General features: G+C 47.4%; 48 protein-coding genes (2 of these 48 cut by a window edge). 23 read left to right on the forward strand and 25 right to left on the reverse strand.

The window, feature by feature from the left end; translation table 11 throughout:
* The 3 genes from EXU85_RS05570 to EXU85_RS05580 all read right to left on the reverse strand — a co-directional run.
* Positions 1 to 1,194, reverse strand: partial view of a TolC family protein gene (locus EXU85_RS05570; RefSeq protein WP_142771120.1) — the 5' portion only. The gene continues 141 nt to the left of window position 1, outside the view; only the first 1,194 of its 1,335 coding nucleotides appear in the window; it begins with the start codon at positions 1,192 to 1,194; the stop codon falls past the left edge of the window.
* 66 nt (positions 1,195 to 1,260) lie between these two features.
* On the reverse strand, positions 1,261 to 2,874 hold the full coding sequence (locus EXU85_RS05575; protein WP_142771121.1) for a DHA2 family efflux MFS transporter permease subunit: 1,614 nt from the start codon (positions 2,872 to 2,874) through the stop codon (positions 1,261 to 1,263).
* Between the two features lie 101 nt (positions 2,875 to 2,975).
* A complete protein-coding gene (locus tag EXU85_RS05580) occupies positions 2,976 to 4,094 on the reverse strand; it encodes an HlyD family secretion protein (protein WP_246859439.1) in 1,119 nt (372 codons plus the stop codon).
* Positions 4,095 to 4,264: 170 nt separating this feature from the next.
* On the opposite strand from EXU85_RS05580, the gene EXU85_RS05585 reads away from it, so the two are divergent.
* On the forward strand, positions 4,265 to 4,756 hold the full coding sequence (locus tag EXU85_RS05585; protein WP_142771122.1) for a MarR family winged helix-turn-helix transcriptional regulator: 492 nt from the start codon (positions 4,265 to 4,267) through the stop codon (positions 4,754 to 4,756).
* Between the two features lie 89 nt (positions 4,757 to 4,845).
* Here the strand turns inward: EXU85_RS05585 and EXU85_RS05590 are convergent, their stop codons facing one another.
* Together EXU85_RS05590 and EXU85_RS05595 are read right to left on the reverse strand one after the other, a co-directional pair.
* Entirely contained in the window at positions 4,846 to 5,481 is a 636-nt protein-coding gene (locus EXU85_RS05590) for a DedA family protein (protein WP_142771123.1), read from the reverse strand.
* 87 nt (positions 5,482 to 5,568) lie between these two features.
* Complete coding sequence (locus EXU85_RS05595; RefSeq protein WP_142771124.1) at positions 5,569 to 7,464, reverse strand: ABC-F family ATP-binding cassette domain-containing protein; 1,896 nt, start codon at positions 7,462 to 7,464, stop codon at positions 5,569 to 5,571.
* Between the two features lie 118 nt (positions 7,465 to 7,582).
* Between EXU85_RS05595 and EXU85_RS05600 the strand changes: the two genes are divergently transcribed.
* From EXU85_RS05600 to EXU85_RS05615, 4 genes are all read left to right on the forward strand, one after another.
* A complete protein-coding gene (locus EXU85_RS05600; RefSeq protein ID WP_142771125.1) occupies positions 7,583 to 8,584 on the forward strand; it encodes a formylglycine-generating enzyme family protein in 1,002 nt (333 codons plus the stop codon).
* A gap of 83 nt (positions 8,585 to 8,667) precedes the next feature.
* Positions 8,668 to 9,141, forward strand: a complete 474-nt coding sequence (gene folK, locus EXU85_RS05605) for a 2-amino-4-hydroxy-6-hydroxymethyldihydropteridine diphosphokinase (RefSeq protein ID WP_371731988.1) — start codon at positions 8,668 to 8,670, stop codon at positions 9,139 to 9,141.
* Between the two features lie 84 nt (positions 9,142 to 9,225).
* Positions 9,226 to 10,443 (forward strand): pyridoxal phosphate-dependent aminotransferase, encoded by a 1,218-nt coding sequence (locus tag EXU85_RS05610; protein ID WP_142771127.1) that lies wholly within the window; start codon positions 9,226 to 9,228, stop codon positions 10,441 to 10,443.
* A gap of 528 nt (positions 10,444 to 10,971) precedes the next feature.
* Positions 10,972 to 11,157, forward strand: coding sequence for a hypothetical protein (locus EXU85_RS05615; protein WP_142771128.1), 186 nt, complete (start codon positions 10,972 to 10,974; stop codon positions 11,155 to 11,157).
* Between the two features lie 127 nt (positions 11,158 to 11,284).
* On the opposite strand, the gene EXU85_RS05620 is transcribed toward EXU85_RS05615, so the two are convergent.
* The 5 genes from EXU85_RS05620 to EXU85_RS05640 all read right to left on the reverse strand — a co-directional run bounded on the left by EXU85_RS05620 (position 11,285) and on the right by EXU85_RS05640 (position 17,285).
* Positions 11,285 to 12,031 (reverse strand): RluA family pseudouridine synthase, encoded by a 747-nt coding sequence (locus EXU85_RS05620; protein WP_142771129.1) that lies wholly within the window; start codon positions 12,029 to 12,031, stop codon positions 11,285 to 11,287.
* Between the two features lie 88 nt (positions 12,032 to 12,119).
* Positions 12,120 to 12,938, reverse strand: coding sequence for a 3-methyl-2-oxobutanoate hydroxymethyltransferase (gene panB / locus EXU85_RS05625; protein WP_142771130.1), 819 nt, complete (start codon positions 12,936 to 12,938; stop codon positions 12,120 to 12,122).
* Positions 12,939 to 13,059: 121 nt separating this feature from the next.
* Positions 13,060 to 14,502, reverse strand: coding sequence for a murein hydrolase activator EnvC (locus EXU85_RS05630; RefSeq protein ID WP_142771131.1), 1,443 nt, complete (start codon positions 14,500 to 14,502; stop codon positions 13,060 to 13,062).
* Positions 14,503 to 14,526: 24 nt separating this feature from the next.
* Entirely contained in the window at positions 14,527 to 15,399 is an 873-nt protein-coding gene (locus tag EXU85_RS05635) for a DUF4292 domain-containing protein (protein ID WP_142771132.1), read from the reverse strand.
* Between the two features lie 104 nt (positions 15,400 to 15,503).
* Positions 15,504 to 17,285: a tetratricopeptide repeat protein gene (locus EXU85_RS05640; RefSeq protein WP_142771133.1), complete on the reverse strand. Its 1,782-nt coding sequence runs from the start codon at positions 17,283 to 17,285 to the stop codon at positions 15,504 to 15,506.
* A gap of 330 nt (positions 17,286 to 17,615) precedes the next feature.
* On the opposite strand from EXU85_RS05640, the gene EXU85_RS05645 reads away from it, so the two are divergent.
* Entirely contained in the window at positions 17,616 to 18,029 is a 414-nt protein-coding gene (locus EXU85_RS05645; RefSeq protein WP_142771134.1) for an Ohr family peroxiredoxin, read from the forward strand.
* 69 nt (positions 18,030 to 18,098) lie between these two features.
* On the opposite strand, the gene EXU85_RS05650 is transcribed toward EXU85_RS05645, so the two are convergent.
* Both EXU85_RS05650 and EXU85_RS05655 read right to left on the reverse strand, forming a co-directional pair.
* Complete coding sequence (locus EXU85_RS05650) at positions 18,099 to 18,398, reverse strand: Dabb family protein (RefSeq protein ID WP_142771135.1); 300 nt, start codon at positions 18,396 to 18,398, stop codon at positions 18,099 to 18,101.
* Positions 18,399 to 18,560: 162 nt separating this feature from the next.
* Positions 18,561 to 18,836, reverse strand: a complete 276-nt coding sequence (locus EXU85_RS05655) for a helix-turn-helix domain-containing protein (protein ID WP_142771136.1) — start codon at positions 18,834 to 18,836, stop codon at positions 18,561 to 18,563.
* A 348-nt stretch (positions 18,837 to 19,184) separates the two neighbouring features.
* On the opposite strand from EXU85_RS05655, the gene EXU85_RS05660 reads away from it, so the two are divergent.
* The 4 genes from EXU85_RS05660 (at position 19,185) to EXU85_RS05675 (ending at position 23,305) form a co-directional block, all read left to right on the forward strand.
* Positions 19,185 to 19,427, forward strand: a complete 243-nt coding sequence (locus tag EXU85_RS05660) for a hypothetical protein (protein WP_142771137.1) — start codon at positions 19,185 to 19,187, stop codon at positions 19,425 to 19,427.
* 77 nt (positions 19,428 to 19,504) lie between these two features.
* Positions 19,505 to 19,747: a hypothetical protein gene (locus tag EXU85_RS05665; RefSeq protein ID WP_142771138.1), complete on the forward strand. Its 243-nt coding sequence runs from the start codon at positions 19,505 to 19,507 to the stop codon at positions 19,745 to 19,747.
* 133 nt (positions 19,748 to 19,880) lie between these two features.
* Positions 19,881 to 21,068: an HlyD family secretion protein gene (locus tag EXU85_RS05670; protein WP_142771139.1), complete on the forward strand. Its 1,188-nt coding sequence runs from the start codon at positions 19,881 to 19,883 to the stop codon at positions 21,066 to 21,068.
* 41 nt (positions 21,069 to 21,109) lie between these two features.
* The gene (locus tag EXU85_RS05675) at positions 21,110 to 23,305 is read left to right on the forward strand and encodes a peptidase domain-containing ABC transporter (protein ID WP_371732039.1); all 2,196 of its coding nucleotides are present in this window, start codon (positions 21,110 to 21,112) and stop codon (positions 23,303 to 23,305) included.
* A 17-nt stretch (positions 23,306 to 23,322) separates the two neighbouring features.
* Here EXU85_RS05675 and EXU85_RS05680 read toward each other — a convergent pair whose 3' ends face one another.
* The gene (locus EXU85_RS05680; protein WP_142771141.1) at positions 23,323 to 24,078 is read right to left on the reverse strand and encodes a LytTR family DNA-binding domain-containing protein; all 756 of its coding nucleotides are present in this window, start codon (positions 24,076 to 24,078) and stop codon (positions 23,323 to 23,325) included.
* 21 nt (positions 24,079 to 24,099) lie between these two features.
* Positions 24,100 to 25,146 (reverse strand): sensor histidine kinase, encoded by a 1,047-nt coding sequence (locus EXU85_RS05685; protein ID WP_142771142.1) that lies wholly within the window; start codon positions 25,144 to 25,146, stop codon positions 24,100 to 24,102.
* 234 nt (positions 25,147 to 25,380) lie between these two features.
* Here EXU85_RS05685 and EXU85_RS05690 point away from each other — a divergent pair, with 234 nt between their 5' ends.
* Positions 25,381 to 26,460: a DUF5694 domain-containing protein gene (locus tag EXU85_RS05690; RefSeq protein WP_142771143.1), complete on the forward strand. Its 1,080-nt coding sequence runs from the start codon at positions 25,381 to 25,383 to the stop codon at positions 26,458 to 26,460.
* A gap of 169 nt (positions 26,461 to 26,629) precedes the next feature.
* The gene (locus EXU85_RS05695; RefSeq protein WP_142771144.1) at positions 26,630 to 28,357 is read left to right on the forward strand and encodes a S41 family peptidase; all 1,728 of its coding nucleotides are present in this window, start codon (positions 26,630 to 26,632) and stop codon (positions 28,355 to 28,357) included.
* Positions 28,358 to 28,450: 93 nt separating this feature from the next.
* Here EXU85_RS05695 and EXU85_RS05700 read toward each other — a convergent pair whose 3' ends face one another.
* A complete protein-coding gene (locus EXU85_RS05700) occupies positions 28,451 to 28,897 on the reverse strand; it encodes a hypothetical protein (protein ID WP_142771145.1) in 447 nt (148 codons plus the stop codon).
* A 270-nt stretch (positions 28,898 to 29,167) separates the two neighbouring features.
* Between EXU85_RS05700 and accD the strand changes: the two genes are divergently transcribed.
* Positions 29,168 to 30,010, forward strand: a complete 843-nt coding sequence (accD, locus tag EXU85_RS05705; RefSeq protein WP_142771146.1) for an acetyl-CoA carboxylase, carboxyltransferase subunit beta — start codon at positions 29,168 to 29,170, stop codon at positions 30,008 to 30,010.
* An 85-nt stretch (positions 30,011 to 30,095) separates the two neighbouring features.
* A complete protein-coding gene (locus EXU85_RS05710) occupies positions 30,096 to 31,073 on the forward strand; it encodes a radical SAM protein (protein WP_142771147.1) in 978 nt (325 codons plus the stop codon).
* A gap of 73 nt (positions 31,074 to 31,146) precedes the next feature.
* Here the strand turns inward: EXU85_RS05710 and EXU85_RS05715 are convergent, their stop codons facing one another.
* Complete coding sequence (locus tag EXU85_RS05715) at positions 31,147 to 32,277, reverse strand: T9SS type A sorting domain-containing protein (RefSeq protein WP_142771148.1); 1,131 nt, start codon at positions 32,275 to 32,277, stop codon at positions 31,147 to 31,149.
* A gap of 111 nt (positions 32,278 to 32,388) precedes the next feature.
* On the opposite strand from EXU85_RS05715, the gene EXU85_RS05720 reads away from it, so the two are divergent.
* Positions 32,389 to 33,207, forward strand: a complete 819-nt coding sequence (locus EXU85_RS05720; RefSeq protein WP_142771149.1) for an enoyl-CoA hydratase-related protein — start codon at positions 32,389 to 32,391, stop codon at positions 33,205 to 33,207.
* An 81-nt stretch (positions 33,208 to 33,288) separates the two neighbouring features.
* Here the strand turns inward: EXU85_RS05720 and EXU85_RS05725 are convergent, their stop codons facing one another.
* From EXU85_RS05725 to EXU85_RS05740, 4 genes are all read right to left on the reverse strand, one after another.
* Positions 33,289 to 33,750: a nuclear transport factor 2 family protein gene (locus EXU85_RS05725; RefSeq protein ID WP_142771150.1), complete on the reverse strand. Its 462-nt coding sequence runs from the start codon at positions 33,748 to 33,750 to the stop codon at positions 33,289 to 33,291.
* 95 nt (positions 33,751 to 33,845) lie between these two features.
* Positions 33,846 to 35,186, reverse strand: a complete 1,341-nt coding sequence (gene xylA / locus EXU85_RS05730; RefSeq protein ID WP_142771151.1) for a xylose isomerase — start codon at positions 35,184 to 35,186, stop codon at positions 33,846 to 33,848.
* A gap of 171 nt (positions 35,187 to 35,357) precedes the next feature.
* The gene (locus EXU85_RS05735) at positions 35,358 to 35,825 is read right to left on the reverse strand and encodes a hypothetical protein (RefSeq protein WP_142771152.1); all 468 of its coding nucleotides are present in this window, start codon (positions 35,823 to 35,825) and stop codon (positions 35,358 to 35,360) included.
* Between the two features lie 26 nt (positions 35,826 to 35,851).
* Positions 35,852 to 37,330: a xylulokinase gene (locus EXU85_RS05740; RefSeq protein WP_142771153.1), complete on the reverse strand. Its 1,479-nt coding sequence runs from the start codon at positions 37,328 to 37,330 to the stop codon at positions 35,852 to 35,854.
* A 103-nt stretch (positions 37,331 to 37,433) separates the two neighbouring features.
* Here EXU85_RS05740 and EXU85_RS05745 point away from each other — a divergent pair, with 103 nt between their 5' ends.
* Positions 37,434 to 39,830, forward strand: a complete 2,397-nt coding sequence (locus tag EXU85_RS05745; protein WP_142771154.1) for a family 78 glycoside hydrolase catalytic domain — start codon at positions 37,434 to 37,436, stop codon at positions 39,828 to 39,830.
* 3 nt (positions 39,831 to 39,833) lie between these two features.
* Here the strand turns inward: EXU85_RS05745 and EXU85_RS05750 are convergent, their stop codons facing one another.
* The 5 genes from EXU85_RS05750 to EXU85_RS05770 form a co-directional block, all read right to left on the reverse strand.
* Positions 39,834 to 40,238 (reverse strand): hypothetical protein, encoded by a 405-nt coding sequence (locus EXU85_RS05750; RefSeq protein ID WP_142771155.1) that lies wholly within the window; start codon positions 40,236 to 40,238, stop codon positions 39,834 to 39,836.
* 136 nt (positions 40,239 to 40,374) lie between these two features.
* Entirely contained in the window at positions 40,375 to 41,331 is a 957-nt protein-coding gene (locus EXU85_RS05755; protein WP_142771156.1) for an alpha/beta fold hydrolase, read from the reverse strand.
* Positions 41,332 to 41,376: 45 nt separating this feature from the next.
* The gene (locus EXU85_RS05760) at positions 41,377 to 42,114 is read right to left on the reverse strand and encodes a thioredoxin family protein (RefSeq protein WP_142771157.1); all 738 of its coding nucleotides are present in this window, start codon (positions 42,112 to 42,114) and stop codon (positions 41,377 to 41,379) included.
* 25 nt (positions 42,115 to 42,139) lie between these two features.
* A complete protein-coding gene (locus EXU85_RS05765) occupies positions 42,140 to 42,946 on the reverse strand; it encodes a molybdopterin-dependent oxidoreductase (protein WP_142771158.1) in 807 nt (268 codons plus the stop codon).
* Complete coding sequence (locus EXU85_RS05770) at positions 42,943 to 43,695, reverse strand: cytochrome b/b6 domain-containing protein (protein ID WP_142771159.1); 753 nt, start codon at positions 43,693 to 43,695, stop codon at positions 42,943 to 42,945. Before EXU85_RS05770 ends, EXU85_RS05765 begins: the two co-directional genes overlap by 4 nt.
* Before the next feature lie 253 nt (positions 43,696 to 43,948).
* On the opposite strand from EXU85_RS05770, the gene EXU85_RS05775 reads away from it, so the two are divergent.
* The 7 genes from EXU85_RS05775 to EXU85_RS05805 form a co-directional block, all read left to right on the forward strand.
* Positions 43,949 to 44,785, forward strand: a complete 837-nt coding sequence (locus tag EXU85_RS05775) for an MBL fold metallo-hydrolase (protein ID WP_142771160.1) — start codon at positions 43,949 to 43,951, stop codon at positions 44,783 to 44,785.
* A gap of 71 nt (positions 44,786 to 44,856) precedes the next feature.
* Complete coding sequence (locus tag EXU85_RS05780) at positions 44,857 to 45,636, forward strand: patatin-like phospholipase family protein (protein WP_142771161.1); 780 nt, start codon at positions 44,857 to 44,859, stop codon at positions 45,634 to 45,636.
* Between the two features lie 572 nt (positions 45,637 to 46,208).
* Entirely contained in the window at positions 46,209 to 49,466 is a 3,258-nt protein-coding gene (locus EXU85_RS05785; RefSeq protein WP_142771162.1) for a SusC/RagA family TonB-linked outer membrane protein, read from the forward strand.
* A gap of 93 nt (positions 49,467 to 49,559) precedes the next feature.
* The gene (locus tag EXU85_RS05790) at positions 49,560 to 51,245 is read left to right on the forward strand and encodes a RagB/SusD family nutrient uptake outer membrane protein (protein WP_142771163.1); all 1,686 of its coding nucleotides are present in this window, start codon (positions 49,560 to 49,562) and stop codon (positions 51,243 to 51,245) included.
* 911 nt (positions 51,246 to 52,156) lie between these two features.
* Positions 52,157 to 55,429: a SusC/RagA family TonB-linked outer membrane protein gene (locus EXU85_RS05795; protein ID WP_142771164.1), complete on the forward strand. Its 3,273-nt coding sequence runs from the start codon at positions 52,157 to 52,159 to the stop codon at positions 55,427 to 55,429.
* A gap of 31 nt (positions 55,430 to 55,460) precedes the next feature.
* Entirely contained in the window at positions 55,461 to 57,101 is a 1,641-nt protein-coding gene (locus EXU85_RS05800; protein ID WP_142771165.1) for a RagB/SusD family nutrient uptake outer membrane protein, read from the forward strand.
* Positions 57,102 to 57,560: 459 nt separating this feature from the next.
* Positions 57,561 to 57,671 carry the 5' portion of a TonB-dependent receptor gene (locus tag EXU85_RS05805; protein ID WP_142771166.1) on the forward strand. The gene runs 2,931 nt beyond the window's last position, so only the first 111 of its 3,042 coding nucleotides appear in the window; it begins with the start codon at positions 57,561 to 57,563; its stop codon lies beyond the right edge, outside the window.

Raw genomic sequence — 57,671 nt, forward strand, 5'->3', positions numbered from 1 at the left:
CCGCAGGCGGGCGTTGGCAATCTGAAGAGCTTTCTGAGACTGCTCTACCTGCGTTTCGAGGTTGGCCAGACGAGTCTGGTTGCTCCGAATATCGGCGTTGAGTTGGGCAATGCTTTGGCGAACCTGCGCATTGGCATTCTCAACTGCGTATTGACTCGCACTCAGGTTGAGCTGAGCAGCCTGATTCTGTAATTGATACCGCTTCCCGGAATAAATCGGCACCGTTAGTGATACGCCAGCGGCAATATTAAATTTCGGCGTGTTGATTTCGGGAAGATACCCATTTCGGAAACCGGCTGATCCCGAAAAGCTAAGGTTGGGTCGATTGCCCAAATTGTTCACCAATACATCCGTTTCGGCCTGCCGAACACGATCCTGAGCCAATTGTACATCTTTGTTACCTGCCAATGCCGACTGCGTATCGTTAGCCAGCGTAAAAGCCTGCGTAGGCGTACGGCCCGACATCGCTTCCAGCGTAAACTGTTCAACGGCACGGCTAATATCTGGGTTTGGGTTCCCCGTTAGGTAGGTCAGAACGGCCAGTTGTCGTTCCAGTTGGTTCTGAATCTCAATCTTACGATTCTGGGCTACTTTCACCCGAACCTGTTGCGTAAGCACGTCATATTGGAGCGCATCGCCGTTTTGGAGTCGTGTGGCTAGCAAGCGTACGTTGGCACCGGCCGTTCGGATAACAGAATCCTGTACCGTTAAACTCCGCTGTAAAAAACCAACGCCATAATAAGCTGCGGCCACCTGATAAGCCAGGGACTGCTGTGTGATTTCCAGACTTCGGCGCAATAGCTGAACGTTATCAGTAGCCTGTCGAACGGAAGCATTTGTTCGGCCCCAGTCATAAATCGTCTGACCAACAGCAACGTTAGCATTAACATTATGATTGGGCTGAAACTGAATAGTCCGATTGACCCCATCGACCGGAAGCGTGGCCTGCGCTACAGGAGTTACGTATTGATAGGATGCATTGCCAGAAACGTTTGGTTTCATGGCTGTACGCGCAATATCGACCCGCAGCTCATTGGCCTGAACCTGTTGTTGTTGCTGTTTCAACACCGGATAATTTGCGTTGGCCTGTTGAACCAGTGCCCTCAAATCGTCGGGAAGTTGCGCTGGCTGATTCTGAGCCTGAATGGCTCCCGCTATCAGCAGTGCAGTTATTGTTAGTAGTTTGGAAGTCATAGTTGAAGGAGTTGTCGGTATTCAGTTTATGGTCACTCACCGTAAGCCATAAACTGAACACGGCGATTAGTGTGCTGAATCGGCAATGGCTTTGGCCGTAGCTGCATCCATTTTCTTCTGCTTTAATAAGAATAGCAACGGGAACGAGACCACGAAAAACAAACCCGCCAATTTGAAGGTATCCAGATAGGAAAGCATTAGCGCCTGCCTTGAAATGATCAGATCTAGGTTTTTGTAGGCTCCTGTTGCCGCATCAAATGCGTTAACACCCTTGGCAATCAATGCCTGTGTCATGGCGGTTACGCGTTCCGTTGTCAATAGATCGCCAGGCTGTAGATTCGAAACAAGGTCGCCCCGGTGAACGGCCACACGTTGCGTTACATACGTATTGGTGATAGCAACTCCGAAGGCCCCACCAACCTGACGCATCATGTTTACGATAGCGATACCGGTTGGTAATTGGCGGGGCTCCAATGTTGAAACCGATTGGTTAATGAGCGGAACGTTCACAAATGCCAGACCAACCCCCCGAATTGTAAGCGCCATAATGAAGTTTCCATTGGAGGCATTCATATCATAGGTCGACATCAGGAAGCAAAAGGTGGCAAAGGCTACGTACCCCAGTGCCACGGCCAGCCTTGGCGATACGCCTTTGGCCAGTAATCGGCCAACCAGCGCAAACATGGGGAGCATGATTAAACCGCCAGGTACCAGAAGCTTACCCGTCTGGGTCGCGGTTAACCCCACAATACGCTGGGCAAAGAGTGGATACAACAAGACTGAAGTAAACAAGCCATAACCAATAACGACCATCAAAATTGATCCAACTGCCAGGTTCCGGTTTTTCATGGCCCGGAGATCTACTACGGGATCTTTGCTCCCCCTGAGTTCCCACCAGATGAAGAGTGGAATGGCAACGACAGCGGCCATTGTCAGCCACAGGATTACTTTACTATCGAACCAATCGTCAGCTTCGCCCCGCTCCAGTACATACTGCAAACTCCCGATGCCAACGGCCAGCAGCAGAATGCCAATCTGGTCAATCTGAATGCTTTTTCGGTCAATATTTTTTTCATCTTCCTTCTTGTCTATATAAGCCAGACTCAGGAAAACGGCTACAATACCAATTGGGACGTTGATGTAAAACATCCAGCTCCAATGGTAATTGTCGATAATAAAACCACCCAGTGTAGGACCAAGGGTAGGGCCGAGCACAATACCCATACCGAACAAGGCCGATGCCAAAGGCCGTTGTGAAGGCGGAAACGCATCGAACATCAATCCCTGTGAGGTCGACAGAAGTGCTCCACCGCCAATTCCCTGCAGGAATCGGAAGCCTACAAGTACCCACAAATTATCCGCGAAACCACAGCCGTAGGAAGCAATGGTGAATAAGATAATAGATCCGATATAATAGTTCTTGCGGCCAAAATACCGTTGTAAAAAGCCGGTCATCGGTATCACAATGACGTTGGCAATGGCGTAGGCCGTTACTACCCAGGCTACATCTTCGATCGTGACACCGAGGTTCCCGGCAATGTCGGTCAGGCCGACGTTCACGATAGACGTATCAATTAATTCAATAATGGCCGCCGAGATGGCTGTTACTACGATAATCCACCGTTTAAATCCGGTTGGATACGTCGCCTGCATCGGAGGAGCCAATGTTTGAGTTGCCATAATGTAAGGAGGAGAAGGGAGGAAGAGGAGGAGAGGAAAAAAGGATAAGAGCGTGATGCGCACTTTCGTCCTTTATTACCTCTCCTTCCTTTCCTCCTTTTTTAGTTTGCTACCCGAACTTCAGCGTCTACGCTGAGACCCGCCCGCAGTTGATTTTTGTATTTTTCCGGGTTCAGAATCTCGATCTTTACCGGAACCCGTTGCGTGATTTTTACAAAGTTACCCGACGCATTATCCGCAGGCAGTAAGGCGAAGCGGGCACCTGTAGCGTCGGAAAGAGAAGCTACGCGACCTTTGATATCGAGGTCAGGGTAGGCATCTAACTTAATGTCAACTTGTTGGCCGAGCTGCATTTTCTCCAGCTGGGTTTCCTTGAAATTGGCAACGACCCAGAATGTTGAATCCGCAACGATCGTGAACAGATTCTGTCCAGGCTGCACGTACTGACCAACCACTACGTTTTTACGACCAATTTTACCAGCAATCGGAGCGGCAAGCCGGGCATAACCCACTTTCAGCTTGGCGCTTTCGATAACCGCCTGTTTTACTTTCAATACCGCCTGAATTTTCTGGATGTTGGCCTGCGCTTTGGCAATACCAGCCTGTGCTACACCTTCCGACGTTTTGGCGAGATTAATTTGCTCCACATTCGCAGTATACTGTCCAGCCTGTACGTCTACATTATTCTGCGAATCCTCCAGTTGCTTTCTGGTCAGCGATTGTTCTTTATAAAGATTCTGGTCGCGCTGTAAATCCTGCTGAGCTTTGTTCCGTCGGATCGCCTGCACCTGTGCATTCGACTGAGCAACCCGGGCGTTCTGCGCTACATTGCGGGCAGTAGCCTGTGCGTTTTGCAGATCGGCACGGGCGTTTTCAAGATCGGCCAGCGATTGCTGATAGTCCGCTTCTGCCTGTGCCAGTGCTACATCGTATTCCTGCGGGTCAATCGTCACCAGGGGTTGACCTTGTTTTACATTCGCGTAATCATCCACATTAACGGATGTTACATAACCGGCTACACGAGCCAGTACCGGGGCCGAGTTGCCTTCAATCTGGGCATTATCGGTTGTTTCATATTGCTGGCTGTGGCGGAATGCCTGATAGCCAAAATAACCTCCTACAATAAGAACGAGGCCTATAATAATACGCGGCAAGTACGTACTTAATCCGCTTTTTTCTTCGGTAGTTGTTTCCATTCGGGTTGCCGTTGTTGTTGCCATGATCTTTGTTCCGCTAGCGGTTATTTATTCATCGTGAACAAATCATATAGTCAACTTGTTTGACTATTGATGTGCAAAAGTAAACCAGGTTGACTATAAAGTCAAGAAGGTTGACTATATTTGTACAAAATTTAGTGTGAAATTGTTTCATACTTTTTTAATTTGGATTCATGAACGTGGAAACAGATAAAAATTCCTTTGATTTTGACCAGTATCGGGCCATACGTGATCGATCAATCGGTCGTTTGTTCTGGCGTCTAAAACGATTTACCACTGTCTTTATTGAGCCGCGCCTACATGCGCTTGGCTATACTGATTTTAAAATGAGTTACCTCATGTTCCTATCGAATATAGAAGAAGGGGGAACAACAAATAATGAGTTAGCGAAGCGAGCCTGTGTAACCAAGCAGATGATGAGTAAGATCGTTGGTCTGCTTGAAGACCAAGGTTATATCTATACGAAGAAGAACCCGAACGACTCCCGTTCGAGTATCATTTTCCTGAATGATCGGGGAAAAGAATTATTCATGGCCCTGAAAGGCTGCATGCAGGAGGCTCGTAATAAATTTGATGATATTATTGGCCACGAGCGAATGGATCAGGTTATTGATACCATGGTGGAACTCGTCAATAAACTGGAAAACGAAGAGAAAGAAGTATGATATAGTAGGTATCAAATAGGATGTATTGCTTTCGCATGCGACCTGCTATATCATATACCCTACTGCATGGGCGGCCCCGATCATACATCTTATATCTCTTGATTTTCTTTACGGGCATTCAAATAGCCTTTGATAACCGTGAAGGTGGTAATGGCTAAGAAGAAAATGATAATGTACTGGACGTAGTCAACGATACCCGGGAATCGCTCACCGAAGTAGAATCCGCCCCCTACCAGCGTCAGTACCCAAATGGCTCCCCCAACAACATTGTAGAGCATGAAGAACTGGAAGGGCATGTGAATAAGTCCCGCCAATAAAGGAGCAAATGTGCGTACAACCGGCAGAAACCGCGAAATAATCAATGCCCCGTTGCCATAACGTACAAACGCAGCCCGTGTATTGTCGATGTATTTCTGCTTGAAAAATAGGGAATCAGGCCGATTTTTGATTTTCGCGCCGAAATAATACCCTGTCAGATAGCCCGTTAACGACCCTAGTACAGCCGCCCCAAAAATACACGCGAGTAAGAGCAGGAGGGGTACGTTCAGCAGTTTGGTTCCGGCAAACACGCCCGATAAAAACAGCAGATAATCGCCCGGTAGGAAGAAACCGAAAAATATACCGTTCTCCACATAAATGATGAGCGTAATTAATACAAGCCCCCCCGTTCGGATAACTTCTTCGGAGTTAAGAAGATACTGAAAAAAGTCGATTATCTGGTTCATAATTAATGAGTGAATGAGCGAATAAGTGAATGGGTGAATAGGGCATGTAGCAGCTATTCACTCATTTACTCATTCGCTCATTCACAATTATATAAATTCCGCCAGTTCAAGCCAGCGATCTGATTTTTCAGCAATACTATGCTCAATTTGCTCAATCTCACGCGACCAGGCTATCAATTGCTCATGAGGGCCACCTGCATTCAGCAGATCCACAACCTCTACTTTCCGTTGTTCCAGCGATTCGATTTCTTTTTCAAGTGTTTCGTATTCGCGGATCTCCTTGAACGATAGCTTTCTTTTTGTGCCGTTCACTGGGGTTGCTGCCGGAGGAACCGCCGGTACAGGCGTTTGGTTCTTGGCAACGGTTGGCGTGGCTTTGTCCGGTTGCGACACCGATTTTTTCGGCTGTGCATCTCGCCACTCCCGATAGTCGGTGTAGTTGCCCGGGTAATCACGAATTTTGCCTTCGCCTTCCATCACAAAAACGTGCTCCACCAGCCGATCCATAAAGTAACGGTCGTGGGTTACGATCAGCACACAACCCGAAAAATTAAGCAGAAAGTCCTCCAGAACGTTCAGCGTCGTTATATCCAGATCGTTTGTCGGTTCATCCAGAATTAGGAAGTTCGGATTTTGTACCAGGACTAATAAAAGCTGAAGCCGTCGTTTTTCTCCTCCGCTCAATTTCGCTACGAAATCATACTGTTTCGAGCGGTCAAATAAAAACCGACTGAGCAATTGCGTAGCCGTGATGGTATCGCCATTGGCTAATTTCATGACTTCGGCCACATCCTGCACGACGTCGATCACCCGCTGATTTTCGGGCAAATCCAGTTCCGTTTGCGTGTAATAGCCAAATTTTACGGTGCCGCCCGTACTGATCTTACCTGAATCAGGACGAAGTTTGCCCGTTAGCATGTTCATTAGCGTGGTTTTGCCCATGCCATTCTTGCCAATAAGCCCCACCCGGTCGGGCCGCTTAAAGGTGTAGTTGAAATGGTCAAGTAATACCTTGTCGCCAAAGCGTTTGCTCAGGTTTTCAACTTCCAGGATTTTGCTACCTAATCGAGCCATGCGTAGGTTCAGATCAAGTTCGCCATCTGAGCGTTTGCCGCTTGTTTTCTCTTTCAGATCTTCAAACGCATCAATTCGGTACTGGGCTTTTGTGCCCCGCGCTTTGGGTTGTCGACGCATCCACTCCAGTTCACGCCGGAATGTGTTGCGATCTTTGGATAACTCGGAGGCCGCAGCCATCTCACGCTCCTCTTTTTTCTCCAAAAAGTAGGCGTAATTGCCTTTGTAGGTGTACAACTGGCCATTGTCCATTTCGGCAATGTGATTGCAGACCCGATCCAGGAAATACCGATCGTGGGAGACCATCAGCAACGTACCGTTATTCGTATTGAGAAAGCTTTCGAGGTATTCGATGGCTTCGAGGTCGAGGTGGTTGGTTGGCTCATCCAGAATAAGCAGGTCTGGATTCTGGATCAGTACTCGTGCTAAAGCCACCCGTTTTCGCTGACCGCCCGAGAGGGATCCAACCATCTGCTCAACATCCTGAATCCCCAGTTCTCCCAGAATTTGCCGTATCTGGGCTTCATAATCCCAGGCTTCGAGCTTTTCCATATTGCTCATGGCCTGTTCGAGACCCGCGTGATCATCGTGGGCGAGAGCATGCTCATAGGCACGAACGGCATCGAGCTGGGCGCTTTCGCCCGCTAGTACGACATCCATAACCGTCAGGGCGTCGTTCAGATCGGGCTGTTGATCGAGGTAGCCGATGGTAATATTTTTTCTATGGCTGACAATACCCGAATCGGGCGGCATAGCACCGGCCAGAATGGATAATAAGGTGGTTTTTCCTGACCCATTGGCCCCAACAATAGCGACTTTATCGCCCCGATTCACACCAAATGTGAGGTTTTTAAACAGGGTGCGGTCGCCGTAGGACTTGGTTAAATTTTCGGCTGATAGATAGTTCATAAGTTCGGAAGACCTACATGATTTTGAAAACCGTATAGGTTTGAAGGCACAAAGGTACAACAAAGAAAATCGTTCGTACTTTTACCGCTCAATGCTGTTTTTATATTCATAACCAACAATGCGGCTGAACTATCTCCTATCAACTATAGTATTACTGGCTGGCGCCATCGGTAGCGCCAATTCCCAGACCTCAACCGACTTCAAATCCTATACCCAAACTGTTCCTGGTAGTAATCAGACCTATGCACTGGTGGCTATTCCGGGTGGAAGCTACATGATGGGTAGTCCTGCCGCTGAAAAAGGCCGCCAGTCCGACGAAGGACCACAGCATAAGGTGCAGATTGAGCCCTTTTATATGGGGAAATACGAAATAACCTGGGACCTTTACGATCTGTTTGCCTTTACAAATATGGAAAAGGAAATGGCCGCGAAGTACACTGAATCGGACGCTAATCTGGCTAAAACCGATGCGACTACGCGCCCTAGCCCTCCGTATGTAGATATGTCCTTTGGTATGGGACGGGCTGGTTATCCGGCCATTAACATGACCCAATATGCGGCCATTAAATTCTGCGCCTGGCTTTATGCGAAAACCGGCGTGTTTTATCGCCTGCCTACCGAGGCTGAATGGGAGTACGCTTGCCGGGCTAATACAACAACCCCATACTCATTTGGGGCAGATGTGAAGAAGCTGGGTGAATATGCCGTATTTACAGGAAATAGTGATGGTGGTTATAAGAAAGTGGGTACTAAAAAGCCCAACCCATTCGGGCTTTATGATATGCATGGTAATGTAATGGAATGGACAAAGGATCAGTACATTGAAGACTATTACAAGCAGGTAGCTAGTGGCAAAAAGGAGCCGTATGCACCAACCACTACCCTGTATCCGAACTCGGTACGGGGTGGATCATGGGACGACGCAGCCGAAGTGCTACGGTCGGCGGCACGCACACCTTCGGCACCCGCCTGGAAAGTCCTTGACCCGCAAAGCCCAAAGTCAGACTGGTGGCTAACCTCGGCCTCCTTCGTGGGCTTCCGGATTGTTCGGCCTGCCAAAACACCCAGCGAAGAGGACATTAAAGCCTATTACGGAATTAAGCCAATTAAAGATTATTGATCGATGAATGAGTGAATTAATGAATGAGCGAATAAAATCGGCTCGAAGCTATTCACTCATTCACTCATTCACTCATTCACTCATTGAAAATACTCCTCCTCGGCGCCAACCTCGGCGATCGCACGTTAACCTTAAGGCGGGCAATTGACCTGATTGCCGAACGCGTTGGACTCGTAGTCAACGCATCGGGTTTGTACGAAACGGCACCCTGGGGCGTAACCGATCAGCCGACTTATCTGAATCAGGTACTGGCTGTTGAAACGATGCTGGAACCCGAAGAGGTATTAACTCAGACACAGGCTATTGAGCAGGAGTTAGGGCGTATTCGGCTAGAAAAATGGGGCGCGCGAGTAATTGATATTGATATACTGTATTACGACCAGCTCATCTGGCAAACCGACACGCTGACGATTCCGCATCCTTATTTGCATCAGCGACGTTTTACGCTTGTACCTCTAGCTGAGATTGCTCCCGCGTTTGTGCATCCAGTTTTGAAGAAAACAACGGTTGAGTTGCTGGAAGAATGCGAAGATGAAAGTGAGGTGATTAATTTTTAATTCCCCAAAAACTTCGCCCCTCCACTGAAAACATAGTACCTTTGCGCTCAGTTTGTTATCATTTTCTCAAAAACATTACCGATTATGTCTGCCACGCTTGACACCGTGAGTTTGTTAGCCGACCGCATCAATGCGCTGGAGGAGTCGTCCACGCTGGCGATGACCAAAAAAGCCCGCGAATTGGCGGCACTGGGCCACAAAGTAATTAGCCTCAGTGTTGGAGAGCCGGATTTTAAAACGCCCCAACACATCTGCGAAGCCGCCAAGAAAGCCATCGACGATGGTTTCCACGGTTATTCGCCCGTTGCGGGCTACCCCGATCTTCGCAAGGCTATTGCCGATAAGTTCAAGCGCGACAATAATATTGACTGGAAACCCGAAAATATTGTCGTCTCGACTGGCGCCAAGCATTCACTTGCCAACGTCATTCAGGTATTGATTAATCCTGGCGATGAGGTCATTATCTTCTCGCCTTACTGGGTTAGTTATTCCGAAATGGTGAAATTGGCCGAAGGGAAAGCTGTAGTTATTGACGGTTCGTTCGACAACAACTTCAAAGTTACACCCGAGCAGTTTGAGGAAGCCATCACCGATCGGACCAAGATTGTGATGTACGCGTCGCCAAACAACCCAACCGGTTCTATTTACTCCGAAGCAGAACTGCGGGCTATTGCCGAGGTGGTGGCCCGTCACGAAAATGTGTACGTGCTGGCCGACGAAATTTACGAATACATCAACTTCACGCCGGAAGGTCACTTCAGCATGGGCTCAATACCTGAAGTAGCTGAACGAGTTATCACCGTGAATGGCGTGGCTAAAGGCTATGCTATGACGGGCTGGCGTATCGGCTACATTGGTGCAGCTAAATGGATTGCTGAGGGCGTAGAGAAATTGCAGGGCCAGGTTACGTCTGGCACAAACTCCATTGCCCAGAAAGCAACCGTTGCGGCTTTGAACGGTCCGATGGAGCCGTCCATGGAAATGGCTAAGGCATATCACCGTCGGCGTGATTTAGTCGTGAAACTGTTGAAAGAGGTACCGCATTTCCGGACAAACGTACCTGAGGGCGCTTTCTACGCTTTCCCGGATATCAGCTATTATTATGGAAAATCAGATGGCACAACTCGTATTGAAAACTCAGACGATTTTGCTGCCTGGTTGCTGAACACCGCTTATGTGGCTACTGTAGCCGGTTCGGGCTTTGGTGCGCCTAATTGCCTGCGTATTTCAACCGCGGCTTCCGACGAGTCGCTTGTGGAAGCTGTTCAGCGGATCAAAGACGCGGTGGCAACGTTAAAATAAGTTAGCCTAACCGGCCAACTAGCAAAAGTCGTCAGTAGTAGTATTGACGACTTTTTGCATTTATAAAGGATGGACATTCCTAGCCCGATCTGAAGATTATGGGGTTATTGATATAGAAGTAGCTCAGGCAGGACCCTATATATACGTGACAAATCCAATTCGTAGCATTTCAGGTTAATACATGTAGAATAGACTAAATCTGCTGATAGAGAGCTATTAATGTAACATTTACTGAAAATTTTAAATAGAATAGAAATCTTAATTATAGATTAATTAACTTAGGGGGACGTAACTTTTTTTGGCATTATAATTGATGATGTTAGAGCAGGTACGGCAAGTCACAATATATTTACCAGTAGGCGCGCACAACACTAGTCGTTAATTATAAACTTTTAGAGGGTCTCCTTGTTTTTGTACTAAGGCAAGGTTAACTTTGAATAAGAATAGAATGGTGTACTAAACACTGATTTGTAAGTTGTCTCTTTTGCCAAACCGTAACCTTAATCTTAAAATTACATCTTGAAGCCGATGAGAAATTTCCGCCTGTACATGATTTTTCAATGGGTTTTTTTCTTGCCCATTATTCTGCCTCTCTGCATCATCTTCGGAGCCTTGCGTGGGATTGTGCAGATGGTTGAGCGCGTTATGGAACAAATCATTTCGGATATAGCTCCTTCGGAACAAGCGTCGGCAACGACATTGACTGAACGCTAAGTAATCCTTATGGATACATATGTTTGGAGTCGACTTTACCGTAGCTCCAACTGTTTTAAGGGCCGCATTTCTGGGGATCAGAAAATGCGGCCCTTAACTTTTTGAACAAGCCCTGGATAAGCTGCTATTATTCAAAAATGAAATCCAGATTCTTATCCTTATAATCCTCGTCATCCAGGTCCAGGAACTCCTCCCAGAACGGATCGTTAGGTAAGCCTGCTTTGCAGATAATCGGGCGGTCTGGTGCTCCGGCTTGCTTAACCGGGTGAATGAAGTACAGGCGACGGGCGTGCAGATAGATTTTCTTATCGGCTACGGCACGGTCATATCCATACTTTACGTCGCCCCTGATCGGGCAGCCCATATGCGCCAGCTGAGCCCGAATCTGATGGGGGCGGCCCGTAACCGGATTAACCTCTAACAAATAGTGCTCATTAATTCGCCCTAACACCCGATACGATAATTCGGCCTTCTGCGAATTTGGGGCTTCATAGTCATAGACAGTTACCTGATTTTTCTGCTCATCCTTAACCAGCCAGTTTATCAGCTTATCGGCATCCTTAGGTGGTTTTTGTCGAACAACAGCCCAATAGGTTTTTTGCACCTGTCGTTTCCGAAAAATCTCGTTCATGCGCTCCAGGGCTTTCGAAGTGCGGGCAAACACAACCAGGCCACTTACAGGCCTGTCGAGCCGATGAACCAATCCCAGAAATACCTCGCCAGGCTTGTTGTATTTTTCCTTAACGTAGTCTTTCAGAACATCCAGTAAAGTAGTGTCGCCGGTGCGATCACCCTGCACCAAAATGCCTGGATCTTTATTGACAATTAACAGGTGGTTATCTTCGTAAACAACCTGATATGGTTTCTTCTTCATGATAAGTAATGGATAATGAATGATGTATAATGAAAAATGGAAATGCACTGTGCATTATTCATTGTACATTATTCATTTATCCTTTAACTCAATACGCTTCTTTCTCGTTCGGAAAGTCGTTGGCTTTTACATCATCCACATAATGAGCAATGGCCTCTGTCATAACCTTGTGTAGCTCAGCGTACCGACGCAGGAAGCGTGGCTTAAACTCATTGTTAATACCTAGCAGGTCGTGAAAAACCAGGATTTGACCATCGGCGTCGGGGCCCGCACCGATCCCAATGGTCGGAATAGTCAGGCTCTTGGACACTTTTTTGGTTAAGGATGCGGGAATTTTTTCAAGTACAACACCAAAGCAGCCAATGTCTTCGAGCATGTGGGCATCTTCCATCAACTTTTCGGCTTCGGCTTCTTCTTTAGCCCGCACGGCATAGGTGCCGAATTTATAGATAGACTGAGGTGTTAAACCCAGGTGGCCCATTACGGGAACCCCCGCACTCAAAATCCGGACGATGGATTCTTTGATTTCCAGACCCCCTTCCATCTTTACCGCATGCGCGCCCGACTCTTTCATGATTCGAATGGCCGATTGCAATGCTACCGATGAGTTACCCTGATAGGAGCCAAATGGTAAATCGACGAGAACCAACGCCCGCTTAACGCCCCTCACTACCGAGCTGGCATGGTAAATCATTTGATCGAGGGTAATGGGCAGCGTTGTTTCATGGCCCGCCATAACGTTCGAGGCTGAGTCGCCGACCAGAATCAATTCAACTCCGGCAGCATCAACGACCCGGGCCATCGAATAATCGTAGGCAGTTAGGGCAGAGATTTTTTCGCCTTTATTTTTTAACTCCTGGATGGTGTGCGTGGTAACGCGCTTGATGTCGGGGTTATGAACAGACATTGTGTCGGTTTTCTGTTTACGGATTTCGGTAAAAGTGCGTAAAAGTACAACCTTTTTACCTATGCACTCTTGTCGCAACTGGTGAGCTTAAACCGAAAACCTGAAACGAAAAACCGAAAATTCACCTGGGCGTAAGCCATGATTCGGGGTTGAGTTTGGTAAACTCCTTCCAGATTTGGAACTGGATTTCAGACACCCCATTTTTATCCGTTGCTACCGTTCCGATGGATTCGCGGGCTTTTACGCGCTGACCTGCCCGGACGGATACGCTTTTTAGCTTGGCATAAACGGTAAAGTAATCGCCATGCTGGATAGCCACCACGTTGTTCATGCCGGGCATACTCGTTACATCCTGCACAATGCCATCATACACGGATCGAACGCCTTCTCCGGCATTTGTCTGAATATCAACGCCTTGGTTTTCTACGAAAATGCCTTTTAGTACTGGGTGAGGCTTTCGGCCAAATCGATCCGAAATGAATCCTTTTGTAACAGGCCAGGGTAAATGCGCTCGTGAAGCTGTGAATGACGAAGCCAGGGCAGTTTCTTCATCATTGAGGTTATTGTTCCGTCGTTCGTCAGGTTTTTTGACGGTGGGCTCAGGTTCAGTAGGGCGCTCCACTTTGGCCACATCGGCCGGGGCTGGTTTTTCGCCCGCCTTTTCGGCGGCTGCTATGGCATCTTCAGCCCGTTTGCGTTCGGCTGCTTTTCGGGCGGCTTCCAGTCGGGCAAGGCGGTCACGTTCGGCACGCTCACGTGCTTCACGTTCAGCCCGTTCTTTGGCTTCCCGCGCAATGATGCGGGTAATCATAGATTCGAGCCGGTTGATGGCCCGTCGGCTTTCAGCCAGTTCTGCCTGGAGTTCAGCTTCTTTCTGGCTTAACTCTTTAACTACTACATTTTTCTCAACCTTCAGCGTTTCAAGCTTTTTAGTCTCATTTAATTTGGCACCAATCGTACTTTTCTGTTCCAGGCGTTTGTGTTGGGTAGCCTTTTGTTTTCCCTGTAGCATGACCTGTACGTTATTCATTTGCCGTACCTGACTCTGGCGGGCATCAGAATACTGACGTAGGTACCGGTACCGGGCAACGAGCTGGTTGAAGTTGTCGGATGCAAATAAAAAGCCCATTGGATTAACCTGCTGCCGTCGTTTATCGGCGGCATAAATCATAGAGCCGTATTCTGACTTAAGCTTGTTTAGGTCCTGGGTGAGGGTTGTGCTGGCCTGGCGAAGCTCCGCAATTTCAGCCTCAGTTAATCGAAGGTCTTTATTAAGTAGACCAATCTGTTTCGATTGTGTCTGAATTTGCTGATCAAGGGCCTTCAACTGACCCAAGCTGGCTTGCTTCTCCGTTGCAGTTTGTTTCAGAATCGTGCGTATCTGGTTCATTTTTTCCAGATTCTGCTTCTTTTCCTTCTCTAAAACCTGCCGATTGCGCTGCGTTTGATTCGGCGGCTGAACTTGTGCCTGAGCCGGTTCGGTAAACCACACAATACTGAGCACCATCAGATTGATAGCTGACCAGAAAACGATTCGAAAGGTAGACAAACGAGTGGGGTGCATGGGTTCTAAAACCAACGAAAATTCTTAAGGCCGACGCTGGTAATTGGATGGAATCGTGAATGGGAATCCCGGGTTTTTATCGACCAGTTCGACTTTGTTATGTTTGATACGAAGCAAGGTTTGGTAAAACTGCCCGTCGGTCTTCGATTGGTAATCGAGGGTAACGAGGCTGGTGTACGGAAACAGGAAATTATTGAGGGACGTAAAATCCTCATAATCCAGCCGCAACGTGTTTTTGGTTGGCTGTTCCGTCACCATTAGTTTTTTTAATTTTCGGTCCTGTTCGCCGATATAATTTTCAACCAGTACTTTTCCTTCGCTCTGCCGCAGCAATAAATAGTCGCGCTCATTTTTGATTTTTTGCGCCGGACGTTTTGGTAAAGGTAAGTTGCCAACGATCAGTGCCTGTAACAACTGGAAGTTCATTTGAAAGTTGAACTGCTTACTCAGCGTTGGGAAATCATAAACGGTATATTCCCGATGGATCTTGTCGATGATCGTGATAGAATCGTGGGTAATCAGTCCCCGAACAGCTTCGATCCCCAGTTTGGAGACCGACAACCAGATCAGGCTGTCTTTCCGAACCCGGATATTAACACTGGCATTATCAATGTCCTGCGATGGGCTTTTGAAGGAAATTTTTGATTTGGCTGCGAGGTAGCGAAAGTCTATTTCGGCAACATTGGCCCGGGCTTCTTCAATACCCGGACGGGCTGGACGAATAACAGTGACGGTATCGGTAGGTGCACTCGGTGCAGGGCGGGCAGCTAATGTGGAGTCAGGTATAGATGATGTAACAACAACCGGGTTGGTGGAGCGCGACATACGGTTACGTCGACAGCCTTCCGAACCCAGTACGGTAATCAACAGTACTGTAATGCACAGGTATTTATTCATTTGGAAGATTTTCGATTTTCAGTTTACGGTTTACGGTAGGCTGACGCAACAATGATGACGCGTCAGCCTACCGTAAGCCGTAAACTGAAAACCATAAACTATTTTTACAACTTTCCAGTAGCTATCTTTTTCTCTAGATCAGGGCTGGCATTGCCTTTCGTTTTTGCCTGTTTCCACTGCTCTATTGCTTTGTCTGGCTGACCAAGCTGGAAAAGAACATCACCGTAATGCTCAATAATGGTCCCACTTACATTAGCTGGGTCGGCCAGGGCTTTTTCCAGATATTGCTTTGCTTTGGTGTAGTCTTTCGACACGTACAACACCCAGGCATAGGTGTCCAGGTAAGTTGCATTGGTTGGGTTCCGTTCAACAAGTTTCTGCGCCAATTGGATAGCGCGGGGCAGATTCTCTTTACGTAAAGACAGAAAGTAACTGTAATTGTTCAGAACGTGGTCGTTGATAGGGTCTAGTTTAAGGACGGCTTCGTATGACTCATCTGATTTTGCGTGGTCCCCAATCCCATTATAAGCATCGCCTAATTGGGCATCAATCTGTTTTTTAAGGTCACTGTTCGATGTGGTAGCTAGCAACTTACGACTCTCTTCGAGTGCATCAACAGCTTGCTGGTATTTCCGTTTAAATAAATTGGCCGTTCCATTGGAGTACCAGAACAAGCCTTGTGTGGGGAACACCTCAAGGGCTTTTTCAGAATGGGCCAGTAAGCTATCCACCTGGTTCAGCTCACCATCTAATTGCAGCAAAGCGCCCCATACTTCATAAACAGACCCATCGAGCCGGGCTGCTTTTGCATAGGCATCACGGGCTTCTGTTTTTTTGCCTTGCTGCATGAGCAAATCAGCCAGCATGATCTGGGTTTTCGGATCATTCGGTGAGCTTTTGGCTAAGTTCTGCGCCATACCGAGGGCATCCTGACGAGCGGTTGTATTTTCGCCGGTCATTCCTACATAACTCGATAAAATACGCGCTTTCAAGCCTGCTTCCAGATTTGGATTAGCCAGGACCTGATTCAACTCTTTCGTCACGCGATCCATATCGCCTTTTTTGCGATAGATATCGGCCAGTAATACGTGGGCTTGGGGTAAATCAGAACTTAACTTGAGTGCCCGGTCAATCCAGTTAATGGCCTGATCTCCCCGATCGTTGGCAATGAGTAACTCGGCTCCTTCGAGAAGATAATCAGGATCAGAAGGCTCTGATGCCACTAGTTTTTCGGCTTCTTCAACCGCCTTGTCGATTTTATTCTGTTTCAAATAAATCCGCTGTTTCTGCCGGATAATTTCCTCATTCAACCCTAACTCGCGCTCTACTTTATTGTAGGCTTCGAGCGCTTTGTCTGGCTTTTCGTTGAACAGATAGATGGCTGCTAATTCGACTCCGTACTCAGCATTTTCGGGCCCTTTTTTAAGCAGTTTTTCGTAGAGTTCTTCCGCTTCGGCGTAGCGTTTTTGTTTGACGAACAGCTCAGCTAACAGAAGAGTATAGAACTTATTTTGATTATCTAACGAATAGGCTTTCGTGGCGTAAGGAATTGCTTCCGCAATTTTTCCGGTCTTTAGCAACGCATTGGCTGTAGAATACTGAGCGGCAGCGTTGTTCGGGTCTTTCTGAAGAACTTTTCCGAACTGGGCAATGGCCTTCGTGGGTTCGTCGGTCATCAGGTAACGGATACCCTCTGTAAACTGTGTTTCGGCTTCAATACGCGTAGTGGTGGTCGACGCAGACTTGGCCAGGGTGGTGTCAGAACCAGCTTTTTCGCGCCGACGTTGGGCAGAAGCGGGTACCACTGTGAACCAAATAACCAGTCCAAGACTGCCCATCCATCCAATCAGGAGCCGGTTAGAGAAAAATTTGTATAACGTTTTCATACTGGTCTGCGAATAGACGAACTTACTTACCAAAACGCGCTCTGCCTCGTTCTATTGCGGCTTTGATTTAAGTAAGTTCCTTAGACAAAGGTAGTTCAAAATGACGGAATGATTAGCAAGGGGCGTGGAGCAGGGAGCTCAGCATCCGAAAAGCCTTCTTTTACTCCGAGCTCACTGCTCTACGCTCCTTGTTTCCTGCAAATACGTTGCCCTGGTTGTACAAGACTTCCTAAATATAGTGGAAGAATGGATTCAGGGTTCTATAACTTTTCGACTGATCAGGGGTTTATCATCGGACAGCACACGGCTGAAAACTTTAAATCTGTATAAATGGAAACCTTGTATACTGCCACCGTCAGCAATGTCGGCGGGCGCGAAGGTGATGTAAAATCACTCGATGGTATTTTAGAAATGGATGTTAAACGGCCGGTTGAGATGCACGGCGAAGGAGGGAAACCGAATCCGGAGATGCTATTTGCTGCGGCCTACAGCTCATGCTACAATGGCGCCTTGATGGCGGTGGCGGAACGTCGGAAAGTTATCCTGCCTACACATGCCGTGGAGGTTAGTATTTCGCTTAATAAAGACGGAAACAATATGTTTCTGTCGGGGAAAATTACGGTGAAAGCCCCTGGAATGGACCATGATCAGCTACAACAGCTAGCCGAATCTGCCCATATCGTTTGCCCTTACTCAAAAGCGGTAAAGGGAAATATGGAGATGAAAATTGAGGTGTTGGTGTAAGATGTTCGTGAGGAGCAAGGGGCGCGGAGCAGGGAAGTATGAAGATACCCTGCTCCGCGCTCCTTGCTCTTACCCAACGGCGTCATAGATTTTCACCCGTTCCCAGAGGTGAGCGCATTTCTCTACAAATGCCAGATGAACAGGGTGGTCCTGATAAATATCGTGGGCAGCTTTGTCGGCAAACACCAGCGTTAACGCAAAGTCATACGTATGGTCAATTACCGGGCGACGCGTTTCGGCGGGAGTACCGATGTATACCGTTGAAATTTCGGATACAGCTTTTAAGGTTTCGAGACCAGCGCGAAGGGCATCATGGTCGGCTTGGCTTTCGGGATGATGGAGCCAGAAAAATACGGAGTGAACAAACATACTATCGGTTGACAGGGCTTTTAAGACTGAACCGTAAAAGTAATAGTAGGAGGCCTTTCGTCAATAACAGCACCCTGGTTATTTCGAGCTTATTCGAGAACCCATGTGTTGTTGTTGCCGAAAGGCCTCCTACTGTTTTCTAGTCAATATGAAAAACGAGTTTTAACTCACATCACCCCTCCCCAATAACTTCTCTGCAAAATGCTCATCGGCTAAAAGTTTCCGAATAATATCAAGATCACTTTCACTTAGTAAATCACCAATACTTATCTGATATAAGTTGGCCAGGCCTTCCAGCTTATTAATAGGGGGTTGAGTCTGACCGCTCTCCCATTTACAATACGCAGGTTGGGTCATGCCTATATTAAACGCGATGTATTCCTGCGAATAACCAAACAACTGGCGTAATCGACGAAGCTTTTCCGATAGTACTGGCATAGTTCACGAGTTTTATGAATCAACTTATAGGTACACTAAAAAGTAGATCGTCGCGCATAAGAAGCTATTCTATTGTTAATCGGTAGGTGAAATACGGATATATATAAGGGTTTGGATTTATTTAATAGTGCTCTTTCTTTAAATAATCCTGTATAATACTGGTTATGAGAGTATAACTGATAGCTATTTTTTTATAAAAACCAGTTATCAGAACGAGCCGCCCCATCCCCCAACTTTGTAACAAGCAAACGGCAACACAGTTTGATGGTTTCGAACAACGAACTGATTTGCCTTTGTGGAGCGGTTGCCGAAAAGCTTATAGAGTAGGCATTATTAATATATATCGTTATGAAAACGTTCGATTTTGCTAACCTCGGCGTAGAGGAGCTGACAAACCAGGAAATGATCAACAATCAGGGTGGGGGAGATAGCACCAGCTTATTAAACATTGGATCAATTGCCATTGGCGATCTGGTCGATCTGAGCGGCAATAGCCTGTTCAATGGCAACTATGCCTTGTTTAGTGGAAACAATACGGATGTAAGCCCAAGTACAGGCACAAGCATCAGCTTTAGTACAAGTCGGTCATAACCGGATAAATTGATTGACGTAAGCCGAAAGAGTTGTTTGTCGAGTAGGTAATTGTTCACTTAAATTTTAAAATCGTTATGAAAACGTTCGATTTTGCTAACCTCGGTGTCGAGGAGCTAACTAATCAGGAAATGATCAATAATCATGGTGGTGGCGATAGCACCAGCATAGGCAATATAGGTTCAATACTGGTGGCCGATCTGGTCGATGTGAGCGGCAATAGCCTCTTTAACGGAGATAGCGCCTTGTTCAGTGGTAATAGTACCAGCGTGAACCCGGTAACGAGCACACTTTTTAACTTCAGTTCGCTGAGCTCGTAGATGAATCGGTAAAAGTAAAGTACTCAATTACGAACAGGGAGTTAGTCCGTAGAAACAGAAAACGTCTGTCTCAGGGGCTAAATCCCTGTTTTTTTGTTATGCGTATATAGAACTCAATAGACTCAACGCAACTATGAACGAATCTGAATTCTCGTATGGCTTAGTCACCTACTTGCCCAGGGTTAGTGTGCGGAGCCAGATTATTTATACAACGGTCCTGGGCGTCGTACTGCTTACAATAGTGGCGCTGCCGTTCATTTATGTCGATGTATCGGTGCAGGCAAATGGCCTGGTCAGACCTGTCTCGGAACGAAGCGAAGTGAAGGCAACGGCCGGGGCCGTTGTCGAGAAAGTAATGGTGCGTGAATGGCAACCTGTTAAAAAAGGACAGCCTCTTTTTCAGCTTCGATCGGATGCGCTGGATACCCGGAAGCAACTAGTCGATAAGCAAATTGCTGAAAAAGTTGCTTTTGTGCGCGACCTGGATCAGCTTACTACAAAATCCTGGAAAGTAGTTAATGGCCTGGCTGCTCCGTTGTATCGACAGGAGTACAATCAGTTCAGAGCTATCGTCGAAGAAAGCTGGAATTTGCAGGAGAAACGGAAACGTGAACTTCAGACGGCGCAGTTACTCTATTCCCAAAAAGTAATTGCGCGACTCGAATACGAAGATGCTCTCTATGCCCACAAAGCCGCATTGGCGCGCTACAATACACTCGTTGAGCAACAACGCAGTGATTGGCAAACGGATCTGACTCAGAGTAGGCGCGATTTGGCCAACCTTGAATCCGACGCACAGCAACTTCGTGAAGAACAGGAACTATACATGTTAAAAGCGCCTGTTGGTGGTACGGCCAGCCAGTTAGCCGGGCGATATGCGGGTAGTTACGTGCAGCCGGGCGATGTACTGGCTGTTGTCTCTCCCGATTCTACACTGATTGCCGAAGCCTATGTTCCCTCTAAAGACATTGGTCTGTTAAGGCCGGGCCAGCCGGTTCGCCTACAGGTCGATGCATTCGACTACAACCAATGGGGGCTGCTTACGGGGCGTGTCATCGATATTGCGAACGATTTTACAACATCAAATGGGGAGCCCGTATTCAAAGTCCGATGCCAGTTGGATAAACCCTACCTGAGTTTACGGAACGGCTATAAGGGTCGCCTGAAGAAAGGAATGACTGTGCAAACCCGCTTTCAGGTGGCACGTCGTTCGTTGTTTCAACTACTCTATGATAAAGCCGATGACTGGTTAAATCCAGCCATTAGCAGTTCGAAAACTGCTACCACAAGCGCGCAGAAGGGGGGCGGTACTACCCTATGAATGCAATCAATGAAGGTAAAAATGGTAATCTATTTGGGCAAATGGAGCGAATTCGGGAGTGGATCGCGGCAAAGAGTATCAGCGCTCGTACGAAAATCAAACAACGGGATATTACCGACTGCGGAGCCGCTTGTCTGGCCTCAGTGGCGGCCTATTATCGACTTTTATTGCCCGTTGCCCGGATTCGGCAGTTAGCCGCCACCGATCAGAAAGGCACGACCGTACTGGGTATGGTTGAGGCTGCGCAGAAACTGGGCTTTCAGGCAAAAGGTGTCAAAGCACCGTTTGAGAGCCTGTCGAAAATTCCACAACCGACTATTGCCCACGTGAACATTCGCAATAGTCAGTTGCAACACTATGTGGTTATTTACCGCATCACTCCCCAACAGATTACGGTCATGGACCCTGCTGATGGGCAAATACACCAGCTCTCGCCCGAGGAGTTTAAAGCCGTCTGGACTGGATTGCTGGTCTTACTGGTGCCCGATGAGACGTTCAAGATTGGCGACCAGAAAGTGCCCGTATTGCAGCGGTTCTGGCAATTGCTGCAACCCCACCGATCGGTAATGATACAAGCCCTATTTGGTGCGCTGATCTACACAATTCTGGGTTTGTCTTCGGCCATTTATATTCAGAAAATCGTCGATAATGTGCTGGTCAACGGTAATCGGAATCTGCTGAATCTGCTTAGTGTGGTTATGATTGGGCTGCTGGTCCTGCAGATCTTTATCAATGCCAACAAGAGTTTCTTCAATTTGAAAACGGGTCAACGGATTGATGCTGCGCTGATTTTAGGCTATTACAAACATCTGATGACACTGCCGCAGTCGTTTTTTGATACCATGCGGGTAGGAGAAGTGATCTCACGGGTGAACGATGCTGTTAAAATTCGGTCGTTTGTCAATGATATTGCGCTTGGGTTGCTCGTTAACGTCCTGATCGTCATTTTCTCGTTCGCGCTGATGTTTACCTACTACTGGAAGCTCGCGCTGATTCTGGTGCTCATTGTACCCTTTTATGCGGGTATTTACTGGGCCATGAACCGATTCAACCAGCGATACCAGCGGAAATTGATGGAGAACTCGGCCGATCTTGAAGCACAATTAGTTGAGTCTCTGAATGCCATGCCGACCATTAAGCGATTCGGACTGGAGCAGTTTGCCAGCCAGAAAACAGAAACTCGTTTCGTTTCGCTATTACAAACGATTTTTCAGACGGGTAGTGCGGGTATTTATGCCGGTAATGCATCTGAATTTGTTACGCGGTTATTTACCATCATTTTGCTCTGGACCGGTGCTGGTTATGTACTACAGAATGACCTGACTCCCGGCGAACTCCTGTCTTTTTATGCGCTGATTGGCTATTTCACGGGCCCTGCCGCCGGTCTCATCGGATCAAATCGAAGCATCCAGGAAGCGCTGATTGCTGCCGACCGACTGTTTGAGATTATGGATCTGGAGCGTGAATCGACGGAAAACAAAGTAGAGCTACAGCCCACTATGGTGGGGGCAATTCGTTTTCAGAACGTAACCTTCCGGTACGGTACCCGTGCTACGGTTTTCGATGATCTGGTCCTGACAATGCCCAAAGGGAAAATTACGGCGGTTGTGGGCGAAAGTGGGTCGGGTAAATCCACGTTGATGTCGCTGGTACAGGGCCTTTATCCCTTGCAAAGTGGCAGCATCTTCATCGGTGATTACGATATCAAACATCTGCATCCCGACAGCCTGCGTCAGGTGGTTAGTGTAGTGCCTCAGAAGATCGACCTGTTTGCGGGCAATGTGATCGAAAATATTGCGATTGGGGATGAGCAACCCGACATGCAACGGCTACTTGCCATTTGTGATCAGTTAGGCATAACCGACTTCATTGAACGAATGTCGAATGGGTTTACCACGTACTTAGGTGAAAACGGAGCGACACTGTCGGGTGGACAGAAGCAACGGTTAGCCATTGCCCGAGCCCTTTATCGTCGGCCTGAGGTACTGATTTTAGATGAAGCTACATCGGCACTGGATTCAATATCGGAACAGTTTGTGCAACGTACGGTACAGCAGCTTCGGAAAGAGGGCAAAACCATTATCATAATTGCCCACCGACTCAGCACCGTTCGGAAGGCCGATAAGATTGTCGTACTGGAGCAAGGCCGGGTTATTGAGGAAGGCAAACATGTGGATTTGCTGAAAAACGGGAAGGCGTATTCGCAATTCTGGCAACAACAGACCGAGGTTGTTTAAGCAGTTAAGCCACCAGGCTACTCCTCAATAAGTCGATAGAAAGCATCCCGATAGGTTTCGCCAATGGGAATCACATCCTGCGCCCGACCGGGGTGATCAATGTAAATTCTGTTTTTCTCGATGGATTCGATACGATTGAGAGCAACAATGTAGGATTTGTGGACGCGTGCAAACTGATTCGCGGGGAGTTTTTCTTCCAGACTTTTCATGGTTTGAAGGACCAGAATACGTTCTGTCGGGGTATAAATAGATACGTAATCTTTTAAGCCTTCGCAGTAGAGAATGTCACTCAGGCCAACGCGCTGTAATCGATATTCGGTCTTAACAAAAATGAACTCTTTGGCTGGTGCTTCCGGCGGGTTATTCGTGTCATGATCCATAGCCGGATTAGGGGCAACTGCAACTGGCGAAATGAGAGGGAATAGCTTTTGCACGGCTTTGTAGAAGCGCTCGAAGGAAACCGGTTTGAGCAGGTAATCGACCACATTATGTTCGTAACCTTCCAGGGCGTACGTGGAGTAGGCAGTGGTAAGGATAACCCGGCATTTGTGGCTATTTACGACGTTCTCTACCAGTTTCAGAAACTGTATTCCTGTGAGTTCCGGCATTTGAATGTCCAGGAACACAAGGTCTACTTCTCCCCGTTGTACGCGGGTTAAGGCGTCAATAGGGCTGGTTGTTGCGCCAATCAGTTCCAGAAAAGGCACTTTTCGGATGTAGTCACTCAAAATGGCATGAGCAAGGGGTTCATCGTCAACAATCAGGCAGCGCATAATAAGGTCTTTAGGTAGAAATTACAACGTCAATTCCAGCGAACAGGCGTAAGTATCCGGATCATTGGTGATATGAAGCGTGTGCTGATTAGGATACAGCAACGATAGTCGGCGCTGTACATTTGCCAGGCCAATACCACCAGATGAATCTGTTTGGCGGTTTATTTTTTTGTTGAGTGTATCAAAGCGCAATCTACCGTTTCGTACACTCAAATCAAGAACTAAGGGCTGATTGGGATCGGTTAAGTCGCCGTGCTTGAATGCATTCTCAACGAACGATACCAGCAGCAGGGGCTCGATACGAAACAGATCGGTATTTCCATCTATGCTGAACAGGACATTGGCATTAGCTACCCGAAGTTTTTCAAGCTCAACGTAGTTTTGCAGATAAGCCACTTCTTTGGATAAAGAAACGCGCCCGGTTCCTCCACTTTGGCCATTGCTATCGTAGAGCATATACCGCATCAATTCCGACAGTTTAAGAATGGCACCCGGTGCCGCATCCGATTTGGTGTAGGCAAGTGAATAGATGTTGTTGAGCGTATTGAACAAGAAGTGCGGATTCACCTGCGATTTCAGGAAAGCCAGTTCAGCCGTATTTCGTTCGCTGACGAGAGCGGTTCGTTCCTGTTCATGGACGAACCAATCTTCAATAATTTTGAATGCCAGCCCTATGCCAATTGCCCAAAACGCATAATATCGATTATCCCAGGCATACGCGATTGTAGAAACGTTCGGATCATAATTGGTGAAGCCAAACAGGTGCCAGAAGAGGACTTGTTCCAGTAGATAGCGAATAATAACGAACCCTAAAATAGCCACTGCCGATCCCAGAACAGCCCATCCTATCTGCCTGCGACTGAGGTAACGGGTGAGTACAACAGCGTGTTCAAACCAGGCGGTGAACCAGAATGAGAAACTAAATGAAATTTCCAGCTCGTTAAAAACCAGTGAATCCGTTTGCGGTTCATAGGCATTCGTTAACATCATAATGGCCCAAAGTAACAAATAGAGCAGATTACGAACACGCGTACGGTTGTTAAGGAAGGCAGGTATACTCAGGATCATGGCAATAGCATATCGACGGGAGTACGAAATACAGTAGCTAAACCCGGACGAGCAAGTTCAATCGACCAACACCTGATTTTGACCGACCAACGCGTGTGTGATGTTAAATAAGCGTTGGTCGGTTCAGAAAACTGTTAGCCGATTTAACAGTGGTGTTGGTCGAATAGACTTGGTTAAGGCAGGAGGGAGGCTGCACTTTTGACCCATCAATTCACCAACATAGTTGTAACCACCATGAAATTGCTCCTCTCACTTTTGCTGACAACTGTCTCATTTCTGGCCACTGCCCAATCAGGTAAGACTAATCAACCCCTCGAAGTCCTGTTTATTGCCGCTGCTCACGATTATGGTGCTAAACCTACTGAAGACTTCTCGTACCCAATTAATAAAGCACTTGCGTTTAAACCGGATGCTGTATTTGGTGAAAACCTTTCGCCCGAGGATTACGATGCGCTGGATCGCCATTGGAACAAAGAAGCTATTGATAAACGACTGGCCTACCTCACCAAAGTAGGCTATCCTCTACCGAAACATCCGCAAGCATTCATTGCTCGTCAGTATAAGTTGCTTCAGAAGCATCCGTATTTTCATCAGGAGCGCATGAAGTTGGCGCATGCCTTATTTCTGACGCACGATTTTGGGAATGCTTCCTATCAGTTTTACCTGCTTGATAAAATGCGTTCCGCGTTCGGTGCCGAAGAAGTAGCTACGTTTACCCGCATACTCGGCCCCGTTGATTCCCTGAAAAACGCTGGTTTTCGGCGTACGAACGAATACTACAACATCTTCCATCCAATCGCTCAGTCGCTGAAGCTGGATAAAATCAGGGCGATGGACTGTCAGAAATATAACACGCCCTGGAGTGCTGCCTGGGGCAAAACAGACTCATTGTATAAGATTTTCGAGAAGGCAATTGAAGCCGATACAAACTCCACTGACTATCGGACCTATGAGAAGCTAGTGAATGAAAATAATTCACTACAGCGATTACTGAATAAAGCGAACCAAGCCGGTAAATCGACGGAATTTCTGAACACCGCTGACTGGGATAAGTACACCGATTTTGGTAATTTCTACGGGAATCGGTACCTGTTTGGGCTGAAAGGTTTTCCTGAAAACGGCGTGCGTGAAATGCTGACCTACTGGACCCTTCGTAACAAAGGCATGTGCCAGAATATCGTGAACCGCGCCCGACAGGCAGGCTTTCGGCGAGTTGTTGTTGGGGTGGGTGCTTCGCATCGGGAACTAATGGTGAGCCTGCTTAAAGCGATGCCTGGCGTAACGGTGTATACACTGAATGAGTATCAACCCTAACAATAGCTGATGCACGTATTTCGCTGGTTTAGGCTCCTGGCAAGGGCCGTAAACTAGAGGAATACGTGCTTTTATGTTTTTTTAAGTTTTAACCCTATTTCTGGCAAACATTTCGCTATCTTCAAAACGTTATGGAACTAGATTAAGACACCAGTTAAGGGACGAACGAATGGAGGAGAATACTAATACTGCGAATGAATCGTCGGATCGTGAGGCCAATATGCCTAAACGTGTCATTCAGAACGATAAAGCAACAGTTCGATTACCTATGATTCTGGGTATCACGCTGGCTGGAGGAATGCTTATTGGCGCTACTTTTTTTGGCGGCACTAAAAGCATGAATAGCATTGGACGAGGCTATGCCAAGTACCAGGAAATTTTGCGACTGATTGAAAATAACTACGTCGATACGGTTAATACGGACGATCTGGTCGATTATTCGATCACGAAAATGCTCGAAAAACTTGATCCACACACGGCCTACATGAACCCACAGGATGCTGTTGCGGCCCGGTCGCAGTTGGAAGGTGGTTTCGATGGCATTGGGGTAGAATTTAATATCTACAAAGACACTGTTTACGTGGTTACGCCCTTGGCCGGTGGCCCTTCTGAATCCGCCGGAATTTTGAGTGGCGATAAGATCATTAAGGTGGATGATAAACCGCTGGCAGGTACCAAAATTGAAAACAGCGCTGTTTTTAAAGCCTTGCGTGGTAAACGAGGTACCGATGTTAAACTAACTATTTTACGGAAGGGCGATAAACAACCAAAGGAGTTTACCGTAACCCGCGACCGGATTCCGACCTACTCGGTCGATGCGGCTTATATGATTGATGCCAAAACAGGCTATATCAAAATCAACCGCTTCTCCGAAACAACTTACGACGAGTTCAAAACCGCACTGTCTTCGCTTAAATCGCAGGGGATGACACAGTTGATGATGGACTTGCGGAACAATCCTGGTGGCTATATGGACCGGGCAACGAACATTGCCGATGAATTCATCTCAGGCAATAAACTTCTGGTGTATACCGATGGGAAAGACAATCGTTACGATCGGAAAACCTATGCACACATTGCCGGGCAGTTTGAAGAGGGCGCCCTGGTTGTACTGGTTGATGAGGGCAGCGCATCGGCTTCTGAAATTGTATCGGGTGCATTGCAGGACCATGATCGCGCGTTGATTGCCGGTCGGCGGTCGTTTGGGAAAGGGTTGGTGCAAATGCCCGTGACACTTTCCGATGGCTCCGAACTGCGGTTAACGATCTCGCGCTATTACACACCCAGCGGGCGGAGTATTCAAAAACCCTACGTACCCGGTCATGAAGGAGACTATGAAAAAGATCTCGAACAGCGCTCGAAACGGGGTGAATATTACATTGCCGATTCCATTAAAAATGACCCCAAACTGAAGTTCAAGACGGATGGCGGTCGGGTTGTGTATGGCGGGGGCGGTATTACACCTGACTATTTCATTCCACGTGATTCGACCTGGCAAACAGCCTATCTAGTACAACTGTACGGCAAGAGTATCATCCGTGAGTTTGCTATGGAATACGCAAATGACAATCGGAAAAAACTGGAAAAAATGCCTTTTGATGAGTTCAATCGCACCGTTACGATCAACGATGAGCAAATGGGCCGCCTGGTGAAAATCGCAACCAGTGAGGGGATCAAGTTTAACGAGAAGGAGTATAACCGCTCGAAAAACTACATCCGTAACCAGATAAAGGCATTGGTAGCGCGCTCTGTGTACCAGAAGAACAACAAAGCTGGACAGAATAACGAGTTCTTCCGGGTTATCGGCCAAACAGATGATACCTACCAAAAGGCTTTACAACTGTTCGACCGGGCCGATAAGCTCGAGCACGGTACGATGTCGTATAATAACAAATAGAGGAGGAAGGAGGAGAGGGACGAAAGGGACAAAGAGTAAATGCGAAAGCAACCCTTTTCCTCCCTCTCTTCCCTTTCCTCCTTCCTCCCTATTTTATTTCCCCTTTTTACTAAACTGATATACCAGCCCCAGGAACGACTGCAGATTCCCGGTCTTAAAATCTTTGCGTGAATAAGGCGCTATTTCAAAGGCCACACGCAGGTTAGGCATGAATGTGAGCGGTTTAATCCGAGCACCAACATGCAGAGAATACCCCTCCAGAATATCCCGGTCATCAATGCTGTTGAGCGCATTGAAGCGAACCCCCAGCCCTGTGTAAAAATTTACCTGACTTTTTCTGGACACATTCACCATGGGGCACAACGTGGTACTGAGCGATCCGAAAATAGTGTTGGTTTGCAGGCGACCGTCAAACCAGAAGGCTCGGTCGGCGTTGGAACTGACCGTAACAATGTTGTTGAAAGGGTAGTAGGCTACCGAAGCCTGACCAAAGGCGGATAACGTAACGCCCATCAGTAAAACCGTGAATGCATGTTTCATGGGGCAAATCAACAACTTTATCGGGCATAAAAAAATCAGATAAGCCGTAAAACGACTATCTGGTTTTGGGCAAAGACGGCTCGGCTCTTAATTTATTTTTTTGACAGGATTACAGGATTAACAGCATCATTCTTTTTCCTGCCATCCTCTTAATCCTGTAATCCTGTCAAAAACACGACTTGTCCTGGAGTGCCATCATACCAACTTTTACTGGTTGGTCTTGTTTTCTTTGTACCTTTACGACCCTTTCTTGCTAACTACTTACTGAAAATGTCCTGGTTCGTCCGAAAAGATAAAGGTATTCAGACCCCAACCGAAATGAAGCGGGAGGCTCCCGATGGGTTGTGGTATCAGTGTCCGAACTGTAAAAAAGCAATGCAGACGCGGGAGCATAAACTCAACGCGTATACCTGCGTACATTGCAATTATCATGAGAAAATTGGTTCCGAGGCCTATTTCTCCATCCTGTTCGATGAGAATGAATTTACCGAACTCGATGCAAACATGCAGTCGGCCGATCCACTGAATTTCGTTGACACCAAGCCCTACCCATCACGGGTGAAAGCCACCATTGAAAAAACAGGGTTGAAAGATGCCGTTCGCACAGCCTATGGGCCTATGAATGGGCTGACGGTAACCATGGCCGTAATGGATTTTAACTTCATTGGGGGGTCGATGGGATCGGTTGTCGGTGAAAAAATAGCCCGCGCAATTGATCACGCCATTAAAAATAAGACGCCTTTCCTGATGATTTCGCGATCGGGGGGAGCGCGTATGATGGAGGCTGGTTTTTCGCTGATGCAAATGGCCAAAACCTCTGCTAAACTCGCCCTGTTAGACAAGGCTAAATTGCCCTATGTTTCTCTGTTGACTGATCCAACAACGGGTGGAGTTACGGCTTCATACGCGATGCTGGGCGATTTTAACATTGCAGAACCTGAAGCCTTAATTGGTTTTGCCGGCCCTCGTGTTATCCGCGAAACTATTGGGAAAGACTTACCAAAAGGCTTTCAAAGCGCCGAGTTTGTACTGGATCACGGCTTCCTCGATTTCATTGTGGACCGGAAAGACCTGAAAGATAAGGTTGTGACGTTGTTTAAAATGTTAATTTAAAAGGAGTAAAGGGAGGAGGGGGAAGAATGGGTGGAAGGATTTTCCCTCTCCTCCTTTCTTCCCCTCCTCCCTTTACTCCTTCATTATGCGAATTGTCTCCCACCCGGTTCTGTGCAATTACTACCTGACGTATCGCTGCAATGCGAGCTGTAGTTTTTGCGACATCTGGGAGCGCCCTTCGCCTTATGTGACGCTTGAGAATGCCCGTCAGAATTTTCGGGATCTCAAAAAATTAGGGGTTCGCGTTATAGATTTCACCGGGGGCGAACCCTTGCTGCATCGCCAACTTCCCGAACTGCTACAGGAAGCCAAACAACTCGGCCTCATAACTACCGTTACAACCAACGCGCTGCTGTACCCCAAACAAGCCGAACGACTGCGGGGACTGATTGACATGCTCCACTTTTCGCTCGATTCGCCAATTGCTGACGAACACGACCGCTCACGGGGCGTAAAATGTTTTGATAAAGTGATGGAGTCGATTGGCATTGCCCGGCAGTTGGGGGAACGCCCGGATATTCTGTTTACGGTATTTGAACATAACGTGCATCAAATCAGGCAAATGCACGAAGAAGTTTGCCTGCCAAACGATCTGGTACTGATTCTGAACCCCGTATTCGAGTACAACACAGTCGAAACTGGTGATCGGCTTTCGGAGGATACGCTCCGTCAGCTATCATGGTGGGGAAAACAGAAAAACGTTTACCTCAACGAAGGATTTATTCAACTCCGGCGCGATGGCGGCAATCATATCGAAGAGCCGATTTGTCGGGCGGCCAGCACCACAATCGTAATCTCTCCCGAAAACAAACTTGTCCTGCCCTGCTACCATCTGGGCCTGAAAGACTTCGCTATTGATAATAATCTGTACAATCTCTATCAATCCAGTGAGGTACAGAAATTAGTAGCCCTGGAAGGTCGTTTGCCCGCTTGCGAGGGCTGTGCCATTAACTGTTATATGCAGCCTTCTTTTGCCGTTGAAGTGAACAAATACTTCTGGCGAGCCTTGCCCAGCACCCTCAAATATAACTGGGTAAAAGGCACTTGGAAGCAGCTTTTCTAGTTGCTTTGGTTGCTTTTCATATGCCATATCTTGAAGATATGGCATATGAAAAGCAACCAAAGCAACTAGAAAACTATCGCTTCACAATCTTCCGTAACAATGACCGTCCACCAACCATAGCCCGAACCAAATAGGTGCCTGGTGCCAAGCTAGTCATATTAATACTTTGCTCGTGCTCACGGGAAGCCCGATTGAAGGTCTGTTCGTGTACGTTTCGGCCGTTTATGTCTAGTAATTGTAGAGTAGCTGTGGTTGGATTGCTGGTTTGAATAACGACCTGCAAGCGGTCCTCTACGGGGCTGGGAAAGGCGGTGAGTACCATATCGGAGTCGATATAATTTGGTATCGCTGTGATGATACCATTTCCTTCAATAGCAGGTTCGTAAGCCGGAATGGTACTTGGCGTACCGGGTAGGTCGGCAACGATTACCATAATTTCCTGGGCTGTTTGACTGAGAAGAACACCATTACGATATTCACTTATTGAGATAACAATAGTGTAGTTGCCCAGTTTAGTGGGTGCATCCCATGTTAAATCTCCTGTGCGACTGTTGAGTTTATAGGTTCCCTGATGCGTCGCATCGTTCGGAAACTGGTAAGTAGACATTTGCCGATAATTACAAAAATCACTCATTGTGTTCGTCTGTGATTTAGCGAGCCCATAAACCAGGCTGTCGCCATCGACATCTATCGCGTGAAGTGGGAGTGTAATTTTCTGGTTTATAGGGATATATAGTCCTGTTGTCGGAATGGATAGAGATGGGGTTTGATTTGCCGCCGAAACGGTTGTAAACGTAGTTGTAAGCGCTAGCGGTTCCTGTTGCACTGTACTGTTCAGGACGTTGACGGCTGGTGTTCGGTTAGTTAGTGATGTCATTAGGGTATATACGCCCGGTCCGGCATACGTATGGTTGATCCGGTAGGTGTTAATGCCAATACCTGAACTGATATTGTTGCTACCAAGCGGAACATTTACCAAGCTTGCGCGAGTGACTGTAGCTGTATTACCATCGCCAAAGCAAACACTTATGGACGATGCCTCCGTTGTGGCAGGGCCTATATACGAGTAGAGGGTTACCGTAATCTCATACGTCAACGAGGAACCCGAAGCAGCTTTAGCCTGAATATAACCACCAATTAAATGAGTCGCCTGTGCTAGTTGAATGCCCAGGAATGTCAGAGATAGAACCAGGAACGTTCTCATGAATAGATAAGGGGAAAGGATAGCGCTTTTCCTAGCTAACTGCAAATGCACACATAACCATATACTTGTTTCTGAAGATTTCTTTAACGGTATTTATGTATCTTTCTGCCTATGCTGTACACTGCTGAACAAGTCACTCAGTTACCCTCCGAAGGCTTTCGATACCTCATGGTATCGCTGGATGATCACGTACTAACCATCACCCTGAATCGCCCTGAAAAGAAGAATGCGCTCAACCCGCCCATGTTGGCGGAACTGGCCTTCGCGCTGGCATACGCTCACTTTACAACCGATGTTTGGCTGGTGGTGCTGGCAGCTGCGGGCGATACATTTTGTGCCGGAATGGACCTGAAAAGCCTTTCATCGGGTGATCAGGAGGTAATGACCGTACCTGAACCATCAGGGCCAGTTCGGTTGGGAGAGTTGCTGGTGGAATTACACAAACCCTGCATTGCACGCGTGCAGGGACCAGTGTATGCCGGTGGATTTTTGTTAGTAGGAGGTAGCACCTACGTTGTAGCAGCTGAGTCGGCCACGTTTAGTTTGCCTGAAGTCAAGCGCGGATTGTTTCCGTTTCAAGTGCTGGCGCTATTACTTGATATTATGCCCGCCCGTACGGCACTTGATCTTTGTCTGCGTGCCCGAACACTCATGGCCACAGAAGCCTACTCAATTGGATTGGTAACGAGTGTTGTGCCCGCCAGTGAACTAGATGAAGCATTAGGGCGTCTGATCGACGAACTAAAGCAGTTTTCGCCAACAGCAATGCAGGCTGGATTAAGCGCTTACCAACAACTAAAGCGAGAAGCGTCCGAGGAACAGCAGGCGTTTCTGTATGACCAGTTTGTACAGCTTCAACAAACTCCCGATGCCAGGGAGGGGATGGCTGCTTTTCTGGAGAAGCGAAAACCGAAGTGGGGAGGGGAATAAATGGATAATGGATAATGGATAATGTTATTGGTTGATTAGTAGGGGAATGTCTAGTTCATTATTCATTATTCATTAACCTTGCTATTGCTTCGGTAAATCCGGGCAGTTTTCTTTCCGGCGTGTATCAATGATGTTTTGAATCTTCCAGTTACCATTCACTTTCACGAGGGTAAATGCATTGACGCCACAGTGACTTTTGGCTTCCTTCAGGTAAAAAACGTAGGGTGTCCAGGCAGTAGCCAGTTCGGCATCAATCTTTATTTCCATACCCGAGAGCCGCTCATCGAGTGTAAACGCGGGATATTTAGTGACAGAAGCGGCAAACTTACCCATGTCGTCTGTCCGTACCGAAACCGCTCCTTCCTTATTTTTTGCGATAGTTTGCAAGGTTGCACCGGGTAGAAAGGTGTTCTTGATCTGTGTTGAATCAGCTTTTCGCATACCATCGAACATCAGCTTTATGGTAGTGCGGACAGCCGCTTCGTCCTCGCTGGTTTGGGCGAAGGCAGGAAGGCAGGCGAGAATAAGGAGTATGGTTTTCATAGGAAGAACTGGAATGCTGCTGGTTATGATCAATATGATTTACGCTAACAATCAAAACTAATCATGCCGAGCATAACCAGCAGCGTTCCATCGCATTAAATATACTGATTGACAATCATTTCATATAATTCCTGCTTGCCACTGAGTTGTTTTGGCTCACCGTTTTGCATAGCGTACGCACGCAGATCTTCGAGCGTTAGCTCGCCTTTTTCAAAACGTGCCCCCTCACCCGAATCGTAGCTGGCGTAGCGGTCGGCGCGTAGTTTCTTGTATTGCGATTTATCCAGAATGGCTTCGGCGGCAATGGCTGCCCGGGCAAAGGTGTCCATACCACCGATATGCGCGATAAAAATGTCCTCCAGATCGGTAGAGTTTCGGCGCGTTTTGGCATCGAAATTAACTCCGCCCGATTTTAGTCCACCCGCTTCCAGAATTACCAGCATGGCTTCGGTTAATTCATACACATCTACCGGAAACTGGTCGGTATCCCAGCCATTTTGGTAATCACCCCGGTTGGCGTCGATGCTGCCGAGCATATTGTTGTCGGCGGCCACCTGTAACTCATGCGCGAAGGTATGATTGGCCAGTGTAGCGTGGTTGGTTTCGATGTTCAGTTCGAAATCATCCTGCAAGCCATAACGATTCAGGAAGCCAACAACCGTAGCCGCGTCGAAATCGTACTGGTGTTTGCTGGGTTCCATTGGCTTCGGCTCGATGTAGAATGACCCTTTGAAACCCTGCTTGCGCGCATAATCACGGCTGATTTGCAAGAACTTACCTAAATGTTCGGTTTCGCGTTTCATGTTGGTGTTCAACAGCGACATATAGCCTTCCCGACCTCCCCAGAATGTGTAGCCCGAACCGCCTAATTCGATGGTTGCGTCGATGGCGTTCTTCACCTGCCAGGCGCCGTGTGCCAGCACGTGAAAATCGGGGTTAGTACTCGCCCCATTCATGTAGCGTTCGTGCGAGAACAGGTTGGCCGTTCCCCATAGCAGTTTTACCCCGCTGGCTGCCTGTTTCTGTTTGGCGTAGTCGACAATGGCGCGGAAATTTTTCTCGAATTCGGCGTTTGAGTTACCTTCGGGTGCCACATCGACATCGTGAAAGCAGTAATACTCCATGCCTATTTTCGTGATGAACTCAAAAGCCGCATCCATTTTGTCGTGAGCCGCAGCCAGCCGATCGGCGTTGGCATCCCAGGGAAAATGTTTAACCCCCGGGCCAAAGGGATCGGCACCGGTTCCGCAGAAGGTATGCCAGTAAGCCGTTGCAAATCGAAATAGGTCTTTCATCGGTTTGCCCAGAATGAGCCGGTTGGCATCGTAGAACTTAAACGCCAGCGGGTTATCGGACTCGCGACCTTCGTATTGAACCGGCTTTTCCAGAAAAGGGAAATAGGTTTTTTCGCCAAGGGTTAACTGAATGTCAGACATGAGAACGTGGTTGAGTTGATACTTGGTTGAAAAGCGAGTTAACACTGGTTTTTCCTCATTGGATTTTCACAAAAGGGGTCAAGACCTCGTGCCACGGTTTAGATATTACTCTAAAGTAGCCGTGGCACGAGGTCTTGACCCTTTTACAAAACTTATGTAATCAATAATCTTTCAGACCCCTTTCTGCGTAGTTTTTGTTTTGCCTGCCTCTGTCAGGGCTCCGCTCTCCCGGCGGGTCATTTTTTTGACGTACTCAACCCGACGAAACCGAAGCGCGCTCCAGTCTTCGTCGATCGCCACCATCCGAACGGGCTCAAAGCCCAGTTGGCCCAAAAGTGTCCAGCCGGTATCCCGATTGAAATCGCATTTATGTTTCTTCGAACTGCCTTTAGGATACGTCATCCAGAGGATAGCATCACCGGTTAATTTATCTGCTAATACCGGGCTAAGTGTATCCACTTCCTGCTGTGTTTTTACGAAGGCAATGGCAAACTCACCTTTCTGAATTTGTTGGGGATCGGTTACAATGGTGGTTAGGGGACGCATCTCATCGACAACAGGCGAAAATTCAACGGGCAAGTTAATCACCGCGATTTCGGCTTGCGCTTTGTAATTGAGTTTGGCGAAGATGGGGTTCATAGGAATAATTAGTTTCCAGTAAACGCTTATAACTGTAAAACAGACAACCACCGCCCATAGGCATCCCGATAGGCTTCCTGCGCCCGCATATCGGGCTCGATGGTCTTGGTGACGTGTAATCCGGTAAACGCTTCCTGTGCGGTTTTGTAATGGCCAAGTCCCAGGCCAGCTCCTCGGGCAGCGCCCTGGGCACCATCCGTATTGTACAATTCAATAGTTGCTCCCGTCAGGTTAGCCATTGTGTCGCGGAAGAGGGGGCTGAGGAACATATTGGCTTCGCCCGCCCGGATGGTTTGCAAACCTACCCCCACGCTTTCCATAATCTGGATGCCGTAGTAAAGCGCAAATACAATGCCTTCCTGGGCGGCCCGGATCATGTGGGGCAACCCGTGGCGTGTCAACTGTAGCCCGTGAAACGACGCTCCTAAATCGGCGTTTTCGAGCATACGTTCGGCACCGTTACCGAAGGGTAGACAGACTAAACCATCGGCACCAATGGGCGATTCATGCGCCAGCTTATTCATCTCATCATAGCCAATTGATCGATTCAGCATCTGATTTCGAAGCCAGCTATTCAGAATGCCCGTGCCATTTACGCAAAGCAGCACCCCATAGCGTGGCGCTTCCATGGTGTTACTAACGTGTAGAAACGTATTGACCCGCGATTTTGGGTCGTATTTAGCCTGATCACTCACACCATACACCACGCCCGATGTGCCCGCCGTAGCGGCAATCTGACCTGGTTCCAGTACGTTCAGTGAGAAGGCATTATTCGGTTGATCGCCAGCGCGATAGGTGACGGGGGTTCCGGCTGCAAGGCCCAACTCAGCAGCTGCCGAAGCCGTTATCTCGCCCTGTGGAGCAAAGGTTGGCTTGATGGTTGGGATCAAGGATGAGTCGAAACCGAAATAATCGAGTAGGAACTGGGCAGGTTGGTTGGCCTGGAAATCCCAGAATGCCCCTTCCGAAAGCCCCGACGCCGTTGTGACAATATCGCCGGTCATGCGGGCGGCCAGATAATCGCCGGGGAGCATGAACTTGTCCACCTGGGCGTATACGTCTGGCTCATTGGCTTTCACCCAGGCGAGTTTGGCTGCGGTGAAATTGCCCGGCGAGTTCAGCAGGTGGTGTAATGTTCGATCATGGCCCAGCGCGTCGAACGCCTGATTTCCATACGGAACAGCTCGGCTATCGCACCAGATAATGGAGGGTCGCAGTACATTGAACTCCTTATCAACCACCACCAGACCATGCATCTGATACGAAATGCCAATGGCTTTTACATCAGCGGGTTGGATATTAGCCTGTTGCATAACCGCCTTACTGGCTAAACAAGCGTTTTGCCACCAGATCTCAGGCTGTTGTTCAGCGAACCCCACTTGCGGAGATTCGATAACCATTTCAGGCTGAGGGAAAAAGGCCGAGGCTACAACTTTGCCGCTTTCGGCATCTACTAAACAAGCTTTGACAGACGAACTGCCGAGGTCGAATCCAAGGAAATACATGCGGGTACCAGAGTTAGGGAATCTGTTGCGAAAGTACAACGAGAAGCGGATAATCAGTAAGTCCAGTAAAAATGTCTCTTATCTTGCGAATTATTTGGCTTTTATGAAACGATTTATACTTTTTGTCGCCCTCTTCTTACTCATAAAATCGGCTGGTTTTGCCCAAACCGTTACGCCCGATTGGACGAATCAATACTGGCCTTCCCGCTGGATCGTGCACCCCACAGCGCCAACCCGGCAATATGGTATTTATCATTTTCGGAAAGCCATTGATTTAGCGCAGAAGCCAGCTCGGTTTGTCGTTCATGTGTCGGCCGATAACCGGTACCGATTGTTTGTCAATGGCAAGTCGGTAGCGCTGGGGCCTGCTCGTAGTGATACCCAAAACTGGAACTACGAAACACTCGACATTGCGCCTTTTCTGCAAGCGGGTCGTAATGTATTGGCCGCGCAGGTGTGGTACATGGGCGAGAGCGCACCGTTTGCCCAAATGAGCTACCAGCTTGGCTTTTTGTTGCAGGGAGATGGCGAAACCGAAAAAGTGGTTAATACCGATGCCAGTTGGAAGGTTTACCAGAATCTGGCGTATTCGCCCATTAAAAACGACATTCCTAAGCTGAGAACCTACATTGTTATGGGCGATGGCGATCATGTCGATGCATCAAAATACCCCTGGGGCTGGGAGCAGCCTGCGTTTGACGATAAAGCCTGGGTAGCTGCCAAGCCGTTTGGCTTCCCGACTAAACCGCGTGGTCTGGGTACCGATGGAAACTGGGCCCTTGTGCCTCGTACCATCCCGATGATGGAGGAAAACGTTGTCCGTCTGGCAGCTGTCCGGCGGAGTGAGAATGGCAAAATGGATGGGGCTTTTTTGCAAGGCAAATCACCCGTGACGGTTCCGGCTAATACGAAAGCCACGTTTATGCTCGACCAGAGCTACCTCACAAATGCCTATCCTGAACTGACGGTAAGCAAAGGGAAGGGAGCCGTTGTGACGTTATCCTATGCCGAAGCCTTGGTTGATGCGCAGGGTAAAAAGGGAAACCGGAATGAGGTGGAAGGCCGGACACTGCGAGGTTTCGACGATCAGTTTGTGGCCGACGGCTCCGAGAAGCGCACCTTCCGACCACTCTGGTTTCGCACGTATCGCTACTTGCAGCTGACGGTTGAAACGAAAGAGGAGCCATTGATTTTAGACGACCTTATTGGAAAATTTACCGCTTATCCGTTCGAGGAGAAAGCGAAGTTCACGGCCAGCACCTCCATGCCGGGCGATACCACACTGAAAGCACTCTGGAATGTTGGCTGGCGAACGGCCCGGCTTTGTGCGGGCGAAACCTATTATGATTGCCCGTATTATGAGCAATTGCAATACACAGGCGATACCCGGATTCAATCCATGATTTCGCTCTACGTAACGGGCGATGATCGGTTGATGCGGAAAGCCATCACTGATTATGAGCACAGCCGATTCAACGATGGCCTGACGCAAAGTCGGTACCCATCAGCTGATTTTCAGGTTATTCCGACTTTTTCATTGTTCTGGGTGTGTATGGTTCATGACTACTGGATGCATCGGGAGGATGATGCATTTGTGAAGTCGATGCTGCCCGGTATTTTGGGTGTATTGAACTGGCATGAGCAGCGTATGGCCAAAACAGGGCTCAATGGACCGCTGGAATGGTGGAACTTTGTGGACTGGTCGGCCTGGAAAAATGCGAAAGATGAAATTTCGGGCGGTGTTCCAAACGGTGCCCGTAAAGGTGGGTCTAGTATTCTATCCCTGCAACAGGCCTATACCTATACTCGGGCCGCCGATTTGCTGGCTCATTATGGAAAGAACGAACTAGCCGAGCATTACCGCGAACTCGCCCGACGCCTGAACAAAGCGGTATACGAACAGTGTTGGGATGCCAGTCGTAATTTATTTGCCGACACGCCCGATAAGAATTCCTTTAGTCAACACGCCAATATCCTGGCCGTGCTGACGAATGCTGTTCCAGTTGCGCAACAGGCAGCTCTGTTGCAGAAAACCATAGCGGATACATCACTAACGCAAGCGACGTTTTACTTTAAATTCTACCTGTTTGAAGCCTTGAAAAAAACGGGCCTTGGTGATCAGTTCATCGTCCAGCTAAAACCCTGGCGCGACATGCTGGCAATGGGGTTAACCACCTTCGCCGAAAACCCCGAACCAACCCGTTCCGATTGCCACGCCTGGAGCGCGTCTCCTTTATACGAATTTCTTTCCACAACCTGCGGGATTCGAACTGCCGAGCCAGGTTTTAAGTCAGTTCGTATCGAGCCTTTTCTGGGAGACTTAACTAGTGTAGAAGGGAAAATGCCGCATCCCGCGGGTGAGATCGCCGTGCAGTTTCAGAAAACGCCTGCTGGCGGTTTAACGGGCACCGTTTCCCTTCCCACTAACGTAGCGGGTACGTTGCGCTGGAAAGGGAAAACAATGCCGTTAAAGTCTGGAAGCCAAACGATTAGTTTGTAGTCATCATTTTAGCTTTTCCTCTGCCTTGGGTTTGAGTGTGCCGCGTGCAATAGGCTCCGGCTTTGATTTAGGATTGACGAAGCGTAACAACGTGGCTGTTGGAAACACATCTTTGGGTAGCTTGGTGATAACCAGCTGATAAGAGCGGGTGCCAATGACCAGATTTGAATAGGTCATGGCCGGCCCCGATTCCTGTAGCAAACCCCAGTTGGCAATGGGTTCCTTCGCCAGTAAGGTAGCATCCTCCTCTGATAAAGCGGCAAAGGCTGTATCGGGCTGGAAGTGTTTTCCACTCACATCCTCAATGACCGAGATGACGGCTGGTGGCGTAGGCGATGCTGGCTTAGTCTGGGCTGCTGCTAACGCTCCCATTAACAGCAGGGATAAACTAGTGAGTATGTTTTTCATGATCTGTTGAGTATAATTGTTTAATCTACAGTCCTATTCTAAAAACTGAGATTTTACAGGAAGTCCAGGAAGGTTTCCTGTACCTTATTGTATATAAACTCAGATTTTGCCAGTCCGTTTAAAATTCAGCGGACCATTACTTCAAAAATTCCAGAACAGCCTTTTTGTAGGCTTCCAGTGTTTGTATATGTGGAATATGACCCACACCCGGAAGCTCAACTAACTGACTACCTGGAATCTGCTGTTGCGTATGCTTACCCAGGATCGGGTATTGGCCATATTGGTTGACTATAGTTTTCGGGACGCGGGCTTTGCCAACAATGGTTCGGTCGGCCTGACCAATGATGAGTAGGGTAGGTACCTTAATATTTTTGAATTCGTAGCAGACGGGCTGCTCGTAAATCATCTGGTAGGTGAGCGCATTGGCCCAGGCAATGCGCTTGAATCGTGGATCGGTCAGAGCGGCTGCCTGCGCTCGAACCCACTCTTCATATTCAGGCTTCCATTGTGGATAATAACTCTGCTGATAGTTCTTGTAGGACTCGTAAGTAGCTGCTACTTCCGTTTTGTACAGGCTATCGAGGGGAGAATAGGGTACAAACGAACGATAATCTTCCAGGCCAATGGGGTTCTCCAGAATAAGCTGGCTGACTAAAGTTGGGTAGAGTAAGGTAAATCGCGTAGCCAACATGCCACCCATCGAATGGGCAATAACGATTACCTTGTTGATTTTCAGGGAATCAAGTAATCGTTTGTTATTAGTTGCCAGGGCATGAAAGCTATAGTGTAAATCTGGATAATCAGATTTGCCCCAGCCAACCTGATCGGGCACAATAACCCGGTAACCAGCCTTGCTTAGAAAAGCAATCACATCCCGCCAGTAGATGCCATTAAAGTTTTTGCCGTGAAACAGAATAACACTTTTGCCATTTGCTGTACTGACGGGAGCTACATCCATATACGCCATTCGCATCGTTTTTTGCTCTTGATGCAACGTGATGTATCGTACCGGATAGGGGTACGGAATGGTCTGCGCGAAGGCCGAAAAAGCTGTTAGCCAACTAAGTAGGAGAAACGAAAAATAAAGTTTCATGACGTGAGAATGAAGCGGTTTGCCAAGTAGTAAACCGCTTCATTCTCACAACTGTTTTGCACCAACAATCTGCCCGTTATCGGTTCGTTGCACGTACACAAGAACGGCTGTTTGATCGGTAGTCAGATCTGTAGGTAAGGGCAGAACCAGTTTTCCCGATGTCCCTGATTCGTCGACGGTTTTGAATTGCCGAACTACGTTTGTGTTCACGAGGGTGCGACCTCCATTCTCGCCGTTCTTCACTGCCGTATGGGCTTCTTTCTGGACCAAAGCTATATTTACGCGATAAGGGCCAGCGGCAGATAGCTCGTACGAAACGGTTGCCTGTTTTCCATCACGGGTAACTGTGCCATCGACGCCTATAAAAGCCGATGCCGGTTGTTTCTGAATGGTTTGAATAGTCTGCTCAATACGTCCGCGTTGGCCGCCAACGATATCCTGCTTCCCGTTAATGACCAGTTGTGGTGTGTAGGTCTGGGTTTTCAGGGTACGGTCGTATTGGCGTTGCCGGTCGGTATATTGTTTGGCACTGAATGGGTCCTGCCAGCCCAGCCGGTTCCAGTAATCGACGTGGAATGACAGCCCATAAACGGCCTGACCTGATCGGATGGCTTGCTGAGTAATTTCCTGCAAGGCCTTGTCGGCGGCCGGGCAGCTAGAACATCCCTGCGACGTGAATAACTCCAGTACAATAACAGGCTGGGCCGCTGGTTTTGCCGGTTTGTCGAAAGGAGATGATGCAGCTAACCCTAAAGCGGTCAGGAGAGTGAGGATGTAATTCATGGCGTAGTTGTTGGATCTATTGATTTTATAAGCCTACATAATAATCATACCCTCGTTCAGCCCAGAAATCGCGCGGACGCTCGTCGGAGAAGAAAATTCGACCGATTCGTTTCAGGTTTTTTACGCCGTATTTCACGGGAATAATTAACCGAAGCGGTGCACCGTGGGGCGCTGTAATGGGTTCCCCGTTTAGTTCGTAGGCCAGTAATGTTTGCGGATGTAAGGCACTTTCCATGTCGATGCCTACGTAATAGCCTTCGTCAGGTGTTTCCATGCCAACATACTTGTATAGGTCGTCCGTGTTATCTGGATTAGGCCCGTTGCCACTTCGGGTACCCAGCTTATGTTTCGCCAAAAAGTCTGACAGTCGCGCACCACCCCAGTGCTGCACCTGACTCCAGCCCTCAATGCACTTGAATTCATACACGATTTCGTGTTTGGGCAGGGCTTTAATGTCATCAATGGTTAGCATGAGTGGTTGGTCTGTTTCCGAAGGCTGATCAATCTGTAGCTTCCAGTCTTCCGGAATGGGGGTTTTAATACCATCATAGCCATTGACCCGTGCTTTCTTTGCTGCATCGGCTATAGAGAATGTGGGTACTAAGTGCGTATTGCTGAAGTACGTTCGGGCTACCTGTTCATTGGCATTTAATATGTTACGAAAAGGTCGTTTAATTCCCTGAGCGCCGGGACTCTTCGTGATCCACTGATATACACCAACTGGTACGGCGCTGGCCACTGCAAACCAGCCAAACGATTTAAGCATCCGCCGACGAACAGCCGACTCAGGAATATCACTTTCAGGGAGTTTCGGTTCTGTTGACTGGCTCATGATAGGGCAGGAGTTGGGGTAGGTGAAGGTTCGACAGGTTGCGGTTCAATTGGTTGATCAATGACGGGTTCGTTCGTAACCGGGTGTTCTGGATTATGCGGCTTTATCACTTCAAAACCCGTTACCATCGACTGGAAGTTTTGCCAGCCCGCCCGAATCACCTGCCAAATGTGGATCGCAAAAAACAGGACGTAGCCAACCGTTAGTATGAAATGCTCCAGTCGGGCGGCTTTGTAGCCTCCCAGTACACTCGTCAGCCACGAAAATTGGGTGGGTTTATAAATGGCGAAACCCGTTAGAACCGAGCCAATGCCCATTAGCATGATGGAAAAATAGGCGATCTTCTGGGCACCGTTGTATTTGATAAAGGGCGGTTGAGTTTTACGAAGACCAAAATCGTAGAGGGTTACCTGAATGGCCTCCAGAAACGAGTTTCGATTCGGGACCAGATGCCGCCATTCGCCCGAAATGAATGTGTAGCCCACATAGAGCAGACCGTTTAGCATAAACAGCCACATAAATACCCAGTGCCAAGCCATTCCTTCGGCTAATCGGCGAGGTACATGCAGGAACGTATAGAAACCATCGGGAAAGAATGACAGCAGGGTATAATCGCCGATCTGGATTTTATAGGGATCGTACGCCCAGTAAATCAGGAGACCACTCCAGATCATAACGAACAGAACTGGAAAGTTAATCCAGTGAAACCACCGAATAGCCAGTGGGTGTTTATGGACAATGCGTTTCATGGCGTATGCGAGGGTATAGTATAAACTATACGACCAATATCGAGGAAAAGTTTGAACGTGATAAATTTGTTATAATTTCACAATCAGGCAATTGGGTGCTCCGCAGAAAGATACTGTTTATATTGAGGAACTGTTTTTGTTGATTGTTCACGGTACCTGGCTTTTTGTTCGTCATTTATACGCAAATGAACTTCTGGTTAATACAGTTTTTCGGCAATAGGTATAAAATCCTAACTTGCTAAAAAACACGTTTATGTCTCTCCAAACCCTCGATACTGGTCTTTTTAAACTCGATGGCGGGGCCATGTTTGGCGTTGTCCCCAAGCCGCTCTGGAATAAACTCAACCCCGCCGATGAACTAAATCGGTGTACCTGGGCCATGCGTTGTTTAGTATACGAACAGGGTAACCGACTCTTACTGGTCGATACGGGCATTGGTACCAAACAGGATGCCAAGTTTTTCGGTCATTATGACCTACATGGCGATGCTAATTTGCTGAATTCTATTCATAAGGCAGGGTATTCAGAAACCGATGTGACGGATGTGTTGCTTACGCACCTGCACTTTGATCATGTAGGGGGAGCTGTTCAGCGCGATGGTGACCGGTTAACTCCCGTTTTTCAGAACGCTACCCATTGGGTGCACCCAGACCACTGGAATTGGGCCACACACCCAAACCCACGCGAAAAAGCGTCGTTCCTGCATGAAAACATTATACCGTTGCAGGAACATGGTCAGTTGACCTTCCTGATGGAACACCCGTTTCCCTTTGCTGATATTGATTTACGCTATGTGGATGGTCATACCGAAAAAATGGCTTTGCCGTTGTTTCGTGTGAACGATCGGACGGTAGCGTATATGGCTGATTTGATTCCATCTTCGGCGCATATTCCGCTACCTTATGTGATGAGTTATGATGTACGACCATTGCTAACGATGGACGAGAAGACGCAACTCCTACAACAGGCCGCTCAGGAAAACTGGATTCTGGTTTTTGAACATGATCCCGTTACTGAAGCCGCCACGGTTGAGCTCACCGATAAAGGCGTTCGTCTTAAGGAGAAAGGGAAACTGGCGGAATTTGTGTAGTGCGGTTTCCTCCCGCACTACACAAACCAAAAAACGGTACACACCGTTATCAAATCAAAGAGCTGAAACGTATGAAAATTGGTTTGGCATTATCGGGGGGCGGGGCGCGTGGTATTGCTCACCTGGGCGTTATTAAAGCGTTGCAGGAAATGGGGATCGGGTTTGACCAGATTGCCGGAACCAGCGCCGGAGCCATTGTTGGCGCGTTGATTGCCCACGGATTTACACCCGACGAAGGCCTGAAAATAATTGAGTCGTCGTCATTTATGCGGCATTTGCGTCCTGCCTGGAATCGCATGGGTTTATTGCGAATCGACACCGCAACCGAACTGTATAAAAAATATATTCCACACGATTCGTTTGAGGGGTTACAAATTCCATTACATGTGGTTGCCGTTGACCTCAACGCTGGTGAGCAGGTCATCTTCGAGAAAGGGGAACTGATTCGCCCGGTGCTGGCGTCCTGTTGCCTGCCGGGTATTTTTGAGCCCTTACTCATTAATAAACGTCAGTTTGTTGACGGAGGGGTTCTGAATAATTTACCCGTTGATGTGATCGAAGATAAAGTAGATTTTGTGATTGGGGCGCATTGCAACCCATTTGGCATGACCAAGCCGATTCGTTCGATGCGAGGGGTTATTGAGCGTAGTATCATTTTGGCGGTTCAAAGTAAAACGAAGGCAAAGTTTTCCCACTGCGATGTACTACTGGAGCCTGCTGATTTAGCAGGCTATAGTCCGGCCGACGTTGGTAAAGCGCGGGAGTTATTTCGGATTGGCTATCAGTATACCCGCTCGATGGCACCTGATATTGAACAGGCACTCAATCGGGCAACTGCCGTACAATACTAATACCAATAACCTCATAGGTTATAGTACCAGGACGCCGGACTTTAAAGTCCGGCGTTTCGAGTTTATAGGGGAGGGGTACTTCCTAATAGGGCAGAGGCATCGGGAGCTTTTGAGCCAGTTGAAAGGTAGTTGGTTAAACTTCAAGTATAACTTTTAATTGTTTTTTAATACTCAGCCCTAAGGGTAGCTATCAATAGGTGATCAAAGGTAATTTATCGGGGTCAGCTAAGGCTTGATTAGGCCCTAGCTGACCCATTTACTAGCTAAAAAACCATTACTTACTTTTTGGTAAACGATGAATTTGCCCTCAAAATGAGCATTATGCAAAAAATAGTCGCTGTTTACTAAGCCAGCATCTACGTAAAGTTATATTTTTAATGTCTGTAGGTACGTATATATAGTATTTATAACTAAGTAATGAAAAAATTGTATTCGGAATAATATTTTGTATGTGTAGTCAAATTCAGATTTATGTTGGCTGTTTCATTTGATTAGGGAAAATTTGTATTGCTTCATTTTGCTATTACATTTGTTGTAGTTGCATTTTTTTCTTGACCTAACTAGAAACGTAGATGAGTAGAATTCTATTAATGAGCTTCCTTCTGGTAAGCTCTGTCTGGTCCACCGCGTGGGCACAGGAACGGAGGGTGATTGGTAAAGTAACGTCCGCAGAAGATGGATCTCCTTTGCCAGGTGTTTCAGTTGTAGTGAAAGGTAGCTCAAAGGGTACATCAACAGATGGAGCGGGTATTTATGACATCTCAGTACCCGCAAAAGGCACCACGTTAGTATTCAGTTTCGTAGGCGTTACCACTCAGGAGATCAAACTCGGCAATGAGTCGGAAGTAAACGTAAGCCTGGTATCCGATTCCCGTTTGCTTACAGAGGTTGTTGTAACGGGTAGTGGGGTTGCCACCAGCAAAGCGAAGCTGGGTATTGCAGTAGAGAGCGTTTCGGCTAAAGATCTTCCTCAAACGCCGACGGCTTCGATTGACCAGGCCTTGGTCGGTAAAATTCCCGGCGCCCAGATTTCGTCCGTTAGTGGGAATCCCGGTGATCCGGTTAACATTCTGCTTCGCGGTATTAACAGCGTACAGGGTGGAACCAAGCCACTGATCATGGTAGACGGTGTGCAGGTAGCCGCAACCGACATTAACTCACTCGATCTTAGCAACGTAGAGCGGATAGAGGTTGCACAGGGTGCCGCTTCAGCCTCGATTTACGGTGCGCAGGGTGCCAATGGTGTTATTCAGGTATTTACCAAAAAAGGGAAAAAAGGCCGGACTTCCGTTAATGTATCAACCAGCTACTCCGCCAATGAGTTTCTGAACACAGGGAACGTTCATAAAGCGGAACTGCACCCTTACCTGACCGACGCGAGTGGTAATATAGTAGATGCCAGCGGGAAAGCACTGGACTATACGCAGTACGGTGCAATCACTGGTATTTCGTATAAGTATGGTGGCGCAACGCGTTACGCCATTCAGGATATCCGTAATGACGCCAATACGCCTTATAGTGGAAATCTGAAATACTACGATCACTTTAAGCAGGTATTTCAAACTGGTAGCACATTCAACAATAATATCAGCATTTCGGGTGCTTCAGAAAAAAGCGACTTCAATATAGCTGCGTCTAATAACCACACAACTTCGCCTATTTTAACGAACCAGAACGGTTATGTCGATCGTAGTAACTTGTCGGCCAACGTAGGTACGGAAATCTTCAAGGGATTTACGCTTCGATCCTCTACCCAGTTGGTATATACAAAAAATACGCTGAAGCCGGGACTAGGTTCTACGTTTGGAACCCTGAATGCCAATGGGGGTAATGTGGGACAGGTATATGGGTTCTTGAACACTTCTCCTTTTATGGACCTGACCCGGAAATTGGCTGATGGAACATATCCGGTTTATCCAACGGCTGACTTTTTGAGCGTAAATGCTGGTAACCCCTACTATCAGGCTGAGTATACCGATGCTGTTGATAACAAGATAGATATCGTCCAGAATTTCCAGGCCGATTACAAGATCAACAAATTTGTGGAACTGGATGCTAAATATGGTATCAACTATCGGAATGAAACTGCCCGGCAAACCTACTTCAATCAGTCTCAGAATATAAGTTCTGAGTACTATGGTTCTTATGCCAGCAATAACGCGCCAGATAACAAAGGGGAAATAGATAACTATCAGTATAATAGTACATTCCAGAACTTCCTGGGTACGGCTTATATCCGGACTGATTTTGAGAATGATTTTCATATTAAACTGCCTATTCAGACCAGTACCCAAATCTCGTTTGATTATCGGAAGAATAAGGCTACCCAATATGATACCTATGGTGTAGGATTGAGTACAGCCCCACCGTTCAACGTTGCGGCCACTTCATCGCAGGCAGTTGCTACGGATATTGTAACGCCCTTTATAACATACGGTTACCTAGTCAATCAGAAGGTTGATTTCGGTGATTATGGTGGTATTACGGCTGGTTTCCGGACTGACTGGTCATCTGCCTTCGGTGCAGGGTCTACCCCGTTTACCTTCCCGCACTTTGATGGTCATATTTCTCCACTGACGTTCTTTAAGAATAGCAGCCTTGCCAACGCCTTGCCTTATTTCAAGTTACGGGCGGCCTATGGCGAAGCGGGTATCCAGCCGGGTGCATTTGATCGCTACCCAGTATTGAGCCAGCGGAACCTGGGTTCAGGCTTAGTCTACACGATTCCAACAACTACCCAAAATCCAAATCTACAGGTAGAGGTATCTAAAGAATTGGAAATCGGGACAGACTTCACCATCGGAGGAAATTCGAACCGCACTTGGTTTAGTTCGCTTTCGGGCTCGTTTACGTACTGGAAACGCTCGAGTGAAAACGTAATTTATACGGTGAGCGTACCACCGTCGCTGGGTTCTACAGGTCAGTTGACCAACGCGATTAACATGTCGTCGAATGGGGTTCAATTCTCGTTAAGCCTACCTGTTTTTCGTTCAAAAGACATACGCTGGGACTTTACAACGAATTTTGGCCATCAAATTTCCAAAATTGATGCCATCTCGGGTGGTGCCGACATTATCTTAACCTCAAATGCAGGTAGTACCGCTCTGGTTTTAACACCCGGTCAGCCTATTGGTCAGGTGTATGGCTACAAGGCATTAACGAGTCTGGATTTTACCCGTCAGGATGGCAAAACGAAGTATATTCAGGAAGCTGATCGGGCCAATTACACCATTGTTGATGGCCGCGTCGTAAAAAAATCTGATTACCAGATTCAGTTTACGGATGAAACGTACCCGCTGATGAATCCGAACCCGAAATTTAACGCGTCGTTCATCAATGGTGTCAGTTTCAAAAACTTCCTGACGTTAAACTTCCAGTTCGACTGGGTGTATGGCAGTCACCTGTATAACCAGACAAAAGAATGGATGTACCGGGATGGTATCAGCGGTGACTTTAGCAAGCAGGTAACCATCGATGGCAAAACCGGTGCCTTCCCCGCTTACTGGTCCAGTGCTTATTACAATCTGTGGGGTAGCACACGAGGAGCTGGTAACAACGCCACCAAAGACTTCTTTGTAGAAGATGCTTCGTTCGTACGCTTACGGAACATTTCGCTGGCCTTTGATCTGGCTAAAGTTGTCAAATTACCTTACCTCAATAAAGCACAGATCGTCTTTACGGGCCGGAATCTCGTGACCTTCACGAAGTATACGGGTTATGATCCTGAAATTAGCTCGGGTTCCTCGAACTCATCGTTCGACAGAGGGGTGGATCACAGTACGCTGCCGAACATCAAGTCGTACCAGGTTGGTCTGAACATCGGATTCTAATCACTTAAGTTATAAGGAGTCGTAAGCGATTTTACTTACCTATAGTCGCTTACGACTTGGATACTTAGTACTTACAACTTAATTTCTTCCAAGATGAAACTCATTAATAAAAATAGATTTTTCTCCACGGTTTGTTTTACGGCCCTTATGCTCGCTGGGGTATCCTGTAAAGAACAACTCGACGTAGGTAATCCAAATGCACCGACTACCGCAGCCAACGTAAATACCGAGACCGGTCTTATTGCGTTTGCACAAGGTGGTGTATACGTCAACGGTTTCTTAAACGGCGACGGCTGGCTAGGAAATAGTTATTTTTCATTGCCCTGGGGCTATAGTGAACTGATGGCGGATAATGTTGGGGCCGATGCATCGAACAACCAGGTTACAACCATTGGTGTACCTGACTATATTATTTTGGATGATGGCACTAAAGTGACCAATCCGGCACCACAAGTGGGCATTATTCGGTCTTATAATAGTCGTGCAGCAACCGGGGCGGGTAACAATGCTATTTACTACCAGTGGCTGAATATGTATGCGCTGAATAACGTTTGCAATCAGATATTGGATCTCGTAGGTACTATTCCTTTCACTGGTGATAAGGCTAGTAAAGCCAATACAATCAAAGCCTGGGCCTATTGGTGGAAGGGGTACGCGTATGCTTCTATCGGGTCGATGTATTATGCGGGTCTGATTGATGATAAGTCAGGAGTAACGGATGGCAACTATGTGTTGCATGACGCGATCATTGCTAAGTCGAATGAGTATTTTAACCTGACGGCTACTACGTTAGGGGCCATTACCAGCACGGCTGATTATCAGACGGTTTTAGGTCAGTTGATTCCTTCATTCACACAGGTAGGCAATGGGGGTGTTCTTACCATTGATATGTGGAAACGGAACATCAATACCATGCTGGCCCGTAATATCCTGGTGAATAAACTGGCTCCTTTTGTAAAAGGGAATCCGGCTGCCACGATCTCCAAGTCATCGACATCGGCAATGACAGCTGCTGACTGGAATAGTGTATTAACATTGGCTACGAATGGGATTAAGAAAGACGATAAGGTTTTCACCGAACGTAGCACAGCGTCGAACTCTCCATTCTCTCCTACGGGTGGTACGGTTGCTGCGTTAACGTCAAACGTGAATACCAGCTCGACCTTTAAAATCAGTGAGCGATTCATGCAGTCTTTTAATGCGGGCGATAAGCGGGTTGCAAACAATTTCAATACCGCTACTACCTACAAAAACAACTATACGTTTACAACGCGGTATAGTATGGTGCCAAACGGTACTGGATTAGCTGGTGTATATGTTTACGGATCGAAGGATGTAGGTGCACACGAAGTGTTTATGGCAGGTAGCTATGAGGAGAATACTCTCATGCTGGCTGAGGCCAATATGCGTCTGGGCAATATAGAAACAGGTTTAGGCTTTCTGGATGCGGTACGGGCCTATCAGGGAGCCGGTGTAGCTGCTACAGCAGGTACTGGACTTACGCTGGCTGGCGCACTAACGGAGCTGACGAAAGAAAGAAGAGTAGCTCTATTTAACCGCGGCTTAGCGTTCTATGATAACAGACGTTGGGGATGGACCTACGATATCTCAGTTGGTGGTGGAAGCTATGGTAACACCGTTATCACATCTGCTGGCGCTGTCATCAATAAAAACGTGACGATCAACTATAACTTCATGGATTATTGGGATGTTCCAGCCGATGAATCGGTATTGAATCCTACAGCTAATAGTGTTGTCACAAAAAATCCTAACTATTAGTAGACGAATCAGTTACGTCTAGTTGAAGCGGCTTGCCTTACTAAGGTAAGCCGCTTTTTTTATTCTTTAGTCAATAGGTAGGCAAGAGACCCGTTTAGCAAGAAAAAGTAAGCTAATCTACTTGCGAAGCAATAGCCTTTAATTAGATTTGTGGTAAATACATTCTTAACTTAACTAGAGCTATGACGAAAATTTCACCGGTAAGTGCGCTTACCTCATACTGAGTCCCACTCAGGAGCAGATCATCAGTACAATGGTATCTGATGGTCCGATGATAATGAACCACCTTTTTAGGTGTGTCCGATCAATGCAGGGTACGCTCAGCAGTACCAACTCCAATCTGTTCGTTTCTATTGGATTACTACACACGAGGTAGTCGATTGGCCTTCAATTTTCCTCTTGATGTCAATTCGTTCATGCGATCTCTATAATTCGTAGTAAGATAAGACAGCCACATTGTAAGGTGGATTAGGTCTTCTTCAGGCAGCCGTTTCTGATAACTAACGAACGGATCTGCGAATTACTTCTACAAGTTATCTCCGTTAAAAAACAGCTCTCCTAGGTAATTTCTGAAAGAATTTTTCAGAACTGACGCCTGAGATGCAACATAGCTATGCCAAAATCTGTCTTTATTGGTTTGGGGTACTAATTGTATTATTCTAATTTAATCAGAAATTACATTTTAAGTGTCTTAAATAAAATATATAGTATATTAAAATCTAGAAAAAAGTAAAAATCCTCTTTATTGTTGACTTATATTTATAGTTTACCCAAAATATTGTTCTGCATTTATCGAGATTAATAGAATTTTGTTTACTCATCTGTTTTCATAGGGAAAGCTTGTGTTGTATTTTTCCGTTATATAGCTTTGCTTGTAGGAAGTGTATTTTTCACCCTAACAAAAAACGTATATGAGTAGAATTCTATTAGTGAGTATCCTCCTGGTATCCTCACTCTGGTCCACGGCGTGGGCGCAGGAACGGCGAATTACGGGTAAGGTAACATCTGCCGAAGATGGTTTACCGTTACCAGGCGTATCGGTTGTCATAAAAGGGACAACAAAAGGAGCCAATACAAATGCTACAGGTGATTACGACATAACGGCACCCGGTAGTGGCAACCTCACCCTGGTGTTCAGCTTTGTCGGCGTGACCAGCCAGGAGGTTGCTGTGGGTAACCAGTCTGAAGTAAATGTGAAACTGGTTGCGGATAACCGTCAGCTTTCTGAAGTGGTTGTAACAGGGGTTGGCGTAGCCACCGATAAGCGAAAGTTGGGTATTTCGGTTGAAGCGATCTCGTCAAAGAACCTGCCGCAAACCCCAACTGCTTCTATTGATCAGGCTCTGGTTGGAAAAATTGCCGGTGCGCAAATATCCAGTGGTAACGGTACACCCGGTGCACCCGTAAATATTGTACTACGCGGTATCAACACCATTAATCGGGGAACAGCCCCAATTCTGCTGATTGATGGCGTTCAGGTCGACGCAACCAACTACGATTCAAACGGGAATATCAATAATAACCCGACGGCTTTGCTTAGTAGTATTGACCCGAACACCATTGAGCGCGTTGAAGTTGTGCAAGGGGCGGCTGCAGCTACCTTGTATGGTGCTCAGGGTGCCAATGGCGTTATTCAGGTATTTACCAAAAAAGGCAAGTCTGGTAAATTGAACATTGATGTGTCATCGAGCATCACCCGTAATGAATATCTGAATGTAGGTGGAGTGGCTAAATCGCAGTTCAATGGGTTCATTGTCGATGCCAGCAATAACGTTATCGGTACGTCGGGTAAGCCGCTTGAACTGAACCCAAATACACTGACCTATAGCGAAAATGTTCAGTATAATCCGCTGGATGTGAACAACAAGGCTGATAAACCCTATACGGCTAATCTGAAGTACTATGATCATTATGCGTACTTCTTCCGGCCATCCAATACTTACAATAACAGTATTGCCCTGTCGGGGGGGAATGATAAAATTGATTTTGCGCTATCGGCTTCCAACAACAAACAGGAAAGTAACGTCATCAACAATGGGGGCTATCAACGTAGCAACCTGATGTCTAACCTGGGTCTTCAATTAGCTAAAGGCCTGACGTTCCGAACCACAACGCAGTTAGTCTATACCAACAGTACTATTAAGACGAATGACCGGCTTATCCTATATGCCATCAACAATGCGCGCCCATTTGCTGACTTCTCGGCGGTTGATCCAGACGGTAATCCAGGCATTTATTATGGAGACGCTGTTGGCGTAAACCATTCGAACCCAAGCTTCTGGCAGAAATACACGGATAACAAAGACAACAAGGTAGATGTAATTCAGAACTTCAACCTCAATTATAAGGTCAATAAATTCCTGGATTTAGATGCCAAGTATGGTATTAACTATTCAAAACAGGAAATCAGGACCACCTATGCCAACCAGTCGAAGAATCGGAATGTAATTGCCCTCAACAACAATTATTATCAGAACTATTTCGGTACGGATCCTACTGGGGAGATTGATAATAATAGCTTGACAACTACCTATCAGAACTTCCTGGCCAGTGCTTTTATCAATACCGATTTCCAGAATGATTTCAAGTCAAAACTGCCCATTCGGACCTCTACACAGCTCTCGTTTGATTACCGAAACCGGAACTTCAAGCAGTTTTATACGTACACCTTAGGTTTGCCGACATACGAACCATTTACGGCCTCTCAGTCGTCTACATTCCGGGTTCCGGGTGTCAAAGCGCCGTCAGCTGGACGTGCTGGCTTACCAGCCGGTGGCGATTATACCGAGCCATTTATTACCTATGGTTATGTTGTCAATCAGCGTATCGACTTTGGCGACCTGGCCGGTATATCGGGGGGCTTCCGTACCGACTACTCATCAGCATTTGGGAGTGGTTCCAAGCCGTTTACCTTCCCCCGTGGCGATGCTTATTTCCGGGTGTCGGCGCTGAAATTCTGGGAAAATAGTGCAATGGCCGGGTTTTTCCCAGAGTTGAAAGTACGGGCCGCGTATGGTCAGGCAGGTATCCAGCCGAAACCATTTGACCGGTATCAGGTGCTAAGTACGGCCACATTGGGGAGTACGAACTCATTTTATACCCCAGCCAGCCAGCCTAACCCGGCACTGGATGTAGAGGTATCCTCAGAACTTGAAATTGGAACCGATCTGGCCCTGACGCCCTCAAAAACCTCCAATTGGTTGAGCAGTGTGCGCCTGTCCGCTACCTATTGGAAACGCTCCACAGATAACGCCATCTTCGACGTTAGTGCGGCTCCATCAGCGGGAATTAACTCCATTAAAGACAATGCCTTTTCGCTGGCATCGAATGGTTTTCAGGCATCGTTGAATGCAACGATCGTGCGTACGAAAGATTTCTCCTGGAACCTGACAACTAATTTTGGTCGACAGACATCGAAGATTTCGGCCGTTAAAAACAATGCAGAAGTGGTGGTTCTATCCAGTGCAGGTAGTTCAAACTATGTACTGAAAGCAGGTGAAAAAATTGGTCAGTTGTATGGCTACATAACGGTTCATTCGCTGGATCAGAAAGATCCTAGTGGTAATTACTACATCTCGCCCGACCAGCAATCGCAGTACACCGTAGCAAGCAACGGTATTGTTGTGAGCAAAGCAACCAAACAGCCGTTCTTCTCGGCCAACAAATACAGCTTTGGTGATCCGAACCCGACCTTCAACATGTCGTTCATTAATGAATTTACAGTCAAGAACTTCCTGTCGTTTGGTTTCCAGTTCGATTGGGTGCAGGGGAGCCACATCTACAACCAGACCAAAGAATGGATGTATCGGGATGGTATTCATGCTGATTACGCTAACCCGATTACCATTGATGGGCAAACAGGTGCCTGGACGGCATTTTATCGGGGCGTATATGCACAACGGCAGGCAAATGGTACAAAGGATTACTTCTACGAAGACGCATCTTTTGTTCGGTTACGGAATGTGCAGATTGGCTTTGACCTGAGTAAAGTGGTGAATATACCGGTACTGCGCCGGGCGCAACTGGTGTTATCGGGCCGGAACCTGCTGACGTTCACGAAGTATACAGGCTTCGATCCTGAAATTAGCTCAGGTACGGGTAGCTCTGCCTGGGATCGGGGGACTGATCATAACACCATGCCAAACCTGCGTTCCTATCAGGCTACGCTTAACATTGGCCTTTAATTTCCTACTGTCTACTCTTCACGACTTATCGATGAAAAAGATACATATTTTAGTAACGACACTACTTCTGGGTTTTGCAACGTCCTGTAAGGAACAATTGGACGTAAAAAACCCCAATCAGCCAACCGTGAGCAGCGCTAATACCGAAACCGGTATTATTAACTTAGCTCAGGGAGCGGCCTACATTAACGGATCTAAAGAGATTAAGACCGATTTATACGACGGTGTGCCAGGCTATTTCTGGTCGGGGGCCATGGGTTTCCACGAACTAATGGGCGATGTGATTGGTGAAGAAGCAGCCAACCAGTTTGGGAATCAGATTGGGGCACCTGATTACGTGCTTCTGGACGATGGTACCAAAGTAGTGAATCCGAATGCACCGAATACGCAGTATGCCCTCATTCGCCAGATCAACGTTAATTCCAATCAGGGCTCAAATCCACTATTTCATGAATGGTGGTATATGTATTCGCTCAATAGCCAGATGAATAAAGTATTGACGCTGGCCGATCAGGTTGCCTTCACGGGTGATGCTAAGGTTAAAAAAGCCACCATTCAGGCCTGGGCTTATTGGTGGAAAGGGTTTGCCTACTCGCGTCTGGGATCAATTTATTACGCGGGCGTTATCAACAATGCGGATAATGGCACCAATGGCAACTTCGTCGCCAAAGAAAAGTTGATTGAGGAAGCCAACGCTAATTTAGATAAAGCGGCTGCTTTGCTAACAACTACATCAACCGATTATACGGCTGTGATGACCTTACTGATTCCAACCTTCAATCAGGTAGGGAAAGGGGGCGTACCCACCCCGGATATGTGGAAGCGGACTATTAATACCCTGAAAGCCCGCAACCTGCTGGTCAACACATTAACTAAGACGATGACAGCCGCTCAATGGGATCAGGTGCTCACCCTGACCAATGACGGCGTTAAGGCGACTGACAATGTATTCACCGGGCGTTCCAATCAAAACGGGGATTTCCTGGCTCCGCAAACCGGAACCGTTGCTGCCAAAGCAACCGGTGACCCATCGGGTGGTGCCACCTATAAAATTAGCGAACGACTCATTCAGGATTTCAAAACAGGCGATCAACGGTTAGCCAATAACTTCACGCAACGGGCTACACCCTGGATTGGCGAAAGCAGCCGGGGCAACGCATTTAATACCCGCTGGGCCTTAGTAGATGGTGGCAAGAAACTAGCCGGGGTAATCACGCTAAGCGACCGGAATCCAGGGGCTACCGAGCTGTATTTGGCGGGTAGCTATGAAGAAAACGAGCTCATGAAAGCCGAAGCGCTGATCAATACGGGTAAACTAGAGGATGGTCTGAAATTGATTGATGCTGTTCGGCAAGTGCAGGGGGCTGGTCTGGCTGCGGTGGCTGGTACAGGCCTAACCGCCGATCAGGCCAAAGAAGAACTGCGCCGGGAGCGCCGGGTAGGGCTGGCATTTCGGGGCTTATCTTTCTACGACGCTCGCCGTTGGGGTGTTATTGACGACGTCGCAAAAGGAGGTGGCCGTAAAGGTGCCGTTATTGTGGATAAAACCGGGAAGGTGACCACTAATGGCACTATCAATTACAACTTCCTCGATTACTGGGATGTGCCCGACAATGAACTGGTGTATAATGCACCCGCTTCGGGGAGCGCGCCCGTAAAAAATCCAAAGTGATCAAGAAATAAAATTCAGTAGTAAAGCTCTCTGTTACCAGCAGGGGGCTTTTTTTGTTAAAATCGAATAGAAATTGCCTGGTTTAACGCGAACTACAGGAAAAAGCTCAACGGGAAGCTCGTCAATAAACCGTGGATTCCTTCGAGGCCAGACCAGCTCCTAGTTTCTATTAATTTAGCCAATGTGTTCTGAGTAATTGCATCAGATAAGACTAATTTGGCGTATAGATGCTGAACGAGTTATTGGAAACGCCAGCAGCGAAATTGGAATTGATAGTCTACCGTTGTGGGTTTGTTAGTAGATAATTATACTAGAGTAATTTCGTCAGCTGTTGAATGTATACGATGAGGGCTAATTTTTCGTTTGAAAAAATAGTAGTTTGCGCAAGCGTTCAGTATCTTGTTTTCCCGTTAAGATTATCTCAATCCTAAAAGCTTTTACTTGGAGTATAACCTATACATGAGAAAATTTTACAGTATTATTATTTGGTCAGTCCTCCTGACTATACTGCCTGGCTATCTGCTGGCCCAGGGTATACGTATAACGGGTAGAGTTACATCAGCTCAGGAT

The sequence above is a fragment of the Spirosoma sp. KCTC 42546 genome (assembly GCF_006965485.1).
Taxonomy (GTDB): domain Bacteria; phylum Bacteroidota; class Bacteroidia; order Cytophagales; family Spirosomataceae; genus Spirosoma.

Bases quoted from the DNA above. Each gene is read 5' to 3' on its own strand.
- EXU85_RS05575 (WP_142771121.1), bottom strand. From the start codon at position 2,874: ATGGCAACTCAAACATTGGCTCCTCCGATGCAGGCGACGTATCCAACC.
- EXU85_RS05580 (WP_246859439.1), bottom strand. From the start codon at position 4,094: ATGGCAACAACAACGGCAACCCGAATGGAAACAACTACCGAAGAAAAA.
- EXU85_RS05585 (WP_142771122.1), top strand. From the start codon at position 4,265: ATGAACGTGGAAACAGATAAAAATTCCTTTGATTTTGACCAGTATCGG.
- EXU85_RS05590 (WP_142771123.1), bottom strand. From the start codon at position 5,481: ATGAACCAGATAATCGACTTTTTTCAGTATCTTCTTAACTCCGAAGAA.
- EXU85_RS05595 (WP_142771124.1), bottom strand. From the start codon at position 7,464: ATGAACTATCTATCAGCCGAAAATTTAACCAAGTCCTACGGCGACCGC.
- EXU85_RS05600 (WP_142771125.1), top strand. From the start codon at position 7,583: ATGCGGCTGAACTATCTCCTATCAACTATAGTATTACTGGCTGGCGCC.
- EXU85_RS05610 (WP_142771127.1), top strand. From the start codon at position 9,226: ATGTCTGCCACGCTTGACACCGTGAGTTTGTTAGCCGACCGCATCAAT.
- EXU85_RS05615 (WP_142771128.1), top strand. From the start codon at position 10,972: ATGAGAAATTTCCGCCTGTACATGATTTTTCAATGGGTTTTTTTCTTG.
- EXU85_RS05620 (WP_142771129.1), bottom strand. From the start codon at position 12,031: ATGAAGAAGAAACCATATCAGGTTGTTTACGAAGATAACCACCTGTTA.
- panB (WP_142771130.1), bottom strand. From the start codon at position 12,938: ATGTCTGTTCATAACCCCGACATCAAGCGCGTTACCACGCACACCATC.
- EXU85_RS05630 (WP_142771131.1), bottom strand. From the start codon at position 14,502: ATGCACCCCACTCGTTTGTCTACCTTTCGAATCGTTTTCTGGTCAGCT.
- EXU85_RS05635 (WP_142771132.1), bottom strand. From the start codon at position 15,399: ATGAATAAATACCTGTGCATTACAGTACTGTTGATTACCGTACTGGGT.
- EXU85_RS05640 (WP_142771133.1), bottom strand. From the start codon at position 17,285: ATGAAAACGTTATACAAATTTTTCTCTAACCGGCTCCTGATTGGATGG.
- EXU85_RS05645 (WP_142771134.1), top strand. From the start codon at position 17,616: ATGGAAACCTTGTATACTGCCACCGTCAGCAATGTCGGCGGGCGCGAA.
- EXU85_RS05650 (WP_142771135.1), bottom strand. From the start codon at position 18,398: ATGTTTGTTCACTCCGTATTTTTCTGGCTCCATCATCCCGAAAGCCAA.
- EXU85_RS05655 (WP_142771136.1), bottom strand. From the start codon at position 18,836: ATGCCAGTACTATCGGAAAAGCTTCGTCGATTACGCCAGTTGTTTGGT.
- EXU85_RS05660 (WP_142771137.1), top strand. From the start codon at position 19,185: ATGAAAACGTTCGATTTTGCTAACCTCGGCGTAGAGGAGCTGACAAAC.
- EXU85_RS05665 (WP_142771138.1), top strand. From the start codon at position 19,505: ATGAAAACGTTCGATTTTGCTAACCTCGGTGTCGAGGAGCTAACTAAT.
- EXU85_RS05670 (WP_142771139.1), top strand. From the start codon at position 19,881: ATGAACGAATCTGAATTCTCGTATGGCTTAGTCACCTACTTGCCCAGG.
- EXU85_RS05675 (WP_371732039.1), top strand. From the start codon at position 21,110: ATGGAGCGAATTCGGGAGTGGATCGCGGCAAAGAGTATCAGCGCTCGT.
- EXU85_RS05680 (WP_142771141.1), bottom strand. From the start codon at position 24,078: ATGCGCTGCCTGATTGTTGACGATGAACCCCTTGCTCATGCCATTTTG.
- EXU85_RS05685 (WP_142771142.1), bottom strand. From the start codon at position 25,146: ATGATCCTGAGTATACCTGCCTTCCTTAACAACCGTACGCGTGTTCGT.
- EXU85_RS05690 (WP_142771143.1), top strand. From the start codon at position 25,381: ATGAAATTGCTCCTCTCACTTTTGCTGACAACTGTCTCATTTCTGGCC.
- EXU85_RS05695 (WP_142771144.1), top strand. From the start codon at position 26,630: ATGGAGGAGAATACTAATACTGCGAATGAATCGTCGGATCGTGAGGCC.
- EXU85_RS05700 (WP_142771145.1), bottom strand. From the start codon at position 28,897: ATGAAACATGCATTCACGGTTTTACTGATGGGCGTTACGTTATCCGCC.
- accD (WP_142771146.1), top strand. From the start codon at position 29,168: ATGTCCTGGTTCGTCCGAAAAGATAAAGGTATTCAGACCCCAACCGAA.
- EXU85_RS05710 (WP_142771147.1), top strand. From the start codon at position 30,096: ATGCGAATTGTCTCCCACCCGGTTCTGTGCAATTACTACCTGACGTAT.
- EXU85_RS05715 (WP_142771148.1), bottom strand. From the start codon at position 32,277: ATGAGAACGTTCCTGGTTCTATCTCTGACATTCCTGGGCATTCAACTA.
- EXU85_RS05720 (WP_142771149.1), top strand. From the start codon at position 32,389: ATGCTGTACACTGCTGAACAAGTCACTCAGTTACCCTCCGAAGGCTTT.
- EXU85_RS05725 (WP_142771150.1), bottom strand. From the start codon at position 33,750: ATGAAAACCATACTCCTTATTCTCGCCTGCCTTCCTGCCTTCGCCCAA.
- xylA (WP_142771151.1), bottom strand. From the start codon at position 35,186: ATGTCTGACATTCAGTTAACCCTTGGCGAAAAAACCTATTTCCCTTTT.
- EXU85_RS05735 (WP_142771152.1), bottom strand. From the start codon at position 35,825: ATGAACCCCATCTTCGCCAAACTCAATTACAAAGCGCAAGCCGAAATC.
- EXU85_RS05740 (WP_142771153.1), bottom strand. From the start codon at position 37,330: ATGTATTTCCTTGGATTCGACCTCGGCAGTTCGTCTGTCAAAGCTTGT.
- EXU85_RS05745 (WP_142771154.1), top strand. From the start codon at position 37,434: ATGAAACGATTTATACTTTTTGTCGCCCTCTTCTTACTCATAAAATCG.
- EXU85_RS05750 (WP_142771155.1), bottom strand. From the start codon at position 40,238: ATGAAAAACATACTCACTAGTTTATCCCTGCTGTTAATGGGAGCGTTA.
- EXU85_RS05755 (WP_142771156.1), bottom strand. From the start codon at position 41,331: ATGAAACTTTATTTTTCGTTTCTCCTACTTAGTTGGCTAACAGCTTTT.
- EXU85_RS05760 (WP_142771157.1), bottom strand. From the start codon at position 42,114: ATGAATTACATCCTCACTCTCCTGACCGCTTTAGGGTTAGCTGCATCA.
- EXU85_RS05765 (WP_142771158.1), bottom strand. From the start codon at position 42,946: ATGAGCCAGTCAACAGAACCGAAACTCCCTGAAAGTGATATTCCTGAG.
- EXU85_RS05770 (WP_142771159.1), bottom strand. From the start codon at position 43,695: ATGAAACGCATTGTCCATAAACACCCACTGGCTATTCGGTGGTTTCAC.
- EXU85_RS05775 (WP_142771160.1), top strand. From the start codon at position 43,949: ATGTCTCTCCAAACCCTCGATACTGGTCTTTTTAAACTCGATGGCGGG.
- EXU85_RS05780 (WP_142771161.1), top strand. From the start codon at position 44,857: ATGAAAATTGGTTTGGCATTATCGGGGGGCGGGGCGCGTGGTATTGCT.
- EXU85_RS05785 (WP_142771162.1), top strand. From the start codon at position 46,209: ATGAGTAGAATTCTATTAATGAGCTTCCTTCTGGTAAGCTCTGTCTGG.
- EXU85_RS05790 (WP_142771163.1), top strand. From the start codon at position 49,560: ATGAAACTCATTAATAAAAATAGATTTTTCTCCACGGTTTGTTTTACG.
- EXU85_RS05795 (WP_142771164.1), top strand. From the start codon at position 52,157: ATGAGTAGAATTCTATTAGTGAGTATCCTCCTGGTATCCTCACTCTGG.
- EXU85_RS05800 (WP_142771165.1), top strand. From the start codon at position 55,461: ATGAAAAAGATACATATTTTAGTAACGACACTACTTCTGGGTTTTGCA.